This window comes from Thermobrachium celere DSM 8682, from assembly GCF_000430995.1.
Taxonomy (GTDB): domain Bacteria; phylum Bacillota; class Clostridia; order Clostridiales; family Caloramatoraceae; genus Thermobrachium; species Thermobrachium celere.
On the sequence record NZ_HF952018.1, the window covers coordinates 284,789 to 342,459 of the forward strand.

37 protein-coding genes and 1 pseudogene (1 of these 38 cut by a window edge) are annotated in these 57,671 nt (G+C 31.1%); 25 read left to right on the forward strand and 13 right to left on the reverse strand.

The features are described from left to right. Positions 1-358, reverse strand: a 358-nt coding sequence (locus tag TCEL_RS02030) for a transposase (RefSeq protein ID WP_040683713.1), incomplete at its 3' end; no start/stop codon positions are given. Positions 359-574: 216 nt separating this feature from the next. On the opposite strand from TCEL_RS02030, the gene TCEL_RS02035 reads away from it, so the two are divergent. After that, a complete protein-coding gene (locus tag TCEL_RS02035) occupies positions 575-1,141 on the forward strand; it encodes a Uma2 family endonuclease (RefSeq protein WP_018660608.1) in 567 nt (188 codons plus the stop codon). 98 nt (positions 1,142-1,239) lie between these two features. Further along, positions 1,240-2,880, forward strand: a complete 1,641-nt coding sequence (gene hcp / locus TCEL_RS02040) for a hydroxylamine reductase (protein ID WP_018660611.1) — start codon at positions 1,240-1,242, stop codon at positions 2,878-2,880. A gap of 42 nt (positions 2,881-2,922) precedes the next feature. Here the strand turns inward: hcp and TCEL_RS02045 are convergent, their stop codons facing one another. Then, entirely contained in the window at positions 2,923-4,098 is a 1,176-nt protein-coding gene (locus TCEL_RS02045) for an alanyl-tRNA editing protein (RefSeq protein WP_040683843.1), read from the reverse strand. 398 nt (positions 4,099-4,496) lie between these two features. On the opposite strand from TCEL_RS02045, the gene TCEL_RS02050 reads away from it, so the two are divergent. The 10 genes and pseudogenes from TCEL_RS02050 (at position 4,497) to treR (ending at position 17,117) form a co-directional block, all read left to right on the forward strand. Beyond that, the gene (locus tag TCEL_RS02050; RefSeq protein ID WP_018660615.1) at positions 4,497-6,482 is read left to right on the forward strand and encodes a sigma-54 interaction domain-containing protein; all 1,986 of its coding nucleotides are present in this window, start codon (positions 4,497-4,499) and stop codon (positions 6,480-6,482) included. A 172-nt stretch (positions 6,483-6,654) separates the two neighbouring features. Further along, complete coding sequence (locus TCEL_RS02055; RefSeq protein ID WP_018660617.1) at positions 6,655-7,383, forward strand: gamma-glutamyl-gamma-aminobutyrate hydrolase family protein; 729 nt, start codon at positions 6,655-6,657, stop codon at positions 7,381-7,383. A gap of 3 nt (positions 7,384-7,386) precedes the next feature. Further along, the gene (locus TCEL_RS02060) at positions 7,387-8,682 is read left to right on the forward strand and encodes an APC family permease (protein ID WP_018660619.1); all 1,296 of its coding nucleotides are present in this window, start codon (positions 7,387-7,389) and stop codon (positions 8,680-8,682) included. A 431-nt stretch (positions 8,683-9,113) separates the two neighbouring features. Beyond that, complete coding sequence (locus tag TCEL_RS02065) at positions 9,114-12,314, forward strand: DEAD/DEAH box helicase (protein WP_198010633.1); 3,201 nt, start codon at positions 9,114-9,116, stop codon at positions 12,312-12,314. A 143-nt stretch (positions 12,315-12,457) separates the two neighbouring features. Beyond that, a pseudogene (locus TCEL_RS02070) lies at positions 12,458-12,915 on the forward strand (glucose PTS transporter subunit EIIB); the annotation flags it as partial. Positions 12,916-12,926: 11 nt separating this feature from the next. Further along, positions 12,927-13,079, forward strand: coding sequence for a ribokinase (locus tag TCEL_RS14035; RefSeq protein WP_018660624.1), 153 nt, complete (start codon positions 12,927-12,929; stop codon positions 13,077-13,079). A 23-nt stretch (positions 13,080-13,102) separates the two neighbouring features. Then, positions 13,103-13,168: a hypothetical protein gene (locus TCEL_RS14175; RefSeq protein WP_278199806.1), complete on the forward strand. Its 66-nt coding sequence runs from the start codon at positions 13,103-13,105 to the stop codon at positions 13,166-13,168. Between the two features lie 16 nt (positions 13,169-13,184). After that, positions 13,185-14,606, forward strand: a complete 1,422-nt coding sequence (gene treP, locus TCEL_RS02075; RefSeq protein WP_018660627.1) for a PTS system trehalose-specific EIIBC component — start codon at positions 13,185-13,187, stop codon at positions 14,604-14,606. A 113-nt stretch (positions 14,607-14,719) separates the two neighbouring features. Next, positions 14,720-16,366 carry an alpha,alpha-phosphotrehalase gene (treC, locus tag TCEL_RS02080; RefSeq protein WP_018660629.1) on the forward strand — a complete coding sequence of 549 codons (1,647 nt, stop codon included), beginning with the start codon at positions 14,720-14,722 and terminating at the stop codon, positions 16,364-16,366. A gap of 34 nt (positions 16,367-16,400) precedes the next feature. Next, a complete protein-coding gene (gene treR / locus TCEL_RS02085; RefSeq protein ID WP_040683714.1) occupies positions 16,401-17,117 on the forward strand; it encodes a trehalose operon repressor in 717 nt (238 codons plus the stop codon). Positions 17,118-17,196: 79 nt separating this feature from the next. Here the strand turns inward: treR and adhE are convergent, their stop codons facing one another. Further along, a complete protein-coding gene (gene adhE, locus TCEL_RS02090) occupies positions 17,197-19,782 on the reverse strand; it encodes a bifunctional acetaldehyde-CoA/alcohol dehydrogenase (RefSeq protein WP_018660634.1) in 2,586 nt (861 codons plus the stop codon). Positions 19,783-20,151: 369 nt separating this feature from the next. Here adhE and TCEL_RS02095 point away from each other — a divergent pair, with 369 nt between their 5' ends. After that, positions 20,152-21,021, forward strand: coding sequence for a tRNA 2-thiocytidine biosynthesis TtcA family protein (locus TCEL_RS02095; RefSeq protein ID WP_018660636.1), 870 nt, complete (start codon positions 20,152-20,154; stop codon positions 21,019-21,021). Between the two features lie 88 nt (positions 21,022-21,109). Here the strand turns inward: TCEL_RS02095 and pulA are convergent, their stop codons facing one another. Continuing rightward, the gene (pulA, locus tag TCEL_RS02100) at positions 21,110-24,139 is read right to left on the reverse strand and encodes a type I pullulanase (protein ID WP_018660638.1); all 3,030 of its coding nucleotides are present in this window, start codon (positions 24,137-24,139) and stop codon (positions 21,110-21,112) included. Between the two features lie 192 nt (positions 24,140-24,331). On the opposite strand from pulA, the gene TCEL_RS02105 reads away from it, so the two are divergent. From TCEL_RS02105 to TCEL_RS02150, 10 genes are all read left to right on the forward strand, one after another. Beyond that, on the forward strand, positions 24,332-26,572 hold the full coding sequence (locus tag TCEL_RS02105) for a beta-glucosidase (RefSeq protein ID WP_018660640.1): 2,241 nt from the start codon (positions 24,332-24,334) through the stop codon (positions 26,570-26,572). A 221-nt stretch (positions 26,573-26,793) separates the two neighbouring features. Further along, complete coding sequence (locus TCEL_RS02110) at positions 26,794-27,843, forward strand: glutamine-hydrolyzing carbamoyl-phosphate synthase small subunit (RefSeq protein ID WP_018660642.1); 1,050 nt, start codon at positions 26,794-26,796, stop codon at positions 27,841-27,843. Between the two features lie 10 nt (positions 27,844-27,853). Continuing rightward, the gene (carB, locus tag TCEL_RS02115) at positions 27,854-31,027 is read left to right on the forward strand and encodes a carbamoyl-phosphate synthase (glutamine-hydrolyzing) large subunit (RefSeq protein ID WP_018660643.1); all 3,174 of its coding nucleotides are present in this window, start codon (positions 27,854-27,856) and stop codon (positions 31,025-31,027) included. Positions 31,028-31,320: 293 nt separating this feature from the next. Beyond that, a complete protein-coding gene (locus TCEL_RS02120; protein WP_018660645.1) occupies positions 31,321-31,965 on the forward strand; it encodes an acetoacetate decarboxylase family protein in 645 nt (214 codons plus the stop codon). A 330-nt stretch (positions 31,966-32,295) separates the two neighbouring features. Further along, positions 32,296-33,429, forward strand: a complete 1,134-nt coding sequence (locus TCEL_RS02125; RefSeq protein ID WP_018660648.1) for a metallophosphoesterase — start codon at positions 32,296-32,298, stop codon at positions 33,427-33,429. Between the two features lie 168 nt (positions 33,430-33,597). Then, entirely contained in the window at positions 33,598-38,730 is a 5,133-nt protein-coding gene (locus TCEL_RS12705) for a pullulanase X25 domain-containing protein (protein ID WP_018660651.1), read from the forward strand. A 292-nt stretch (positions 38,731-39,022) separates the two neighbouring features. Then, entirely contained in the window at positions 39,023-40,336 is a 1,314-nt protein-coding gene (locus tag TCEL_RS02135; RefSeq protein WP_018660653.1) for a diguanylate cyclase, read from the forward strand. A gap of 117 nt (positions 40,337-40,453) precedes the next feature. Next, positions 40,454-41,728 carry a diguanylate cyclase gene (locus tag TCEL_RS12710; RefSeq protein WP_018660655.1) on the forward strand — a complete coding sequence of 425 codons (1,275 nt, stop codon included), beginning with the start codon at positions 40,454-40,456 and terminating at the stop codon, positions 41,726-41,728. A gap of 245 nt (positions 41,729-41,973) precedes the next feature. After that, positions 41,974-42,726 carry an alpha/beta hydrolase gene (locus tag TCEL_RS02145; RefSeq protein ID WP_018660658.1) on the forward strand — a complete coding sequence of 251 codons (753 nt, stop codon included), beginning with the start codon at positions 41,974-41,976 and terminating at the stop codon, positions 42,724-42,726. Between the two features lie 12 nt (positions 42,727-42,738). Beyond that, on the forward strand, positions 42,739-43,923 hold the full coding sequence (locus tag TCEL_RS02150; RefSeq protein WP_018660660.1) for an MFS transporter: 1,185 nt from the start codon (positions 42,739-42,741) through the stop codon (positions 43,921-43,923). A 37-nt stretch (positions 43,924-43,960) separates the two neighbouring features. Here TCEL_RS02150 and TCEL_RS02155 read toward each other — a convergent pair whose 3' ends face one another. Together TCEL_RS02155 and TCEL_RS02160 are read right to left on the reverse strand one after the other, a co-directional pair. Continuing rightward, positions 43,961-44,302: a hypothetical protein gene (locus tag TCEL_RS02155; RefSeq protein ID WP_018660662.1), complete on the reverse strand. Its 342-nt coding sequence runs from the start codon at positions 44,300-44,302 to the stop codon at positions 43,961-43,963. 61 nt (positions 44,303-44,363) lie between these two features. Continuing rightward, the gene (locus TCEL_RS02160; RefSeq protein WP_018660664.1) at positions 44,364-46,295 is read right to left on the reverse strand and encodes an OPT family oligopeptide transporter; all 1,932 of its coding nucleotides are present in this window, start codon (positions 46,293-46,295) and stop codon (positions 44,364-44,366) included. A gap of 156 nt (positions 46,296-46,451) precedes the next feature. Between TCEL_RS02160 and TCEL_RS02165 the strand changes: the two genes are divergently transcribed. Beyond that, positions 46,452-48,164 carry an ABC transporter ATP-binding protein gene (locus tag TCEL_RS02165; RefSeq protein ID WP_018660666.1) on the forward strand — a complete coding sequence of 571 codons (1,713 nt, stop codon included), beginning with the start codon at positions 46,452-46,454 and terminating at the stop codon, positions 48,162-48,164. A 13-nt stretch (positions 48,165-48,177) separates the two neighbouring features. On the opposite strand, the gene TCEL_RS02170 is transcribed toward TCEL_RS02165, so the two are convergent. The 7 genes from TCEL_RS02170 to nadA form a co-directional block, all read right to left on the reverse strand. Then, positions 48,178-48,972, reverse strand: coding sequence for a ZIP family metal transporter (locus TCEL_RS02170; protein ID WP_018660667.1), 795 nt, complete (start codon positions 48,970-48,972; stop codon positions 48,178-48,180). 585 nt (positions 48,973-49,557) lie between these two features. Then, entirely contained in the window at positions 49,558-51,519 is a 1,962-nt protein-coding gene (locus TCEL_RS02175) for a M4 family metallopeptidase (RefSeq protein WP_018660668.1), read from the reverse strand. A gap of 104 nt (positions 51,520-51,623) precedes the next feature. After that, positions 51,624-52,190 (reverse strand): pyridoxal 5'-phosphate synthase glutaminase subunit PdxT, encoded by a 567-nt coding sequence (gene pdxT / locus TCEL_RS02180; protein WP_018660669.1) that lies wholly within the window; start codon positions 52,188-52,190, stop codon positions 51,624-51,626. A gap of 1 nt (position 52,191) precedes the next feature. Next, entirely contained in the window at positions 52,192-53,061 is an 870-nt protein-coding gene (gene pdxS / locus TCEL_RS02185; RefSeq protein ID WP_018660670.1) for a pyridoxal 5'-phosphate synthase lyase subunit PdxS, read from the reverse strand. Positions 53,062-53,180: 119 nt separating this feature from the next. Then, on the reverse strand, positions 53,181-54,008 hold the full coding sequence (gene nadC, locus TCEL_RS02190) for a carboxylating nicotinate-nucleotide diphosphorylase (protein WP_018660671.1): 828 nt from the start codon (positions 54,006-54,008) through the stop codon (positions 53,181-53,183). Further along, entirely contained in the window at positions 53,995-55,278 is a 1,284-nt protein-coding gene (locus TCEL_RS02195; RefSeq protein WP_018660672.1) for an L-aspartate oxidase, read from the reverse strand. The genes nadC and TCEL_RS02195 overlap by 14 nt, the downstream gene beginning before the upstream one ends. Positions 55,279-55,282: 4 nt before the next feature. After that, positions 55,283-56,185, reverse strand: a complete 903-nt coding sequence (gene nadA, locus TCEL_RS02200) for a quinolinate synthase NadA (RefSeq protein ID WP_040683715.1) — start codon at positions 56,183-56,185, stop codon at positions 55,283-55,285. A gap of 693 nt (positions 56,186-56,878) precedes the next feature. Here nadA and TCEL_RS02205 point away from each other — a divergent pair. Next, positions 56,879-57,671 carry the 5' portion of a DEAD/DEAH box helicase gene (locus TCEL_RS02205; RefSeq protein WP_018660674.1) on the forward strand. The gene runs 779 nt beyond the window's last position, so only the first 793 of its 1,572 coding nucleotides appear in the window; its start codon is at positions 56,879-56,881; the stop codon falls past the right edge of the window.

A 57,671-nucleotide genomic window follows, 5' to 3' on the forward strand; every position in this document is an offset into this window, starting at 1 on the left:
TATCTGTATCCTTAAAACGTCTTCTCCTATTTTGACTTATAGTTGAATGATCAGGAATCTTATCTGTAAGTGAGAAACCTAAAAACCATCTATAGGCAACATTAACTTCAATATCCCTAACGAGCTGACGCTCGGATCTAATACCAAATAAGTAGCCTATAAATAACATTTTAAAAAGAACAACAGGATCAACAGCAGGTCGTCCATTATCATGACAATATAAGTCCTTAGTTAATTCACGAATAAAAGAAAAGTCAATATATTTATCAATTTTCCTCAGTATATGATCCTGAGGAACTAAATCTTCAATGTAAACCATTTCTAATTTTTGTTGTTTTGATTTAATTTCATTAATCATTGGGCACCTCCAAATTTATTTCTCTATATATAATTCTACATAGATGTTTAAAATCCTTTTTGCTACGCAAAAAAAACTGTTGACAAAATTTGTTTGTCAACAGCCTGAGCACCATAGAAATATGGTGCTTTTTATATTATTTGGTAAAGATATTATTACAATTTGGTTGTGTCAAAATTTTATTATTAATAAAATAGAATAAAAGGGGTGAGTTAGATGGGAGTAGCAGTTAATATAAGTAAAACTTATACATATAAGGATTATAAAGAATTAAAAGATACTTTACTTGAAATTATAGATGGTGTTCCTTATCTTATGAGTCCTTCACCAACAGTAGAGCATCAAAGGATTTTAAGAAAGTTGCTTCTAATATTAAGTGATTATTTTAAAAATGGGATTTGTGAAGTTTTTAGTGTACCTCTAGATGTTATATTTAAAAACGAAGAAGAAACCATAGATGAAGCTAAAAATGTTGTTCAACCAGATATTTTTGTGGTATGTGATAATAAAAAGATTAATGATAAAAACATAATTGGTGCTCCTGATTTAATAATTGAAATTGTATCAAGTAGTAGTCAGTCTTTAGATTATGTTAAAAAGTTAAACTTATATGAAAAATATAAGGTAAAGGAGTATTTAATTGTAAATCCAATTAATAAGACAATACTACAGTATGTTTATGAAAATGATAGCTATGCTTCTTCTAATATTTACACAAAAGAAGACATTGTAAAAATCATCTATTTTGAGGGATTACTGATAGATTTTAAGAAGGTATTTTAAATAAACATATAAAAAAATATTTATGTGATATAAATCACTGAATCCCTAAAATATAACAACTATAATTAAGGCATAAGCAAATTAGAGGAGGGATTCAGATGAGTATGTTCTGTTATCAATGTCAAGAGGCCGCAGGTGGAAAAGGATGTAGTCTAAGAGGTGTATGTGGTAAAAATGATGTAGTTGCAAAGAGCCAAGATTTACTAATGTATACATTAAAGGGGTTATCAATGGTAAACCTTATAGCTAAGGAGAATGGGATCCAAAGGGACGATGTGGATAAGTTTATAATGGAGAGTCTATTTACAACTATTACAAATGTAAATTTTGATGATAAAGTAATATATGAAAGAGTATTTGAAGGAGTAAGCTTAAGAGAAGAATTAAAAAATGAGTTAAAGGCTAAAGGTTTAGAGATATCAAAACTTAATCATGATGCAGCAAACTTTGTAATTTCTTTAGAAGATGCACAAAAAAAGGCAGAGGAAGTTTCAATATTAAAGACAGAAAATGAAGATATAAGATCTTTAAGAGAGCTTATTACTTATGGTGTTAAGGGAATGGCTGCATATGCAAACCATGCATATGTTCTAAAGCATGTAAATAGTGATATATTTAAGTTTATGCAAAGGGCACTTGCTAAAACATTAGATGACACACTTAGTGCTGATGAACTTGTTTCTCTTGCACTTGAAACAGGAAAATATGCAGTTGATGTTATGGCACTACTTGATAAGGCAAATACATCAACCTATGGAAATCCAGAGATTACAAAGGTAAATATAGGTGTTAGAAATAATCCAGCAATACTTATAAGTGGACATGATTTAAAGGATTTAGAACAACTACTTGAACAAACAAAGGGAACAGGTGTAGATGTTTATACACATGGAGAAATGCTTCCAGCACACTACTATCCAGCTTTTAAAAAGTATGACCACTTTGTAGGAAACTATGGAAATGCTTGGTGGCTACAGGATAAGGAGTTTGAACTATTCAATGGACCAATTTTAATGACTACAAATTGTTTAGTGCTTCCAAAGGATTCATATAAGGATAGATTATATACAACAGGTGTAGTAGGTTTCCCAGGTGTTAAGCATATAAAGGAAGATAAAAATGGTAATAAAGATTTCAGTGAAATAATAGAACATGCAAAGAGATGTAAGCCACCTGTACAAATAGAAGAAGGTGAGATAATAGGTGGATTTGCTCATAATCAAGTATTACAACTTGCAGACAAGGTTGTTGAAGCAGTAAAGAGTGGTGCTATTAGAAAGTTTGTAGTTATGGCAGGCTGCGATGGAAGAATGAAGTCAAGAGAATACTATACAGAATTTGCAAAGAAGCTTCCAAAGGATACTGTAATATTAACAGCAGGATGTGCAAAATACAGATACAATAAACTTCAACTTGGAGACATAGGAGGAATTCCAAGAGTTTTAGATGCAGGACAATGCAATGATTCATATTCACTTGCAGTTATTGCATTAAAGCTAAAGGAAGTATTTGAATTAAATGATATAAATGAATTACCTATAGTATATAACATTGCTTGGTATGAACAAAAGGCTGTAACTGTACTTCTAGCTCTTCTATATCTTGGAGTTAAAAACATCCACCTTGGCCCAACACTACCAGCCTTCCTATCACCAAACGTTGCAAAGGTTCTTGTTGAAAACTTTGGAATAGGTGGAATAACTAATGTAGATGATGATATTAAAATGATGATTGGCTAATTAACAAAAAAGGACAGTAAAAAGCTTACTGTCCTTTTTTATTTAAGATAGTTCCTTTACTCTATCTATTAATACTTGAATAAAATCATTAATATTTCTTATATCCTCAAAACTTCCTTGGGCAAATTTAGGTCCCCCTCCACCTCGACCATTAAAATTAGGTAAAATCTCTTTAAAAATCTGGCCACAATTTAAGTTGATTTTTCCATTGTGGGTGAGTATAACTTTTTTATCAGGAATAGATGTAAGAATAACAGGCTTATCACATAATGATGATGTTTTGTTTCCTAACATTTGAATTACATCAAATTTTTTATCTTCATATATTCTTGAGATTATATCTCCTTCTGAATTATTTATTAACTCCTTCGCAATATATTCTATATTTATTTCCTTTTGAAGATTAAGCTCCTTTGTTAAGTTTTTTATTTCATTTTGCATAGAGTCTATTTTTAAAATAATTTCATTTTGAGGAACAGATAACTTTTTATTAAGATTATTTATTATTGTATTTTTCTCTTGAAAATCCTTAAGAAGCCTCATACCGCATTTAAAATAGACTCTTGTCATGTTCTTGTATTTTTCTGTCTTTAATATTTTAATCATTCCAATTTCTCCAAGGCTTTTAACGTGTGTACCACAGCAGGGGGAGTAGTCTATTCCTTCTATTTCAACAATTCTTATATCAACCTCAGTTGGTGGAAGTTTTCTTAGAGGTAGTTTTTTAGCTTCATCAAAATTTACTATGTAGAATTTAACTGGTATGTTTTTAAAAATAAGCTCGTTTACTCTATCTTCAACCTTTTGAACTATTTCATCTGTTATATTTTCAATTCCTACATCTATACTTACATAATCATCTCCAAGATGAAAACTATTAGTTGGAGCATCGTAAAGTTCTATAAATACAGAGGACAAAAGGTGCTGTCCTGTATGATTTTGCATATGCTCAAATCTTCTTTTAAAATCAATTTTACAGTTAACAATTTGTTTTTCAATCCTTCTATTTACCACATGATATACTATACCATTTTCTTCAAATAAATCTACAACCTCAACCCCATCTATTGTTCCAAAATCCCTAGGCTGTCCTCCACCTTCAGGATAGAAAGCAGTATCACAAAGCTCAATTATATAAAAATTATCCTTTTCCCTTTGATTTATTATTTTAGCTTCCCACTCATAAATATAAGGATTTTCATAATATAACTTTTGCATATCAACCTCTCCTTTTCTCAAAAGTGCCACCCAAGTGAAATGTGACATTATCCAAATTTTTCAACTACATCATATCAAATATTACATATATTATAACTATTTTTATAAAATTTGTTAATTATAAATTTGAATAGCTTTTAAATGGGGATTCTCTATGAATGTTTAAAATTTAAAAAAGAAAAAATAAAAATGATTAGTTTAAATTGTACATATTAAAAGTTAGAGGCCTGTTTATTATAGATCCTGATGGAGTAGTTAGATATTAAGTAGTACATGATCTAAACATAGGTAGAAGCGTAGAGGAAACATTATTATTAATTTGCATTTGAAACTATTTATATTTTATTGTCAATTATATAAAATTAAAAGTATGAATTTAGTTTAGGGAGGAACTAGGGGTGAAAAGTATTGGTATTGTTACAAATAAAAAAGGCCAACTTTCAGAATTCTTACGAAAAAATTTAAATGAAGTTTTTGTAAATAAAGTTAAAATAAATAATTACTATTTGCAAGATTTAAATGATGGTGAAATTATTGATGATAAGGTTATTTTAGTTATGATTGATGAAATGGCTTATAAAGTACAAAAATATGCATCAAAAGAAAGTACTATAATAGTTATAGAAAGGACATTGAGAGAGAAGGAAATATATAAAATTGCAGCAATACCAAGCGATACAAAGGTTTTAGTTGTTAATGATACTAAAGAAACTACAATTGAAACTGTTAATTTACTTTATAGTATAGGTATAAATCATTTAAATTTTATACCTTATATTGAGAATAAAGTATATGGTGATATAAAAATCGCAATAACACCAGGTGAAGTAGATAAGGTTCCTGATTATATTGAGACTATAATTGATGTGGGTCATAGATGTATAGATGTTGCAACATTTTTGAAAGTATTTAATTATTTAGATATTAATGATAAAGAGATTGAAGAAAATTTAATAAAGTATTCAGAAAGTATTATAAGTAAAGATATGGGAATAAAGAAACAATATATGGACTTATTTATCAAGGGCCAACAATTAGAGGTTTTAATTGAACATACTCAGGATGCAATTGCGATTGTTGATAATGAGGAAAGAATTGTTTTAACTAATAGTATTTTTGCTAATTTGTTTAATTTTAAAATTGGGAACAGTTTTATTTTTAATAATGATGAAATTGACAATGTTTTAAAAAAAGATGAGATAAAGGGAGAAATAATAAAATACAAGAACCAAATTTTTGCAGTTAATAAAAAACCAATAAAGTATTTAAGTTATAAATCGGGATATATTATAAGCTTTTCGGATGTTACAAATATAAAAAGGATGGAACAAAATATATCTAAGAAGATTAGAGAAAATGGGTTTTATGCAAAATATAATTTTGATATGATAATAACTAATTCTCAAAAAATGAAAGAATGTATAAATATAGCTAAAAAAATATCAAAATCTGATCATACTGTTTTAATTACAGGCGAGAGTGGTACAGGCAAAGAGATGATTGCACAATCAATTCATAATTATAGTAATCGTTTTATGTATCCTTTTGTTGCGATTAATTGTGCAGCATTACCTGAAAATTTGTTAGAAAGTGAACTTTTTGGTTATGAAAAAGGGGCTTTTACAGGTGCATTAAGGGAAGGGAAAATAGGACTTTTTGAAATAGCAAACAATGGGACTATTTTTTTAGATGAAATTGGAGATATGCCTTTAAAACTTCAAACAAGGCTTTTAAGAGTTTTACAGGAAAAACAAATAATGCGAGTTGGATCAGACAATGTGATTAATGTTAATGTAAGAGTTATTGCAGCTACAAATAAGGACCTAAAAAAATTAGTAGATGATGGGTTGTTTAGGGAAGACTTGTATTTTAGACTTAATGTATTGCCTATTAGTTTGCCTCCACTTAGGGAAAGAAAAGAAGATATAATGCCATTATTATATAGTTTTCTTGATAGAAAAATAGATTTTGAATATGAAGTTGAAAATTTGCTTTTAAATTATAGATGGCCAGGGAATATAAGAGAATTACAAAACATAGCAAGTTATTTAAATGTAATGGAGTTTAATAAAGTTACATTAAGTGATTTGCCACAATATATATTAAATTATGGAATTGATTTTAATAAAGAGTTAGAAGTAATAGAAAATAGTTACAAATTAGAAAAAGTTATAGATGTTCTTGAGTGTATAGGAAAAAGTGAAGGTGTTGGAAGAAGATGTATAAGTGAAAGGATTTCTTACATCGGTGAAGGTGAAGTTAGAGGGATATTAGATTTGCTTTATGATTTGGGAATGATTAATAAAAATAAAGGTAGAAGTGGTACAAAAATTAATAATAAAGGATTAATGTTTTTAAACTGGATAAGAAAAGGGATAAAATAGGCATATTTTATCCCTTTTTAGTTTTGGATTTTTAAAAGCTAATTATGATATATTAATACATTGTTTTGAATAAAGAAAGGGTTAAATAATTCAAATTACATAATAGTTTGTTTTTTTAGTTTTTTATTTTGGCATTAAATTTGCTTAAATATTTTTGAAGGAGGCGTTGAAGATGAGACCAGTAATAGGAATACTTGGGAATATGTTAATAATGGAAGGAGGGATTTTACCAGGTATAGAAAGAGCATATGTTAATTATGATTACATTGATGCAATAATTAAAACAGGTGGAGTGCCTTATATTGTTCCGATGAATTTGGAAGATGAAGTTATTGCAAAACAAATAAGTTTATTAGATGGACTTATTTTATCAGGTGGATTTGATGTAAACCCACTTTTATATGGCGAACAGCCTTCAAAATATCAAGATTATACTTATCCAGAAATAGATGAGTTTTATCTAAAGAGTATAAAAATTGCATTAGAAAGAAATATACCAATTTTAGGTATTTGTAAGGGGATGCAGATGTTGAATGTAGCGCTTGGTGGTAGTTTATATCAAGATATATCACAAGTTGAAGGTTCATTTATAAAACATGTACAAGCTGCAAAAAGAAGTACACCAACCCATAGTGTAAGTTTTAAAGAAGGTTCAAAATTGTATAAAATATTTGGAGAAAAAACACTTATAAACTCATATCACCATCAATGTGTAAAAAAAATAGGAAACGGCTTGAAAGCAGTTGCTTTTTCAGATGATAACATAGTTGAAGCTATTGAACTTGAAGATAAAGAATTTGTCATAGGGGTTCAATGGCATCCTGAGATGATGGTTCAGAATCCAAATTCAAATATGATAAAACTGTTTAAGGAATTTATTAATTGTGCAGGGAGGGAATAGTTTATGAGTGATAATAAAAAGTTTGGTTTTTGGAGTATAGTATTACTTGGTATTAATGGTGTTATAGGTTCAGGAATTTATCTTTTACCAGGTAAGGCTATGAAGATAATAGGTCCAGGAAGTATATGGATTTACATTTTTGATACATTGTTAGTAATGTCAATGGCACTATGTTTTGCAGAAGTTGGAGGATTGTTTGATAAAAATGGAGGACCATACGTATATGCAAAAGAGGCTTTTGGTGAATTTGTTGGATTTGAAGTTGGAATTATGAAATGGGCAATAAGTATAATAGCTTGGGCAACAATGGCTGTAGGTTTTGCAACAGCACTCTCAAAGCTTATACCACAGGCAGCAACTCCTTTTGCTAAAAATTTAATCGCTACAACTATTCTAGTAGGACTTGGATTAGTTAATATAGCTGGAGTAAAGGCTACAAAATATTTAAATAATATTGTAACAGTTGCTAAATTATTGCCACTTATATTGTTTGTAATCATAGGTATATTCTTTATAAAAGGTGGCAACTTTACTCCTATGTTCCCAAATGGTACAAGTGGAGCAACAATTGGTTCTGCTGCAATATTAATTTTCTATGCCTTTACAGGTTTTGAATCTATTGCAGTTGCAGCAGAAGATATGGATGAACCTCAAAAAAATGTACCTAAGGCAATTATAGTGACTATGATTTTATCATCAATTGTTTATATACTTGTTCAAATTATTTCAGTTGGTATTTTGGGAGGAGCACTTGCTGAAAGCACAACTCCAGTTGCAGATGCAGCAAAGGTTTTCATGGGTGGTTTTGGTGAGAAATTTGTAGCAATAGCTACTCTCTTATCAATTGGAGGAATAAATATAGCAGCTTCCTTTAATGCACCAAGATCAGGTGTTGCACTTGCAGAAGATGGTATACTGCCAAAATATATAGCAAAGAAGAATAAGCACGATGTTCCTTATATTGCAGTAATTATAACTGTTCTACTTGCAATACCTGTTGCAGTATCTGGTACATTTACACAACTTGCAATGATTTCTGTTATATCAAGATTTGCACAATATATACCAACATGTCTTTCTGTAATTGTATTTAGAAAACGAGGTATGAAGAGTACATACACAATGCCTTTTGGAAGTCTATTACCAATAATTTCGGTTATGGTTAGTATTTGGTTATTAACTAAAGCAACAAAGGAACAAATTTTATGGGGACTTGGTGCTTTAGTTATTGGAATACCATTATATTTTATTCTAAAGTGGTTACAAAATAGAGATGCTAAATTAACCCAAAGTATGTAAAAATCTAAATACTCCAAATTAAAAAAAATCACCGTATATAAATTTTATATACGGTGATTTTTTTTATATAAATAACAAAAAATCTAGGATAATTACATATAAAAATTTATGCCAATATATGAAAAGATGAAACTTAAGGTAGTTTTTGAAAAAGAAATAGGAAAAACAATTGGTACATAAATATTATCAAAATATAACTTTCAAAATTAAATGATAATAGTAGATTTAGCCTTTATAGATTTTTTAACTACAATTTAATAAATCTTAGAATTTATTAAATATTTCAGGCTTAGTTGTTCTATAGAATATAATGAAAAATTTACTACTTCTTTTTTTTTATTTACGGGGGCTTTTTTATCAACGCATTTATTATATAATATTAATGAGTTAATTTTGCTAAAAATTTTTATGAAGGTAGGTCATTAGATATGATGAACTATTATGATTTTTTAGAAAATGTTTTTAACAATGTTGAAGTTGAATATTTAAAAAGAGGAAAAACCTATTATGAACAAGGTAGGGTAAAAGACTTTTGGATAAATACAAGTGATGAGGCAATACAGTTTATAGCTGAGGTAGAAGGTAATGAGGCTTATCAACCATATATAATAATAAGAAAAAAAAATCAAGTTACTGAACTGACTGTAAGATGTGATTGTCCATTCTTTAAAAAATATAAACATATATGTAAACATATAACAGCGTTATATTATTATGTTATATATAACAAAGATAAGATAAAGCCATTGGATCAAAATGAAATGGAAAATAATTTTATTGCAACAATGCTTATTAATTTTTTAAATCAGAAGATAAGCTATAATGAAAAGTTAAATTTAAATGTTGAGTATACGATAGAATTTAATAATTTCAATTATTTAGACTATGATGCAGAATTAACTATAAAAGTAGGATTTGATAAATTGTATGTTGTAAAAAATGTTGCAAGTTTTTTGGAATCTATTGATAATAGCATAGAATATGAATTTAGTAAAAATTTTGTTTTTAATCCTTTACTACATGATTTTAAACAAGATGATAGAAAAATTTTTGAGTATTTAAGTCATATTTATTATGCTGATACTATGAAAAGACAAGTAGGATATCACTTAAAAGGTGAAAATGTAATTTTTTCAGGTAAAAAAGTGTATTTGAAAAATAATATGGTCAGGTATATTTTAGAGAATTTAAAAGATAGGACCTTTAATGTTAAGTTTGGTTCAAATGAGTATACAAATGTAAGAGTAGAGTTTGAAAATATTCCTTTTAAAATTGAATTAGAAGAAAAAAATGGAGATATAATATTAGGATTAAACAAAGAAAAGAACCCGATAAAATTGAATAGTAATGGTGATTTGTATTTATTAGATAATAAATTATATGTTTTAGATAATAAAGGTTTTTTATGCTATGCAATGAATTTAATGATTGATGCTGATACTATAAAATTTACAGGGGAGCTTAAAGAAAATTTATTGATATCTTTACCTAAATTGCTAAAGTGTAAAGGAATTGAGTTGAAGGGTGAACTTAAGAACAGATTGATTGAAAGTGATTTAAAAAGTGAAATTTATATAGATAAGTACAAAAAAGGTATAAGAGTAGATGTGGTATTTAAATATGGTAAAGAGAAAATTAATCCGTTGAGTAAACATAATATAAGTCCTTTTATTATTCGTAACTATGAAACAGAAGTTAAGATATTAGATATATTAAATCAATCAGGTTTCAGAGAACTAAATAATTTTTATGTACTAGAAGATGAAGGTCGAATATATATGTTTTTAAAACATGTATTACCTGTTTTAAAATCAATGTCAGAAATTTTTTATACGGATAGTGTAAAAAAAATATATAAAGACAAAAATGTTTATGCTACTACCAAAATAAAAAATGTTGATTATGGATTAGTTGAAATAGAATTCAATATAAGTGATGTTGATAAAAAAGAAATTGTGAATGTTTTAAAATCAATTAAAGAAAAGAAAAACTATCATAAGTTAAAGAGTGGAGAGTTTATATCTTTAGAAGAAAAAAGTATAGAACAAGTGAAAAAGATATTAGATGAATTTGATGAAACTGAAATTGTTCAGAATAGAATAGATATACCAAAATATAGAGCTATATCTTTATTAAATAAAATTGATAAGGAAATAGAAATAGAAGGTAGGATAGAAATAGATAATCTTTTAAATAAAATTAAAAATGTAACACAAGAAAATATTGATGTTCCTGAAAATTTAAAGAATGTATTACGCGATTATCAAGTAACAGGTTTTAAATGGTTAAAACTTTTGTCTAACATTGATTTAGGTGGAATACTTGCAGATGACATGGGACTTGGGAAAACATTGCAAACTATTGCGTTGATTGAAAGTGAAAAGACGCAAGGTAAAACGTTAATAGTTGTACCATCATCTCTATTGTTTAACTGGCAGAGTGAATTTGAAAAATTTGCACCCGATACAAAAGTTTTAGTTGTTCAAGGGAATAAAAAGAAAAGGGAAGAGTTAGTTGAATTGATAGATAAAAATGATGTAATAATTACATCTTACCCACTAATTAGAAGAGATATAGAATTATATGAAAACTTTGTTTTTAATATTTGTATATTAGACGAAGCTCAACATATAAAAAATCCAGAATCACTAAATGCAAGAAGTGTTAAAAAAATAAAAAGCAGAGTAAAGTTTGCATTAACTGGCACACCAATTGAGAACAATTTAATTGAGTTATGGTCAATTTTTGACTTTATACTTCCAGGAATATTATATACTAGAAGCAGATTTATTGATAAATATGAGAAACCTATATTAAAAGATAATAGTGAGGAAGCATTAAATGATCTAAAGAAAACAATATCACCCTTTATTTTAAGAAGAAAAAAGTCTGATGTATTATTGGAATTACCCGATAAGATTGAGACAAAACTTGTTTGTGAAATGACCAAAAAACAAAGTGAATTGTATAAAGCATATCTTTTTAAAGCTAGAGAAGATGTTGAAAAACTAATAAAAAATGGAGAATTTTCAACTAATAAAATACATGTTCTTAAGCTTTTAACTAGATTAAGACAAATATGCTGTCATCCTTCATTATTTTTAGAAAACTATAAAGGTGATAGTGGAAAACTTAATCAATTTGAGGAACTAATTGAAGAATTATTAGAAGGTGGACATAGAGTTCTTGTATTTTCACAGTTTGTTTCATTGTTAGATTTAGTTAAGAAAATATTAGATAGAAAAAGAGTTAAATATTCATATTTAGATGGTTCAACAGAATTAAAAGAAAGAAAAGTTATAGTTGATGAATTTAATAGTGGTAAAACGAATGTATTTCTTCTTTCTTTAAAAGCAGGTGGAACAGGGTTGAATCTCGCAACAGCAGATACAGTAATTCATTTAGATCCTTGGTGGAATCCAGCAGTTGAAGAACAAGCAGCTGATAGGGCTCATAGAATGGGTCAGAAAAATGTTGTTCAAGTATTTAAAATGATTACAAAGGATTCTATTGAAGAAAAGATATATGATTTGCAGTACAAGAAAAAAGAGTTAATTGATTCAGTTATAAAAGAAGGAGAAGTATTTATAAACTCATTATCAGAAAAAGAAATATTGGAAATATTAAAATAAGTAAACAAAGGTTCCTTTACCTTTGTTTACTTATTTAATTTTTCTTAAAATTTTAAAAAAGATATTGCCTAACTTGTACGTACATGTTATTATTAATATACAAGATAAACATGTACGTACAAGTTAGGATGGAGTGGAATGAAGTGAGTAAATTTGCAAATGATGTAAAAGAACTTTTAGAGTATGTTGGTGGAAAAGAAAACATAGCAGCAGTTTCACACTGTGCAACACGTATGAGATTTGTTTTAAACGATCCAAAGAAGGCAGATGTTAAAAAGATTGATGCAATGAAGGTTGTAAAGGGAACTTTTACTCAAGCAGGTCAGTTCCAAGTTATCATAGGAAACGAAGTTCCAGTTTTCTACAATGAGTTTGTAAGATATGCAGGTATTGAAGGTGTAAGTAAAGAAGAAGCGAAGAAGGCTGCAAGACAAAATATGAGCCTACTTCAAAGATTAATATCACACCTTGGAGAAATATTTGCACCACTTATTCCAGCAATAGTTGTTGGAGGTCTTATTCTTGGTTTTAGAACGTAATTGGCGATATTAAGATGTTTGAAAATGGTACAAAGAGTTTAACTGAAATATCACAATTTTGGGCNGTTTTGATGTGTTAATAGAAGCGGTTAAATTTGCAAATAAGGTTTCTGCAATAGCAGTTACAAGAGAAGGTGCACAATCATCAATTCCATATATGTGGGAATTTAAAGGAGATATTTGGGGAGGAATTAATATGAAAAAAGATTGGTATATTAAATCATGAAAATTTCTGAAGTAATAGCAAAAATGGGGCATACAGATTCAATAGCTATAGGAGATTGCGGACTTCCTAWTCATGTACGTACAAGTTAGGATGGAGTGGAATGAAGTGAGTAAATTTGCAAATGATGTAAAAGAACTTTTAGAGTATGTTGGTGGAAAAGAAAACATAGCAGCAGTTTCACACTGTGCAACACGTATGAGATTTGTTTTAAACGATCCAAAGAAGGCAGATGTTAAAAAGATTGATGCAATGAAGGTTGTAAAGGGAACTTTTACTCAAGCAGGTCAGTTCCAAGTTATCATAGGAAACGAAGTTCCAGTTTTCTACAATGAGTTTGTAAGATATGCAGGTATTGAAGGTGTAAGTAAAGAAGAAGCGAAGAAGGCTGCAAGACAAAATATGAGCCTACTTCAAAGATTAATATCACACCTTGGAGAAATATTTGCACCACTTATTCCAGCAATAGTTGTTGGAGGTCTTATTCTTGGTTTTAGAAACGTAATTGGCGATATTAAGATGTTTGAAAATGGTACAAAGAGTTTAACTGAAATATCACAATTTTGGGCTGGAGTACATCATTTCCTATGGCTTATAGGTGAGGCTATATTCTTCTTCCTACCAGTTGGTATAACATGGTCAATTTCAAAGAAGATGGGTACGACACAAATACTAGGTATAGTACTTGGTATTACACTAGTTTCACCACAATTACTTAATGCATATGCAGTTGCTACAGCAAAGGAAATTCCAGTATGGAATTTCGGATTTGCACAAGTTAAGATGATTGGTTACCAAGCCCAAGTTATTCCAGCAATGCTTGCAGGATTTACACTATCATTCTTTGAATCAAAACTAAGAGAAGTAGTTCCTTCATATATATCAATGATAGTAGTACCATTCTTTGCACTTGTTCCAACAGTGCTAATTGCACATACAATATTAGGACCTTTAGGATGGGCAATAGGTTCTGTAATTTCTAAAGTAGTTTATGCAGGACTTACATCAGCATTTGGATGGTTGTTTGCTGCACTATTTGGATTTACTTATGCACCACTTGTTATAACAGGATTACATCACATGACAAATGCAATAGACCTACAATTAATGAGTGAACTTGGTGGAACAAACCTATGGCCAATGATAGCACTTTCAAATATAGCACAAGGATCAGCAGTACTTGCGATGATTTATTTAAATAAACATGATGAAGAAGAAAAGCAAGTTTCAATTCCAGCATGTATTTCATGCTACCTTGGAGTAACAGAACCAGCTATGTTTGGTATTAACCTAAAATATGTTTATCCATTCCTTGCGGCTATGATTGGTTCTTCAATTGCAGCAGTATTCTCAGTTGGAACAGGAGTTATGGCAAACTCAATAGGTGTTGGAGGACTTCCAGGAATACTATCAATAAAGCCACAATTTATGTTTAAGTTCTTTATTGCAATGCTTATTGCTATAATAGTTCCATTTGTATTAACAGTAGTATTTAAGAAGAACAACATTCTTGTAAAGGATAACAAGTAATATTAGGGACAATGGCCTATGATTAGACTTTCCCCCTAATTATTTGATATAAATTGGGCTGTTTTACAACAGCCCAATAATGTTTAAATAAAGAAATAGATAGGAGTGACGTCATGAAGGACTTTAAAAAGAGTGTTGTTTATCAAATATATCCAAAGTCATTTAAGGATTCAAATGGAGATGGATTTGGAGATTTGAAAGGCGTTATAGAAAAGCTTGATTATTTAAAGTTTTTAGGAGTAGACTATATTTGGCTTACTCCATTTTATGTTTCACCTCAAAGGGATAATGGTTATGATGTAGCAGATTACTATAACATAGACCCAAGATTTGGAACAATGGAGGATTTTGAAGCATTAATTGAAGAGGCACAAAAGAGGGATATAGGTATAATGCTTGATATGGTATTTAACCATACGTCAACTGAACATGAATGGTTTAAAAAGGCTCTAGAAGGCGATGAGAAATACAAGGGATTTTATATATTTAAAGAAAAACCAACAAACTGGCAATCAAAGTTTGGTGGAAGTGCATGGGAATACGTAGAAAAGTTTGGTGAATATTATCTCCATCTTTTTGATGTGACTCAAGCTGATTTAAATTGGGACAATGAAGAGGTTAGAAAGAGTGTATATAAGATAGTAAACTTCTGGCTAGAAAAAGGGGTAAAGGGATTAAGATTTGATGTAATAAACCTTATATCAAAGCCAGAAGTATTTGAGGATGATTTAATAGGAGATGGGAGAAGATTTTATACAGATGGCCCTAATATCCATAAATACTTAAAGGAGTTAAATAAAAATACATTTGGTAGATATGATGATGTAATTACAGTAGGAGAAATGTCATCAACTACAATTGACAACTGTATAAAATATACAAATCCAGATGAAAAGGAACTTTCAATGGTATTTAACTTTCACCATTTAAAAGTTGATTATAAAAACGGTGATAAGTGGGCTCTAATGGATTTTGATTTTAGGCAACTAAAGGATATATTTAATGAGTGGCAAGTTGGAATGCAAAAGGGAAATGGTTGGAGTGCAGTGTTTTGGTGTAACCATGATCAGCCAAGAATAGTATCACGATTTGGTGATGATAAAAAATACCACAAAGAATCTGCAAAAATGCTTGCAACTTCAATTCATATGCTAAGGGGAACTCCATATATATATCAAGGTGAAGAGATAGGAATGACAAATCCTTACTTTGATAAAATAGAATACTATAAAGATGTTGAGTCTATAAACTATTATAAAATATTAAAGAATAAAGGAATGGACGAAAGAGAAGTAATGAATATAATTATGGAAAGATCAAGGGATAATTCAAGGACCCCAATGCAGTGGAATGATAGTGATAATGCAGGTTTTACTAATGGACAACCTTGGATTGATGTTGCAAAGAATTATAAAGAAATAAATGTTGAGTCTCAAATTAATGATGAAGATTCAATACTAAACCACTATAGAAAGCTAATAAAACTAAGAAAGCAGTATGATGTAGTTGCATATGGAGATTATAGGCCTTTATGCGTAGAGCATGATAGGGTATTTGCTTATGCTAGAAGTTATAAAGATGAGCTAGTTGTTGTTGTAAACAATTTCTATGGTGAGACAACAAAGGTTAATTTAGAAGGAGAAATAGACTTAAAGGGTAGTGTTAAAATTTTATTATCAAATTATAAAGACAGTGGATTAGACCTATCAAATTTAGTTTTAAGGCCATATGAATCTGTAGTTTACTATATTGTAAAGTAATGTAAGGCGTGTTACAATATCATTGGTGATGAGGATGGAAAATAGTAAGTATCTGATAATATACAATGATATTGTAGACAAGATAGAAAAGGGAGAATATGAGGCAAACGCAAAACTTCCTTCAGAAAATGAATTAATGCAGATTTATGATGTATCGAGAGACACGATAAGAAAGGCTCTATTGCACCTTGAACAAAATGGGTATATTCAAAAGATAAAAGGAAAGGGCTCCTTTGTACTTGATATAAATAAATTCGATTTTCAAGTTTCGGGACTTATAAGTTTTAAAGAGCTTGCCAGCAAAATGGCAGGTTCTGTTGAAACTATAGTAGAGGAGCTTGAAGTTATAAGACCTGATAAGTATCTTCAAAAGCAGCTTCAAATAGGTGAAGAGGATGCAGTTTGGAAGATAGTTAGATCAAGAAAAATAAATGGAAAAAGAATTATTTTAGATAAGGATTTTATATTAAAGAGTGTAGCAGATGGATTTACTAAAGAAATTTGCCAAAACTCTATTTATGAGTATATTGAAAATGTATTAGGGCTTAAAATATCTTTTGCTAAAAAGGAGATTGTTGTTAAAAGTGCAACAGATGAGGATAAGAAATATTTAGATTTAGATGGATTTGATGTAGTGGTTGTTGTAAAGAATTATGTGTATCTTGATGACATGACTCTTTTTCAATATACAGAATCAAGGCACAGGCCAGACAAATTCAAGTTTATAGATTTTGCAAGAAGACATAAATAGGGAGCAGTTAAATTATTTACTGCTCCCTATTTTATATATAAACAATGCAAGGGGATAAACCAAGGAGTATGCTTATTTATTATCTTTCTTCAAAGGCATTTATATACATTTGTTTAATTTCGCTAATTAATGGATATCTTGGGTTTGCACCTGTACATTGATCATCAAATGCCTGTTCTGCCATTTCATCAAGTGTAGCGTAGAACTTCTTTTCAGAAACTCCAGCTTCTCTGATTGACTTTGGTATGTTTAGTTTTTCTTTAAGTTCATCTATTGCCTTAATTAAAAGTTCTACCTTTTCTTCGTCAGTATTTCCTCCAAGTCCTAGATAATCTGCAATTTTAGCATATCTTGATTTAGCATTTGGATACTTATATTGTGGGAAAGCTGTTTGCTTTCTTGGATTATCTACTGCGTTAAATCTTATAACTTCATTGATTAATAGCGCATTTGCTATACCGTGTGGTATGTGGTGCATTGCACCAAGCTTATGTGCCATTGAGTGACATACACCAAGGAAGGCATTAGCAAAAGCCATACCAGCTATTGTTGAAGCATGTGCCATTTTTTCTCTTGCCTTTTGATTTGTTGGTCCTTCATTATATGCTATTGGTAGATACTTAAATATAAGTCTTATAGCCTCTAAAGCTAGTCCGTTTGTGAATTCAGATGCTAAAACAGAAACATAAGCTTCGATTGCATGAGTTAGAGCATCTATACCTGATGCTGCAGTTAGGCTCTTTGGCATATTCATCATAAGCTCAGTATCAACAATTGCCATATCAGGAGTTAATTCATAGTCAGCAAGAGGATACTTAATTCCTGTTTTTTCATCAGTTATAACTGCAAAAGGAGTAACTTCTGAACCTGTACCTGCTGATGTTGGAATGGCTACCATCATAGCCTTTTGTCCAAGTTCTGGGAATCTATAAACTCTTTTTCTAATATCCATAAATCTCATAGCCAGATCTTCAAATCTAACTTGAGGATGTTCATACATTACCCACATAATCTTTGCAGCATCCATTGGTGATCCACCACCAAGTGCTATTATTACATCAGGGTTAAATGCCCTCATTAGATCTGCACCCTTTTTAGCACAAGCAAGTGTTGGATCTGGTTCTACCTCAAAGAATACACTTGTTTCAATTCCAAGTGGTTCTAGTATACTAGTTACCTTTTCAGCAAATCCTAAATCAAATAGTACCTTGTCAGTAACTATAAATGCTCTCTTTTTACCCATATCCTTTAATTCCTTTAGAGCTTCTGCAAGGCATCCATATTTAAAGTAAATCTTTTCTGGTACTCTAAACCAAAGCATATTTTCTCTCCTCTCAGCTACGTTCTTGATGTTTAATAGGTGTTTTACACCAACGTTTTCTGAAACTGAGTTTCCTCCCCAAGATCCGCAGCCAAGAGTAAGTGATGGTGCTAGTTTGAAATTATATATATCTCCTATAGCACCTTGGGATGATGGCATATTTATAATAGTTCTACCAGTTTTCATTACTGCACTGAATTTTTCAACTCTATCCTTACATTTTATTGTATCTGTATAAAGTACTGAAGTGTGACCAAATCCACCATGTTTAACAAGTGTTACAGCTTTATCAAGTGCTTCATCGAAAGAATGAGCTCTATACATAGCAAGAACAGGAGATAGTTTTTCGTATGAGAATGGTTCGTCAATTTCAACTGATTCAACTTCAGCAACAATTATTCTTGCATTATCTGGCACCTTAATACCTGCCATATCACCTATCTTTTGAGGACTTTGTCCGACAATGTTAGGATTTATTGAACCATTTACAAGAAGTATTTTTCTAACTTTATCAATTTCATCTCCCTTTAGGAAGTATGCGCCTCTTTCAATAAATTCATTTTTTACTTCATCATATACCTCATCAAGTACAATTACAGATTGTTCTGATGCACAAATAACTCCATTGTCAAAGCTCTTTGAAAGTATTATTGAGTTTACTGCCATTTTAATATGGGCATATTCGTCAATTATAGCTGGAGTATTACCAGCACCAACTCCTATTGCTGGCTTTCCTGAAGAGTAGGCAGCCTTTACCATTCCTGGGCCACCAGTTGCAAGTATAAGATCAGATTCTGCCATAACAAGCTGTGAAAGTTCAACAGATGGCTCATCTATCCATCCTATGATATTCTTTGGTGCTCCAGCTTTAACTGCTGCATCAAGAATTATCTTGGCAGCTTCGATAGTTGACTTTTTAGCACGTGGGTGAGGAGAAAATATAATACCATTTCTAGTTTTAAGTGCAAGTAGAGCTTTGAATATTGCTGTTGACGTAGGATTTGTTGTTGGAACTATAGCAGCTATAACTCCTATTGGTTCTGCTATTTTTGTAAGTCCCATTGCTTCATCTTTTTCAATAACACCACAAGTTTTTTCATCCTTGTATTTATTGTAGATATATTCTGAAGCAAAGTGGTTTTTTATAACCTTATCTTCTACTATACCCATTCCTGTTTCTTCAACTGCCATTTTAGCAAGATATATTCTTGCGTTATTTGCTGCCATTGCAGCCTGTCTAAATATCTCATCAACTTGTTCTTGAGTGTAAGTTGAAAATTTCTTTTGAGCTTCTCTTACTTCAGCAATTTTTTGTAGTAATTCCTCTCTGTTAGTAACTGCCATAAAAAACACCTCTCTTTGTTAATTTAATAACATAAATAAGAAATGTCGAAGTTGGGATGGAGGAGTGATAAATACTAAATAGTTATAAATTTAACAAACTTAATTAAATAAAAAAGTACATTTATCAACTTTTGGTTTGTTAATTTATTGACAATTATATTGTAATATATATTTTTACAAAAATCAATATAAAAAATAAAATTTTTTAAATAAAATTAACATTTGAAAATTTGGGTTGTTTTAAGTATGCTAAAGTAGTTGTTATTTAATCTTTTCTTCATATGATATTTTTTATATAATATCTAGGAATAATTATATTTAAATAAGATAACGTAAAATTGACAGATAGGCTTATAAAGGAGGATTGTGATGAGTGAAAATAAACTTGCTGGTACAGGTTGTCCTATATTAGTACCTTTTAGTGAGAGAAAGCCTCTAGAAGAGATAGAAAGAAGTATAATTAAAACATATAGAAATAAACTATGGACTAAGTTTGTTAAGGCTATAGATGAGTTTAAATTGGTAGAGGAAGGCGATAGGGTTGCTGTTGCTGTGTCAGGTGGTAAAGACAGCATGCTTATGGCAAAACTTTTTCAAGAGCTTAAAAGACATGGAAAAATAAATTTTGAGCTTGAGTTTATTGCAATGGACCCAGGATATCACGAAAGTATTAGAGCATTACTTATTGATAACTGTAATTATTTAAACATTCCAATTAAGATATTTGAATCAGGTATATTTGAAGTTGCAGATCGAATAGCTAAGGATTATCCATGTTATATGTGTGCAAGAATGAGAAGGGGAGCACTATATTCAAAGGCAAAGGAGTTAGGATGCAATAAGCTTGCATTAGGCCATCACTTTAATGATGTAATAGAGACGATCATGCTAAATGTTTTATATTCAGGAAATTTCAAGACAATGATGCCAAAGCTTAAGGCAGAAAACTTTGAAGGAATAGAGCTTATTCGTCCTATGTATTATATTGAAGAAAGACATATAGAACAATTTACAAAGGCAAATGGAATATGGCCTATAAACTGTGCTTGTATGGTTGCAGCAGAGAAAATTGCAAATAAAAGATATGAAATAAAAGAGCTTATTAAGGAGCTAAAGAAGAAGTTTAGTGATGTAGATAAATCTATATTTAATGCTTCAAAAAATGTAAATATGGACTGTATACTAGGTTGGAAAAAGGGAGATAAGAAATATTCCTTTTTAGATTTCTATGATGAATAAGATTTAGTACCATGAAGGATTTTTAAAATTAGAACAGTTATTTTTATTTTTAAACAAAAGAGCCCTATGGTAAAGGGCTCTTTAAATTTTACAACCTTTTATTTAATTTACTGTAAATATGGTACCCAACAAAACCTAACATACCAATAAGAATAGCTACTGCTGAAATTAGTGCATAATTTGTTGTTTGTTCATATAGTACATAAGCAGTCTTTGGTGGTAGTGTAAGTGTTCCACCACTTATAGTTTTAATTGGTGTAATTCCAGCCTTTTGACCATTAACAACTATACTATATCTTCCACGACTAGGAAGTTTAATCTTTTGTTCTTTATTTGTACCGTTAAAGGCAACTACAATATTTTTCCACTTATCTCCATTTGCATTATCCTTTAAAACATAAGCAATTACATTTGTAGGAGTGTCTAAAAACTCAAGATGTTTTTTTATCATTTCAGCAGTTGGCATTCTGAATGCAGGGTGGTTTTTTCTTAACTCAATTAATCCCTTATAGTATTCAACGACATCCATATTTTTGTCTTTTCTATCCCAATCAAGTCTATTTATTTCGTCGCTTGCATTATAGCTGTTGTCGTTTCCTTGTTTTGTTCTCATAAATTCCTGTCCAGCATGTAAAAATGGAATTCCTTGTGAAGTTAAAACTATAGCACCAGCTAGTTTATGCATAGCCTTTATTTCTTCTTCTGATGCATCAGGATTAGTAAATTTTAGCTTATCGTATAAGGTATTGTTATCATGAGCTTCACAATATACAACAGATTGATTAGGTTCAATTCCACCCCATGTAGTTATTACAGTTGAATAATCAATTCCTCCAACAATACCAGACATAACTTTAAATTGTGATGAAGTACTTCCATTTACAAATCCAGGTTCAGTATGATTAAATACGCTTCCCTTTATACCATCCCTTATAGTGTCATTAAAGTGTGCTATCCTTGGCATCTTTGAAGCGTTCTTTTGGTTTGCCTTAAGGTTATCATCAAGTGCTGTTGAAAGGTTCCAGCCTTCTCCAATAATAATTATTGAAGGGTCTATTTTATCAAGTTCAGCTCTTATTGAATTCATTGTTTCAATGTCTAAAAGCCCCATTAAGTCAAATCTAAATCCATCAATATTGTACTCCTTTGCCCAGTAGGTTACAGAGTCTATTATGAATTTTCTTGCCATGCTTCTTTCAGATGCAACATCATTTCCACAACCTGAACCATTTGTGAGCTTCCCTGAAGAGTCAGTTCTAAAGAAATAGCCTGGTACTAGTTTATTAAAGTTTGAAGCGTCGGCACTATACATATGGTTATAAACAACATCCATTATAACTCTTAATCCGTTATCGTGTAGAGTTTGTATTAATGTCTTAAGTTCAATAACTCTAGATAGTGGATCAAACGGATTTGTTGAATAACTTCCCTCTGGTGCATTGTAGTTTTTAGGATCATATCCCCAATTAAATTGAGGTTTTGTCGAAGCTTCATCTATAGATGCAAAGTCAAATATGGGTAGAAGTTGTATGTGAGTTACACCTAGACTTTTTATATAATCAAGTCCAGTTATAGTTCCATTTTGTGTCTTTGTACCTGTTTCAGTTAAACCTAAGAATTTTCCTTTATTTTTAATACCGCTATTTGGGTGTACTGATAAATCCCTTATATGAAGTTCATAAATTATAGCGTCAACTGGATTTTTAAACTCAGGCTTATATTTCGGGTTCCATTTTTCAGGATTTGTTTTAGATAAATCTATAACTACACCTTTATCACCATTTACTGTAACGCTTCTAGCATATGGGTCTACTGCTTCATTCCAAGTTTCTCCTATTTTAACCTTATAGGTATATATTGTTCCATGTTGGTCACCATCAAGTGTATAGGACCAAACCCCTTTATCTTCCTTTTTCATACTATATTCTTTGCCTTGAGTATCATTCCATTTTGAATATATGACAAGTTTTGCCTCACTTGCAGTAGGTGCCCAAACTTTAAATGTAGTTTTTGAACTTGTATAGTTTGCTCCTAGGTCATCTCCTGAGTAGAAGTATAATTCATCAAATTCCTTTGAACTAAATATTTGTCCGAATGTAGCAGCTTTAGTGCCGTATCCAATAAATTCTACATTTATTGCTTTATCAAGTGAAATTTTTTCATCTAGAATAATTGATAAACGTCTTGCTTTATTTTCAACTTTTGTTGATTCATCAATTTTTATTTCTGAAATTGTATATTCCTTATTGTTATCCTTAACCTTTATTTTATTTTTTAGATCTTCTGTTATAGTAAATGGAAAATTAACTTCGATGTTTATTGTTTTAATTCCATCAATTGTTGCAGACACAAGCTTTGGAGTTAAATCAATTGTGTCTATTGAATAGTGAATTCTTTCATCTCCCTGCATAAGCCAAATTTCAGCAGAACCATCATCTTTAAATTTAGTTATAAATCTATCTCCAAACTCCTTTTCGGCCCAGTCGTTTCCTTGTTCACTTCTTCTTGTAATTATTCCTAATCTATCAACGTCTGCGGTATCTTCAATGATAAAGGTACCAACTAGACCAAAATTATCTCTACCAGTAAAATAATATCCTTTGCCTTGTTTTCCATAAGGCCAGATCCACAGGTTCCAACCATCATATTTGCCGTCGTATCTATAGTAGTGTACCGTTACTTTAGTTTTTTCCTTTAGTTTAACAGGATTTGATGCTTTCTTATCGGGCTTTTTATAGTAGATTTCTGGATCATCGGGGAGAAGCCAAATCTCTGCAACTCCATTAATAAATTTATCTACAAATCTATCTTCTGCAACGTCCTTTTCCCATTCATCAGTTCTTACAATAAATCCAACTTTATTATAGTTTTCATCAAACTCTATAATTGCATAGGGACCAAAGTCGTCCTTGTGGGTGAATTCATATTTTTTGCCATCCTTTCCATAAGGCCAAATCCATAGGTTCCAATCTTTGTCTGTCTTTGGATCTTTGGCATAGTGAATAATTAATTTTGTTTTGCCTTGAGCAAACGTTTGTCTTGGTGGCATTACATAAAAAATATTAACAAGTAGAAAAGTTAATAGAGATAAAAATGCTAAAAAATTAGTTTTCTTCAAGCATATCCCCCTTTCATAAATTAATAAATATATTAATTCTATTATTATCTTTAGTTTCCTGCTTTATCCTAATAAAATAATTTTACACTATATATTATAAAATAAGGAGATTATTTAGAAGAAAATTTATAGAATTTTTCTAAAATTTATGCTATTATAAAAGAAAACGATTTCTGGGCTGGGGGTAGAGTTATGAATATAGATGAAATAATGAATGAGCTTACTTTAGAAGAGAAGTGTAGTCTTTTATCAGGGGCAGACTTTTGGAATTTAAAATCTATAGAGAGGCTTGGAATAAGAAAAATTATGATGACGGATGGACCACATGGACTTAGAAAGCAGGATATGGATGCAAGTGAAATAGGACTAGAAAAAAGCGTACCAGCAACTTGCTTTCCAAGTGGAGCTGCACTTGCTAGTACATGGAATAAGAATTTAATTAAAGAAGTAGGAAAAGCTATTGCAAAAGAGTGTTTGGATAATGATGTAGATGTGCTTTTAGGACCGGCGGTTAATATAAAAAGGTCTCCTTTATGTGGAAGAAATTTTGAATATTATTCGGAGGATCCAGTTCTATCTAGTAAAATTGCAAAGTATTTTATAAAAGGAGTACAGAGCCAGGGAGTATCAGCATGTATAAAGCACTTTGCAGCTAATAATCAAGAATTTAGAAGATTAACAACAGATGTAAGGGTTGATGAAAGAGCTTTTAGGGAGATTTATTTAAAGAGCTTTGAGGAGGCTATAAAGGAAGCAAAACCAGATTGTGTAATGTGTGCCTACAATAAAATAAATGGAGAATATGCGTCAGACAATAAAAAACTTTTAAATGATATATTAAGGGAAGAGTGGGGATACGAAGGAGTAGTTATATCGGATTGGGGAGCTGTTAATGACAGAGTAAAATCACTAGAGGCTGGAATGGATATTGAAATGCCAAGTTGCTTTGGAGTAAATGATAGAATAGTTTATGAAGCAGTAAAAAGTGGGAAAATAAAAATTGAAGTTCTAGACAGGGCAGTTAAAAGAATTTTAAAGTTAATTTTAAAGCATAGTAATAAGAGTCAAACTAGATGTGTTGATTATGAATACAATCATAGACTGGCCTCAAAGGTTGCCGAAGAAGCAGTTATACTTTTAAAAAACGATGATGATATACTTCCATTAAATAAGGATAGCAGGATAGCGATTATTGGAGAATTTGCTAAAAATCCTAGGTTTCAAGGTGGAGGAAGTTCACATGTAAATCCAACAAAGCTAGAATGTCCAATAGATGAAATAAAAAAATATGCAAATAGTGTTGTATACGCAAGAGGATTTAATTCAAATAATGATGAAATAGATGAAGCTCTAATAAAGGAGGCAGTTAATTTAGCAAAAATATCTGATGTAGTTGTTCTATTTTTAGGTCTTCCAGAGAGGTATGAATCGGAGGGATTTGATAGAGCAGACATTAAACTTCCATATAATCAGAATATATTAGTTGATGAAATATATAAAGTAAACAAAAATATTGTGGTATCTTTAAGTGTGGGATCCTGTGTTGAGATGCCTTGGTTAGATAAAGTTAAAGCAGTTTTAAATGGGTATCTTTTAGGTCAGGCAGGTGGAAGTGCAATTGCAAACATCTTATTTGGTTATTCTGTTCCATCTGGAAAACTTTCAGAAACATTTATAAAGAGGTTAGAAGATAATCCATCCTACATAAATTTCCCAGGTTCAAATGATCGGGTTTATTATGGAGAAAGTGTTTTTGTAGGATATAGATATTATGATTATAAAAATATAGATGTTCAGTTCCCTTTTGGACATGGATTAAGCTATACTAGGTTTGAATATAGTAATTTAAAAATAGATAAAAATGATTATTTCGATGATGAATGCATTGATATTAGTTTTAAATTAAAGAATGTAGGTAAATATAAAGCTAAAGAAGTAGTGCAGGTATATATCAGTAAGCCAAATTCAAGCATCATAAGACCTATTAAAGAATTAAAGGAATTTGAAAAGATAGAACTTGATGTTGGAGAGGAGAGGGAAGTAAATTTAAAAATAAAGGTAGATGATTTAAGTTATTTTGATGAACAATTTAATAGTTTTTTAGTTGAAGAGGGAGAATATAAAATACTTATAGGATCTAGCTCAAGAGACATAAGACTTGAAGGTAGTATAAAGGTAAAGAATAGACAAAAAGTAAAAAGAATGTATCATATAAATTCAACTATTATGGATGTAATTAAAACAGAAAAAGGAAAAGAGTTACTAAAAGAGTTAGTTCAAATGCTAGATGTTGATGAAAATAATGTACAGGCTAAAATGATGAAGGAATTTTATCTAAATATGCCTTTAAGGGGACTTATATATTATGGAAATGGGAAATATGACTTTGAAAAATTAAATGAGATTATTGATTTATTAAATAACGAAGCTTGACAAATGGGTTTGATTCTATTACAATTTAGCATAAATATACACTTTAATTTGGTCCAGCGAGGCCAGAAAGGGGTATGATAGGTATGAAGCTTTTTTGTCGTGTAAAAAAATGCATAGCTTTGCTTAAATATTTTTGTGGAACATAATGGACACGAAGGAGATTAGCTTATATAATCTCCTAAGTGTCCTTTTTTATTAATACTTGTTTAGGAGGCAAAAATATGAATGCAAAGCTGGTACTTGAAAATGGAGTAGTGTTTACAGGAAGGGCATTTGGATATCTACAAGAAACAGTAGGTGAAGTAGTATTTAATACTGGGATGACAGGATATCAGGAGGTTTTAACAGATCCATCCTATTATGGACAAATAGTTGTTATGACTTATCCTCTAATCGGTAATTATGGAATAAACTATGAAGATGTTGAATCACAAAGTCCTAAGGTAAAAGGGTTTATAGTTAAAGAAAATTGTACTTTCCCAAGCAATTTTAGATGTAGTATGGACCTAGATGATTATCTTAAAAACAATAAAATAATAGGATTAGAGGGAATAGATACAAGGGCTCTAACTAAAATACTTAGAGACACAGGTACTATGAAGGGTGTTATTACATTAGAGGATATGGATATAAATAGAGCAAAAGAGATTATGAAAAACTTTTCAAATAAAGATGCAGTCTTAAATGTAACTACAAAACAAAAATATCATATAGACGGTATGGGAAAGCACATTGCAGTTTATGATTTTGGAATAAAGCAGAACATAATAAGAAGCTTTATAAAAAGAGGATGCAGACTAACAGTTTTTCCAGCAACAGCCTCATATAATGAGATTTTAGAGGTAAATCCCGATTTAGTGTTTTTATCAAATGGCCCAGGAGATCCAGAGGATTTAAAGTTGATAATTCAAAACATAAAAGAATTATTAGGTAAAAAACCAATTGTAGGTATATGTTTAGGTCATCAGCTTTTAGCCTTAAGTCTTGGAGGAAGGACTAAAAAACTTAAATATGGACATAGAGGCTGTAATCATCCTGTAAAGGATTTAACAAAAAACAAAACATATATAACCTCTCAAAATCATGGATATTATGTTGATGTTGTACCAGAGGACATGGAGGTAACTCATATAAGTTTAAACGATGGCACAGTTGAAGGGATGAGACACAAAAAACTTCCAATTTATTCAGTTCAATTTCATCCTGAAGCTTGTCCTGGTCCAAAGGATAACGACTACATTTTTGATGAATTTTTAAAATTAGCACTATAGGAGGGATACTATGCCACTAAATAGGAATATAAAAAAGGTACTTGTTATAGGTTCAGGACCAATAGTTATAGGACAAGCAGCAGAGTTTGATTATTCAGGAACACAGGCTTGTATGGCTATAAAAGAGGAAGGAATAGAGGTTGTACTGGTAAATTCAAATCCTGCCACCATTATGACGGATAAAGAGGTTGCAGATAAGGTGTACATTGAACCTTTAACAGTAGAGGTTTTAGAGAGGATAATAGAAAAGGAAAGGCCAGATTCACTACTTGCAGGAATGGGTGGACAGACAGGACTAAATTTAGCGGTTGAACTTTATGAAAAGGGAATACTTCAAAAATATAATGTTAATGTTATAGGTACAAAGATTGAAGCCATAAAGCGTGGGGAAGATAGGGAGCTCTTTAGGGAGCTTATGAAAAAGATTAATCAGCCAATAATTGAAAGTGAGATTGTTACAAACCTCGAGGATGGAATAAAATTTGCAAAGAGAATAGGCTATCCTGTAATAATAAGACCTGCCTATACATTAGGGGGGACAGGTGGTGGAATTGCAGAAGATGAAGAGGAGCTAAAGAGAATTTTAGATATGGGACTTAAGTTAAGTTCAATAGGACAAGTTTTAATAGAAAAGAGTGTAAAGGGATGGAAGGAAATAGAGTATGAGGTTATACGCGATAGTCAGGGTAACTGTATAACTGTATGTAATATGGAAAATATAGACCCCGTTGGAGTTCACACAGGAGACAGCATAGTTGTTGCACCAAGCCAGACTTTATCAGACAAAGAATATCAAATGCTTCGAACAGCTTCAATAGATATAATAAATTCAGTTGGAATTGAGGGGGGATGTAACGTTCAGTTTGCATTAAATCCTAATTCCTTTCAGTATGCAGTCATTGAAATAAACCCAAGGGTGTCACGTTCATCTGCCCTTGCATCAAAGGCAACAGGTTATCCTATTGCAAAGGTCGCAACAAAGATTGCACTTGGATATACACTTGATGAGATTAAAAATGAAGTGACAAATAAAACATATGCCTGCTTTGAGCCAAGTTTAGACTATGTAGTTGTAAAGATACCAAAATGGCCCTTTGATAAGTTTACTGATGCAGAAAAGACACTTGGAACAAAGATGATGGCAACTGGGGAAGTTATGGCAATAGGGAGAAACTTTGAAGAGGCACTTTTAAAGGGAGTTCGTTCCCTTGAGATAGGTGCATATTCTCTTGAGATTAGTAAATTTAAAAATGATAGCTTAGATGAGCTCAAGGAAAAGGTAAAGAGGCCAAATGATGAAGGATTATTTATAGTAGCAGAACTTTTAAGAAGGGGAGTAGATGTTGAAGAAATTTCAAATATAACAAAGATAGATAAGTTTTTTATAAATAAGATAAAAAACATAGTTGATAGAGAAGAAGAATTAAAAGGATTAAGTTTGAAGGATTTAAATAAAGAAAAATTAAGGGAATATAAAAAGCTTGGATTTTCTGATAGGGCAATTGCCCATTTTCTAAAGGCAGAGGTTGAAGATATAAAGAGACTTAGAAGGGAGCTTAATGTAAATCCAGCATATAAAATGGTGGATACCTGTGCAGGAGAGTTTGAGGCAGAGACACCTTATTATTATTCAACCTATGAAGACTTTGATGAAGTTGTAGTAACGGATAATAAAAAGGTTGTTGTAATAGGTTCTGGCCCAATTAGAATAGGTCAGGGAATAGAGTTTGACTATTCTTCAGTACACTGTGTACTCTCTTTAAAAAAGCTTGGTTTTGAGACTATAATAATAAACAACAATCCAGAAACAGTAAGTACAGATTTTAATATGTCAGATAAACTATACTTTGAGCCATTAACTGAGGAGGATGTTTTAAACGTTATAGAAAAGGAGAAACCCTATGGAGTAATTTTACAATTTGGAGGACAAACTGCAATAAAGCTTGCTAAATATTTAGATAAAAAGGGAATAAGAATACTTGGAACATCATCAGAGCAGATAGATTTAGCAGAGGATAGAGAAAGGTTTGATGAACTACTCGAGGGCCTAAACATAAAAAGGCCAAAGGGAAGGGCAGTATGGTCAGTTGAAGAAGGTATAGAGGTTTCTAAAGAAATAGGTTTTCCTCTTTTAGTTAGACCATCCTATGTGCTGGGTGGACAGGGTATGGAAATAACAAGGGATGAGGATGAGCTTAGATATTATTTAAATTGTGCCTTTGAAAAGGACAATAAAAATCCTGTACTGATTGATAAATATATATGTGGAAGAGAGATTGAGGTTGATGCTATTTCAGATGGTGAAGAGGTTTTAATCCCTGGTATAATGGAACACTTAGAAAGTGCAGGAATACATTCAGGAGATAGTATAACTATATATCCAGCTCAAAGTATTTCACAAAAAATAAAGGATAAAGTTTTAGAGTATACAAAAAGGATTTCAAAGGCAATAGGAATTAAAGGAATGATAAATATTCAGTTTATAGAGTATAAGGATGAACTTTATGTAATAGAGGTAAATCCAAGAGCATCAAGAACAGTTCCTTTTATAAGTAAGGTAACAGGTGTTCCAATAGTTGAAATAGCAACAAGGGTAATGCTTGGAGAGAAGCTTAAAAATATTGGTTATGGGGTAGACGTGTATAAGGAGTCAGAAATTGTTGCAGTAAAGGTTCCTGTATTTTCAACTGAAAAACTAAAAAATGTTGAAGTTGCATTAGGACCTAATATGAAGTCAACAGGAGAAGTTTTAGGTATTGGAAGAAGTTTAAGTGAGGCATTATATAAGGGATTTTTAGGGGCAGGTTTGGATATTAAAAAGGTAAAAAAGGTATTTGCAGCGGTAAATGACTATGATAAGTATGAGTTTGTAGAGCTAGCAAATAGGATGAACGAAATAGGATGCGAAATATATGCAACAAAAGGTACATGGGAGGTACTAACTAGAGAAAAAGTGGAGGCAGAGTTTGTGGATGATAATAAAGCTCTAAACTTAATATCAAAAGGTGATATAGACCTAGTTATAAATACTCCAACTAAGGGAAATGATTTAGAAAGAGAAGGATTTAAAATAAGAAGAAGAGCTGTGGAGAGAAACATTAAAGTATTAACTTCACTTGACACCTTAAGGGCTGTTGTTAAAGTTATGGAAAATAAAGTGGAATATGATGTCTATGTGTTATAATTATTTTTAAGTTTTTTAGATGGTTAGGACAGGCATTTGATTAAAATGCTTGTCCTTTATTATTTGAGAAGTTTTTAGATGTAAGGGAGAGTTGACATAAAAATTAAATGGTATGGAGACAAAATATAATTATCTTTTTTAGTATAACATTTTAGAATGAATTGGAAATTTTCATATATAAACTATCTTTGAAACAAGCATTTTTGTACTAATGTACATAAATTGTTAATACAATTTATTCAAGAAATGGTATATAATTATTATTGCAAATAGCAATATTAAGGGGGATTTTTATGTATAAGGAGGCACCTTGGAAGTTAAAGGGAGATGGGTATATATTACTTTATAAATTTAAAAAGCACTTTATAAAGAACCACATATATTCACAGGATTTTTTGAAGGATTGCCCCTGTGGTGGATTAGGGTGTGTTATGATTGTAGACTATAAGGAATCAGATGTAGGACCATATAGGGAACTGCTTTTTATACCTGGCAAATTTAAGTTTAATGGTAAAAAATTAAATACAATATCAAAAATATATGTAACAACACAGGACAGCGTTGTAAATGGAATAAGAAATTGGGCTATACCTAAGGAGATTGCAAATTGTAGCATAAATAATACAGGAGGAATTAATCACATAGAATTTTTAAAGGGAGAAGAACGTATTTTAAAAATAAGTTTTAAAGATGGAAGGATGAAGTTTCCTGTGAACACTAAACTTTTACCATTTCCATTAGTCCAAAGATATCATGACAAACTATATTATACAAACTTTTATGGAAGTGGTAAGGGAAGCTTTTCAAGGGTAGAACAAATAGAGGTTAATGAAAAGTATTTTCCAAATATAAAATACTATAAACCAATTGCTGTAATTAAAGTTACAGATTTTAATATTGTATTTCCCAAGGCTGAAATAGAGGGGATGAAGTTATGAATTTAAAACTTCAAAAAAGAAGACTGCACTAGTTCCTTTTCCAAGTCAGTCTGCACACTATGTTGCAACATGTATTATAAAAGGTATGGAGAGAAATAAAAAATATGTTTATCCATCAAAAACTTTTGTTTTAATTTCGGTATTAAATAGGCTTTTTCCGTTTATTTATAGGCTTTATCAGAAATCACAGTACAATAAATTTAAAAGGTGGTTAGAAAAAGTATAAGAGTTGAGGATGTTTGAAAAAGAATTGTAGAAAAAAACAGCTGAATATATTATAAGATTTTTGGAAAAAATCGAATAAAAAATATATACAAATGAGGAGATGCTATGGTAATATTTTTTATACTAATAACAATTGCTATATATGGACTTGGCAATTATTATTTAGGTTTTAGGATGTTCAGAAATATAAAAAAAATAATGCCATTTTTGAGTGCAAAATTTTATTGGGGTGTTATTATATTTTTGTCTTTGAGTTTTATAACAGAGAGGTTTTTAAGGAAGTATCTATCAAAAAATCTAAACTATATTATAAGTTTATTAGGGTCATACTATATTGCTGTTTTGTTTTATGTGATGATTGCCTTCTTTTTAGTTGATATATTAAGGTTTTCACTGAAAATTCTAATTAAAGGATATAAAACTCCTACAGTGTTAGCTTATGCAAATATTTTTGTTGCAGCCTTAATTATACTTTTAATAATAGTTGGCACAATAAATGCACTAAATACTAAAGTATCTGAATATAAGATAACAACAGATAAAAGGATTGCTGAAGATTTAAATATAGTTATGGTAAGTGATATTCATCTTGGAACAATCATAACAGAGAGAAGATTGAATAAACTTGTTAATTTAATTAACAGTCAATCCCCTGATATTGTAATATTTGCAGGTGACTTGATAGATGACGATATTGATATATTTGAAAAAAGAAGATATGGAGAAGTATTGAAGAATATAAAGTCAAAATATGGTGTATATGCTGTACTTGGTAATCACGAGTATATTTCAAGAGATATAGATAAAGTACAAAGATGTTATAGTGAGGCAGGTATAGAACTGCTTATTGATGACGTGAAGGAAGTAAATGGAGTATATTTAGTAGGAAGAGATGACCAATCATCAGCAAGATTTAATGGAAAAGATAGAAGGAGCATAAAGGATTTATTATGGGATTTAGATAATAATAAATTTATAATAGTAGTCGACCATCAGCCAAAAAATATAAAGGAGGTAAAAGAGGCTGGAGTAGATTTGCAATTAAGTGGACATACCCATAAGGGACAGTTTTTTCCTGTAAACTATATTACAGGAAAGATTTATGATATAGACCATGGTATAATGAAAAATGGTAATTTTACACTTGTTGTTTCAAGTGGATATGGTACTTGGGGTCCACCGATTAGAATTGCAACAGTCAGCGAAATAGTGAAGATAAGAGTTTCAAAAAATAAATAAAAAATTCATTCTAAAAGTCCCATTTAAGATTTAGATGGGACTTTAAATTTTTTATTAATAAATATACATAATTTTTAATAAAAAAATAAGTTTGTAAATTATTGAAAAATTTACAAAATATTTTTACAATTAAATTAAACAAACGATTGCATAGAGGGGGGACTAAAAATGCAAAAAATTAAAAAGCCTCTAAGCTGGCTATTGGTGTTCTTTTTTATGTTTACTTTAATTCCAAGATTAACACCAAAGGCAAGTGCAGAGGTAAAATATTTGTCTGCTGACTTAATCGTTTCACTTGTTGGCAATTTTACTCCAGAGGGAGACAAAAATGACAATTGGAGGCCAGAAAATCCTGCAGGCTTTATGAAGCTATACCAAAATGGTATATATGAAAAGATTGTAACCTTCAAAAGTGCAGGAGACTATGAGTATAAGGTAGCCTTTAATGGCAATTGGGATGGATGTATACCAGGAGGGGATAATAGAAAATTAAAGGTTCCTGCTGATAACACTAAGGTAATCTTTAGATTTGACGCAAAGAATAGGGAAGTTTATGATTCAATTAATGAACCTCAAAGATTTAAAGTTAGTGCGACACTTGTAGGAACACTTAAGGATTTTTTGCAGAATGGACAAGATTGGAACCCTGGAGATGCAAATTTTGATTTACAATACATAGGTGGAGGATTTTATAAGGGTACATTTACTATAACTCCTCAAGATAAGGACTTTGAATACAAGGTTGCTTACAACCATGTTTGGGGAGCAGGAGAAATACAAGGAAGCAATAGAGTTATACCAAAGGAAAAATTAACAGGCAAAGTTAATGTTACATTCTTAGCAAATCCAGAATTAAATGTATGTGTGGATTCAATAAACAATCCAGATATTAATACTGTTGTATCACTAATCGGTCCAATAAGAGAGGTTCAAAGTGGGGAATGGGATGCTTCAGTTAAGGGATTTGAATTTAACTATTTAGATGGACAAGGAAAGTTTATATTTACAAAATATTTTACACCACAGAGTGAGGATAGAACATTTGAATATAAGGTTTGTGAAAATTACAGTTGGGATGGCGGAGGTATACCTTCAAGTGGTAATTTAAGAACTACAGTACCAAAGGAAGGAAAAATAGTTCACTTTATTTGTGATGTAAAGGAGAGAAAACTTTATGACAGCATAAATAATCCTGATAAAGTTTCAGAAATATTGGGGCTTGAGGCACCTATTGTGAGCCCAGAAGTTTATCCAGATGGAAGAGTGGTATTTAGATATAAAAACAATAACGCTAATAAAGTTTATATAGCTGGAGACTTTAATGGTTGGAACGCAGAAAAAGACTTAATGGCAAAGGATGAAAAGGGAGTTTGGAAGATTGAGTTAACTTTAAATCCAGGTGAATATAAATATAAGTTTGTAGTAGATGGAAACTGGATAGCTGACCCTTCAAATCCAAACCAAGTAGATGATGGATTTGGTGGTAAAAACTCAGTTGTAAAGATTCCAGCAAAGGTTACAAGTCCAGTGGTAAGAGGTAAAAGTGTTACATTTAACTATTTAGATTTAACAGGAAAGGTTAAGAAGGTAGAGCTTGCAGGTTCTATATTAGATAAGGATTGGAAGGAAAGAAGAACCTTTGAAAAACAAGGAGATATATTTACAATAACGTTAGATAATATAATGCCTGGGGTATATCAATATAAGTATATTGTTGATGGAAACTGGATGTTTGATCCTGTAAATCCAAGAAAAACAGGTGATGGTGCCTTTGATAACTCAATTGTATATGTTCCAGGATTAATTGATTTATTAGTTCCATTTGAGGTAAAAATGGATTCAGAACTTACTTTAAAGGGAAGAGTACTTAAAGAGGATGGAGCTGTAGAAGATTATCTGGATGTTGAATGGAGTGTAGTTGAAAATCCAAATAATATTGCAAAGATAGAAAATGGAAAACTAGTTGTATCAACTTTACCAGAAGGAGTAGAAGAAGTCGTTATTAAAGTAAAGGGAAAGGATAAAAATTCAGATGTTGAATTAACAAAGGAAACTAAGGTAGTTAGGGAACTTTCAGAAGTCCCAGGTGGAAGAACAGTTATATTAGCAGGTACTTTGCAGCATTTTGTAGGTGGAGGAGATTGGGATCCATCAAATCAAAACACAAGAATGAAACATATAGGAGATAATTTGTATAAATTTACAATTAAGAACCTACCAGCAGGTATATACGAATATAAAGTTGCTATGGGTTCTTGGAATGAAAACTATGGAAATAACGGAGAGAGAAACGGTGCAAATATAACAATTCAAAATCCAAAGACTCAGGATGTAACCTTCTATTATTCAGATTTAAGCCATATAGTAACAGATTCAACAAAATATATACCAAGGCTTTCAGATGAAGATAGACCAAAATTAATAATAGGAAGTCAAGAATATGTAATGAAGGACTTAGAATTAAGAGGAGTTTATTCAACAGAAGTTGAATTAGGAGCAGAAACCTACTCAAATATTAAAGTTAAGATAGATGATAAAGAATTTGTATATCCAGACATAACATTAACTGAAGGTAAAAGGGTTAAATTCAACTATGACTTAATAACAGGTTTAATATTTAATAATGCAGTAACAAATACAATTGATAAATCTAAGATTTATTTTGATTCACGAAACAGTGAATACAAGCTTCCTTTTGGTGCAGTAAAGACTGGAGAAGAAGTAACATTTAGATTAAAGACAGGAAAAGATATAGCACAGGCAAAGCTTGTTGTATTTACTCCAAATGGACAATTAAGTTTTGACATGATAAGGGAACAAAAGGATGAATATTATCTATGGACAGCTAAATTTACTCCAAATGAAAAGGGAATGTACAAATATTATTTTATAGTTTCCAATGGTTCAGATGTTAAGGCCTATGGTGATGATGACGGCCTATATGGTAAGGGTAAGGCTGATGAGCTTGGAAAGGTAATGTATTATGGACTAAATGTTTATTTGAAGGATTATAAAACACCAGATTGGATGAAGAATGCTGTAATATATCATATATTCCCAGATAGATTCTATAATGGAGACAAAAACAATGACTATGTACAAAAATTAGCAAGAGGTTTCTTGCCATACGAATTCTATGAGGATTGGTATGCGATCCCTGAAGTTCCTTCAATAGAAAACAATGATGGCTATAAAGGAACAAAGGGAGATGGCGAATGGTGTAATGAAATGTATGGAGGAGATATTAGGGGAGTTATTGAGAAGCTTGACTATCTACAATCTTTAGGTGTAAATGTACTATACTTTAATCCTATATCAAAATCAATTTCAAACCACAGATATGATGCAACAGATTATAGAGAACTTGATCCACTACTTGGTTCAATGGACGACTTTGTGGAACTTGCAAATAAAGCGAAAGAAAGAGGAATGAAGATAATATTAGATGGAGTATTTAACCACGTTTCAGATGACTCAATTTACTTTGATAGATATGGTAAGCATATGACAAAGGGCAAACCACTTGGTGCATACCAGTATTGGTCAAGGGTTTATGATTTGATGAATGAAATGGGATTAACACAACAGGATGCAGAAAAACAAGTTCAAGACTACTTTAGATCAATAGGAATTACAGATTTTCATTATAAAGATTGGTTTAAGATAGAAAACAGAAAAGTTGATGTAGGAACAAAAAATGAACACTATGCCTATGAGGGCTGGTGGGGATTTGATTCTATGCCAGTAATTCAGGCATTAAATGGTTCAGAGTATAAGGTTGAGTCTTGGGCAGATGAAATAATAGATGGAAAAGATGCAAATGCTAGGTTCTGGCTAAGACAAGGTTCAAATGGTTGGAGACTTGATGTAGCAAATGAAGTATCAGATGAAACTTGGCAACACTTTAGAAGAGCAGTAAAGGAAGAGGGCGACAATGTAATAATAGGAGAAATATGGGATGATGCATCAAGATATCTACTTGGAGATATGTATGATTCTGTTATGAACTATAGATTTAGAGCAGCAGTTTTAGACTATCTAATGGGTAAAAAAGACGCAAAGAGTACAATGGAAGTTTTAGAATTAATAAGAGAACAATATCCAAAGGAAGCCTTCTATTCTATGTTTAACTTAATAGATTCCCACGACACCCAAAGAGCAATTTCAGCCTTTGATGGTTATGAAAAGAGTAAAAAGGATATTGCAGATGCTCCAACTGAAAATGCAAAGAAGCTTCTAAAACTTGCAGTACTAATGCAGATGACTTATCCAGGTGCACCAGTAATATATTATGGAGATGAAGCAGCACTATTTGGTGCAGATGACCCAGACAACAGAAGAGCATTCCCTTGGGGTAAGGGCGACAAGGATATGGTTGAATGGTACGCAAAACTTGCAAATATGAGAAACACTTATGAGGTATTAAGAACAGGAGATATAACACCAATAGAACTAGATGATCTATTTGCCTTTAAGAGAACGTTAGCAAATGAAGTAGCATATGTTCTAATAAATAATGGCAAAGAAAAGGTTGTTGAGTTATCTGTTCCTCAAGGGATATATAAGCTTACAGATGCTATAACAGGAATAGAATATACTGCTCAAAATGGTAGGGTAACTTTACAAGTTTCTGAAAAGTGTGGATTAGTATTAGTAAGTAACTTTAGACAAGTTAAAGTAGAGTTTGAAAAATTAAAGGATGCATACGATCCGAAGTATATTGTAAAAAATAGAGAAGTAGGAAATGCTATGGATGATATAATTAAAATATTAAGTAATGATACAAAGGAAGGATTAGAGGTTAAGGTTTCATTGGAAAATGGCAAAGTATCAAGAGATGTTCTATTGTTAGCAGCAAGAAAGAATTTAATATTAACTGTAGAAACCAATGGAGTAGAGTTTAAATTTAATGCAAATGAAATGGTATTAAATGTTGATGGTGATTTGAAACTATCTGTTGAGGAAAGGTTGGATAATGCTGATGTTATAAATAAGCTACTTGGAAATAACTACTTTATACCATTAAATATTAACAGCAATTTTGGAACTTTGGTTGGAACAGGTGTTAAGGTTTCTGTAAAAGTAGATAGTAAAAAAATTAGCGAAAAGAAAGCATATGTATATTACTTTAATCCAAAAACACAGGAATTTGAAGAAATAGAATGTACTTTTGAAAATAGAGTAATAACATTTACAATAACTCACTGCAGCGACTATATAATAACAAATAAAAAGATTAAAATAAAGGAGAATGAGTTAAGACATAAAGGAAAAAATGAAAATAAATGTAATAAAAAATAATTATGTAAAATAATCCACCTAAAACGCTTCCTAAAACAGGAGGATTCCCATTAGAAGCATAATTTTTAATAGCTTTAATGTTTATATTTATTGGAATAGCCATGATACAGAAGTTTTCTGGCAAAGTAAATACAAAAAGAGGCTGATTAACTTCGGCCTCTTTATATTGTCTTTTAAAATAAATTTTAAATTTTTTATGGAATTTTCTAATATTATGTAACATAAGTAGAAAAATTTAACGTGTTTTGGTATAATTTAATTTTGTGATTACTCTCTATTTAGAGGTGAAGAAATGTTAACTAACAGCACAATTGCAAAAATAATTGATAAAATGCAGAATGCTTTTGCATATCATAAGGTAATATATGACCAAAATAAAAGGCCAATAGATTATGAATACATTTATGTTAATGATGCCTTTGAAGAGCTTACTGGACTAAAAAAGAAGGATGTAATTGGTTCAAGGGTTACACAGTTAATTCCCAATATTAAAGATAGCTTCTTTAATTGGATAGAATACTATGGAAAAATTGCTGAATATGAGTCAGAGGATCATATTGAGCAGTATTTTGATATATGGGATAGATGGTATAGAATAGACGTTTTTTCACCTGAAAAGGGATATTTTGCAACTCTATTTAATGATATTACAGATATTAAGAAAACAACAGAACTATTAAGAGAACAAAAGGATATATTAAAGCAAATTACAGAAAATCTTGAGGAAGCTACATTTCTACAAGATGTAAAAACTAAGGAAGTAATTTATGCAAGTAAATCCTTCGAAAAGATTTATGAAGTAAGCTTAGATAAATTAATGAAAGGAATAGGAAGTTGGAAAGACTTAATTCATCCAGACGATTATGAAAAGGTTATAAGTAGATCTAGGATGGAAGTTATATTGGAAAATATAAATGAAAAGGGAATATTTGTTGAAAAATATAGAATAGTAACTAAGACAGGAAGGATCAAATGGATAAAATCTAAATTCCTTCCAATACGAAATGAAAATGGAGAAATAATAAGAATAGCTGGGATTGATCAAGATATAACAAGAGATATAGAAAACAAGCTTGAAATAATAAATCAAAAAATTAAAGCAGAAAAGATGGCTATGTATGATTATTTAACGAATATTTACAATAGAAGGGCCTTTTTTGAGGTAGCATATGAATTATGCAATAAGGTAGAAAAGAAAAATAGTAGTGCTGTTGTTGTTATGACTGACATTGACAAATTTAAGACAATTAATGATACCTATGGTCATGATGTTGGAGATGCCATATTAAAAGATTTTGCAAGTATTTTAAAAAATTCTACAAGAGAATGTGATATAGTTGCAAGGTTTGGTGGAGAAGAGTTTGTTATACTCTTATATAATATTTCAATAGATGATGCCTACAAAAGAATTGAAGAACTAAGAAATGCAATACAAAACAAAATAGTAGAAGTAGGAAAAAATTCAATAAAGTATACAGCAAGCTTTGGTATAAGTGGAGTAAGATGTTTTGATGAAAAACCTCTAGAGGATGCAATCAAAAGAGCAGATATGGCACTATACAGAGCAAAGCAAAATGGAAGAAATAGAGTTGAGATTGAAAATTAATTATTAAATATATTTAATAAACTAATTATTTTTGATAAAATATAATCGCAAGTATTTACTTAAGAGCTTGGGGTGTTAATTATGGAGGGTGAATTATTCAGACGGATAGTTAGCCGCATGCAGAATGCTTTTTCATACAATAAAATTATCTATGATGAAAAAGGACAAGCCATTGATTTTGAATATGTATATGTTAATAAATCCTTTGAAGAATTTACAGGTATAAGATACGAAGATATAGTTGGTAAAAGGGCAAGTGAAATAAAAGATAATAGATTTGTTTTATTTGATAAAATTGATATTTTCTCTAATGTTGCAACAAATGGAACAGAAGATAAAATTGAACAATACTGTGATGTGTGGAAAAGATGGTATAGTATAGATGTTTTTTCACCAGAGGAGGGGTATTTCGGACTTCTTTATACAGATATTACAAATATAAAGAATTTAACCTCTTGGCTTGGTGAACAAAAGGAGATAATGAAGCAGATAACTGAAAATTTAGAGGAAGTAACATTTTTGATGGATGTTAGTACTAAAAAAATAATATATACAAGCTCTTCTGCTGAAAGATTGACAGGAATAAGTGTTGATAAACTTTATTCTGATGCTAAACTGTGGACAAAATGTATAGTTTTAGAGGATAGAGAAAGAGTTATACAAAGTCTACAGATGATTACACTGATAGATTATTTTAAATACCACAACATATATATTGATGAGTTTAGAATAATTGACTGTAGGCAGCAGCTAAGGTGGGTTAGACTAAAGTGTATACCAATAAAGGATGAAAACAATAATCCAATCAGGCTGGTTGGAATTATACAGGATATTACAAAGGAGAAAAATGATAAAAACGAAATATTAAAGGCAAAAAAGAGAGCTGAAAAGCTTGCAATGTTTGATTATTTAACAAAGGTTTACAATAGAAGAGCCTTCTTTATTAGGGCAAGAGAAGAGTTCTCTAGAGCAAAGAGAATGAAGAAGCCAGTTGCAGTTATTCTAACAGACTTAGATAGGTTTAAATCAATTAATGATACATATGGTCATGATGTCGGAGATTTAGTATTAAAGAACTTTTCAAGGACTATTAAGAACTTTGTAAGAAAATATGATGTTGTTGCAAGGTTTGGTGGAGAAGAGTTTGTTATAATGCTAAGTGGAACAGATTTAAGTGATGCCTACAAGAAAGCAGAAAGTTTAAGAAAAATAATTGAACAGACCAAGGTTTATACTAAAAAAACGAATTCTCCAATAAGCTTTACAGCAAGTTTTGGTGTTGCAGCGGCTGAACCACATCAAAATGTAGCATTAGAGGAGTTAATTTGTAGTGCAGATAAAGCACTATATAGAGCAAAGAATTATGGAAGAAATAGAGTAGAATGTGTATAAGGGGCTTAACAATAGCCCCTTATTTTATAAAAAAATATAAGGAAAATAAAAATAAAACTTCAATTTTTTCAAAAATATGATAAAATATTATTGACATAAACTTTCCCCCTATGCATTCCCCAAATATTTAAATGTGCATAGGGGATTTTTTTATTTAAGTAAAATTTTCAGAAAAATATTGACTTTTATAATGTTGTGTACAATAATTAAATTAGGAAAACCTTTTCTGTTAAGGGGGAGTTTGGGTGGAAAACAAAGTTCTAGATGTTGACTTGAGAAAAGAATACCTTTTAGAAGGAAATGATGAAGGATGTCTTGTTATACATGGGTTTACAGGAACACCAGCAGAATTGAGATTACTTGGAGAAAGATTAAATTCTAAAGGATATACAGTTTACGGTGTAAGATTAAAGGGCCATGGAACAAGTGTTGAAGAAATGGAGCAGTGTACGTACAAGGATTGGCTTGACTCAGCTATAGAGGGATACAACCTATTAAAGCAAAAATGTAAAAAGATCCATGTAATAGGTCATTCAATGGGATCGCTTATTGCACTTTATATTGCTCAAAACTTTGAAGTAGCCAGTGTATCAGCTCTAGCACCTCCTCTTTATGTAAAAAACAAAGCTTCATATTTTGCATTTATAGCAAAATACTTTATGAGATATAGTGAATGGGAACCAAGAGAAAGGCCTGAAGAGGAAATGAAATATTTATTAGGCTATAGCAAAGTACCAGTAAGGTCGGTACATGAGTTTAATAAGCTAAACAGGGTTGTTAAGAAAAATCTTAATAAGATAGAAGCTCCACTTTTGATAGTTTACTCAATAAACGATGAAACAGTTGAAGTTAAAAGTGCAGATTACTTGAATAATAAGGTTAAGAGTAAAGTTAAAAGGATATGTAAGCTCCAAAAGTCAGGACACAATATTACAGTTGAATGTGAAAGAGAGGATTGTTTTAAGGCAGTTTTAGAGTTTTTATCTGAGATAAAATAAGGGGGAAACTTTATGAATAAAAAGTATGTTCCATATATAATTGGACTTCCTAATTTAGGGGTTGGACTTCTTTGGGCTATGAATATGTCTGTTATTCCTCTTTTTATTTCTAAACTTAATGTTTCAAATGCCCAGCAGGGAAGATTGATTTCTATGGGTGCCTTTACAGGCATATTTGTTCAATATTTAGTAGGACTTTTAAGTGATAGAAGTAACTTTAAAATGGGTAAAAGAAAGCCTTATATGATAATGGGTTCAATTCTTTCAGCTTTATTTTTAACCCTGTTACCATACTCAAAGGGTTACTCAACTGCATTTATTTTAGCATTTCTATTTTATTTTTTCTTAAACTTTTATCAAGGCCCGTATTATTCTTTAATTCCTGAGGCAGTGGATGAAAATCAAATAGGACTTGCAAATGGATTTGCAAGGGTAGTTAGTGTAGTTGGAAGTGCAATAATATTTATGTTAGGGCCAAAGCTATGGGATATTAATTTTAAATATCCATTTTATCTTGGAGCTGTTTTAGGACTTCTTACAGTTATAATAACTGTATTTTTAGTAAGTGAAGATACATCAAAATATGAAAAACCAAACAGAATATCATTTGACTTTATAAAATTTCCATCTGTTATAAAATTATATCTTTCAGTATTTATGGTTTATATGTCCTTTGGTTTTATTACACCTTTCTTTGTAAAGTATTGTACAACAAACTTAAATATTTCAAATACAGATGCCAACAATGCTCTACTTATATTAACCCTTGCAGGTGCTGTATTTGCAGTTCCTATTGGAAAGCTTGCAGATAAGATTGAAAAAAGAAAGGTACTATTATTAGGAGTTGTTCTATTTGCGTTATCTTTGGCCTTAGGTACTTTTATAACTAGCAAAGTTGCATTGTTTGTAATGATGTCTGTTATAGGAATTGGATTTATAGCGATTCAAATAACAACATATTCAATACTTGCAGAAATCGTTCCTCCTGAAAGATTAGGAGAGTTTATGGGCATGATGAACCTATTTATATCACTACCTCAGTTTTTAGCAAATAACATAATGGGATACATGTTAGATACATTCGGATATAGAGTATATTTCCCAACTGCAGCTATAGCAATGATTATTGCAGGTATAATTGTATTAACATCACGATTTAACAAGTATGTAAGTAAAGGAATTTCAAACTCTATATAAAAAATGTTGGGTTTACACCCAACATTTTTTATATATATTATTTTAAAACAACTACCTTTTTACCATTTACATCCTGAATTTTAATTTTGTCTTGTTTTAATAGGTTTTCCACTACAGTTTTAACCATTTTATTTGGTTCTAAAACTGTCATGCTTTTTCGACTCCAAAAGACCTTTGCAGTTACACCTTCAATTTCTTTTTCAAGCTCCTTATATGTAGCAGATTTGTTTTTATAAAGATACTTTAATATTTTATCTTTGCATTTTATGTATAACCTCTTTGTTAATTCTGCAGGAAGATAATATTCCTTTGCTTGTCCATATATAATTAAAAATACCGTAATTAAAGCTATAGACATAACATAAATTACATATCGCATAATTGTACCTCCTTAAAATTACAGCCCAAGAAAACTTGGGCTGTAATTTTATTTATCTTTATTATACACTTTTAGTTTTGTTAACATCAACTTTTTTGGATTTATCCTGTAATACAAAGTAAGCAAGGCTTAGAGCAACTAATAGGAATAATACTAGAGCACCCCATCTTTCTAAAATAGGATTCTTTAGGCTGAAATCAATTTCAAAATATGCAAAGAATGCCAAAATTACACCCATTAAACCTTCACCAGCAATTAAACCAGATGAGTAGAGTATACCTTTTTCAACTTTTTCTTTACGTTCTCCTTCATCCTTTATCTTCTTATCAACTATTCCTCTAATAATTCCTCCAACCATAATTGGAGTTGATAAACTGATTGGTAGGTATAGTCCTATTGCAACAGGAAGTGATGGAATCTTGAATAGTTCAAGCATTAATGAAATAAATACGCCCATAAATACAAGGTTCCAAGGAAGATTTCCTTCCATTATACCTTCAATAACAAGCTTCATAAGGGTAGCCTGTGGAGCACTCAATTCCTTTGAACCAAATGTATATGCCTGATGAAGCATAATTAATATAAATCCTATTACAGCAGCTGAAGCAAGAACACCAATAAGTTCTCCAACCTGTTGCTTCCATGGAGTTGCACCAACAAGGTAACCTGTCTTTAAGTCCTGTGATGTATCACCAGCAATTGCAGCAGCAGTACAAACAACAGCACCAATAATTAGAGCAGCAATCATACCTTCTTTATCCTTATATCCAACTGCCTTTAATATTACTGTTGAGAAAAGAAGTGTAGCAATAGTCATACCTGATACTGGGTTTGAAGAACTACCAACAAGTCCAACAATTCTTGATGAAACAGTTACAAAGAAGAAACCGAATATAGCAATAAGTATTGCACCCCAAATTTTAACAGGAATTTGTGGTAGTACAGCCATAAGTACTATTAAAACAATTACACCAGCTATAACAAACTTTGGATTAAGGTCTGCATCTACTCTTTCAATAATGCCTGTTGCCTTCTTTCCATATCCCTTCATAGCTTCTTTAAATGAATTTATAATAGTTGGTATAGACTTAATTAAGCTAATTATACCTCCAGTTGCAACAGCACCAGCACCGATATATCTTATATAGCTTTTCCAAATTTGAGTGATGCTGAGTTCTGCTATTGGCTTTGTTGCTGGGAATATAGGAGTATTAATATATTGGCCAAAGAATGATATTGCAGGTATTAATACAAGCCATCCAAGGATTGCACCACCGAGCATGTAAGCAGAAATTTGAGGTCCTACAATGAAACCAACACCAAGTAGTGCAGGATATACATCCATACCAACCATTGCACCATGGTATTTTGGTATTTCAAAGTCAATTGAAGTTGGGAACATCATAAATCCATCGCCAGCAAGCTTATAAATAAGTCCAACTAATGCACCTATAAATACATAAATAGCACCTGTTCCGCCTTCTTCTCCTGCAACTAAAACTTCAGCACATGCAACTCCCTCTGGATATGGAAGTTTTCCATGTTCTTGAACTATTAAGTATCTTCTTATAGGAATCATAAATAGAACACCAAGGGCACCGCCTACAAATGTTAATATACCCATTGTTAAAACGCTAGGAGCTTCTCCCCATAAGAATAGAGCAGGAATTGTAAAGATTGCACCAGCAGCAAGAGATTCACCAGCTGAAGCTATTGTTTGAACCATATTGTTTTCAAGTATTGATTTTCTCTGCAAAATAACTCTAACAATTGCCATAGAAACAACGGCAGCTGGAATTGAAGCAGAAACAGTCATACCTACCTTAAGTCCAAGATATGCATTTGCGGCACCAAATAGAGCAGAAAGCAAAACACCAAGTACGATTGAAAGAACTGTGAATTCAGGCATCTTTTTCTCTGAAGGAACATATGGAACGTATTTTTGTCCTTCCTTTAAGCCGTATGCTCCATCAGGAAGCCCTTTTTTTGACATAAAAAACCCCTCCCCATTTTATTTTTTATATTAAAATTTTATTTCTGTAATTTCAATTTAATTCCTTCTAAATTTTTCCTTAATTTTTTTTAATACAAAAATGTATATTCTTGTCTTAATTTTACTTTTAGTTTACAATTTTAATGGGTGATAATTATGATAAGAAGTTTTGTAAAATACTATAAACCACATATAGCACTTTTTATTTTAGATATGATTTGTGCAGTTTTAATTGCTGCTACAGATTTGATATATCCGATGATAACAAGAAGGTTTATAAATATAATAATTCCCTCAAAAAATATATCTTTGATCTTTAAACTAGGTATTATACTTTTTATTTTATATGTGCTAAGAATGATATTTGAATATATAGTTGGATATTATGGACATGTTTTAGGAGTTAGGATGGAATATGATATGAGAAGGGACATGTTTTCACATGTTCAAACACTTCCTATAAGTTACTTTGATAATACTAAAACAGGTCAAATTATGTCTAGAATTGTAAATGATTTAAATGAAATATCAGAGCTTGCCCATCATGGACCAGAGGATATATTTATTTCCAGTTTAATGATATTAGGTTCTTTTATTTTACTTCTTAGACTTAATGTAAAACTTACACTAATTGTATTTACAGTTATACCATTTATGATTTATTTCACAATAAAATATAATTCTAAAATGAGAAGAAACTTTAGGCAGATAAGGGAAAGCCTAGCTGATGTAAATAGTAGACTTGAGGATTCAATATCAGGGATTAGAGTAGTTAAGTCTTTTACAAATGAGGAGTATGAAATAGATAAATTTGATGAGGGAAATAATCAGTTTAAATATTTAAGAACAAAATCAGTTAAATATATTGGTATACTTCATGGGGGAATAAATTTCTTTTCAAATATTTCAACATTAATTGCTCTTGTTGCAGGTGGATATTATGTATCAAAGGGAGAAATATTGGTTGGAGATTTAGTTGCATATCTACTTTACATCGGCCAATTTTTACAACCAATAAAGAGGCTTGCTCAGTTTGTAGAACAGTACCAGAGAGGTATGGCAGGATTTAAGAGGTTTTATGAGGTAATGAATATAAAGCCAGATATATTTGATAAAGATGATGCGATAACTTTAGATAAAGTGAGAGGAAAAGTGGAGTTTAAAAATGTAAGCTTTAGTTATAATGATAAAAAAACAGTTCTTGAAAATATAAATCTTAAGGTGGAGGCAGGGGAGAGCATAGCAATTGTTGGTCCATCTGGAGTTGGAAAAACAACTCTTTGTAGCCTAATCCCTAGATTTTATGATGTAGATAGTGGAAACATATATATTGATGATATAGATGTTAAGGACATAAAGCTAAAGTCTTTGAGGCAAAACATAGGTATTGTTCAACAGGATGTATTTTTATTTGCAGGAACAATACGTGAAAATATTGCATACGGAAAATTAGATGCAACAGATGAAGAGATCATAAATGCAGCAAAGGCAGCAAATGCCCACGATTTTATAATGGAATTAGAGGATGGATATGATACATACATAGGAGAGAGGGGAGTTAAATTATCTGGTGGGCAGAAGCAGAGAATATCTATAGCAAGGATGTTTCTAAAAAATCCACCTATTTTAATTTTGGATGAAGCAACATCATCCCTTGATAATCAAAGTGAAGCAATAATTCAAAAGTCAATAGAGGAACTATCAAAAAATAGAACAACATTCATAATAGCCCACAGGCTTGCAACTGTAAAGAATGCAAAGAGAATAATAGTTTTAACTGAAAATGGTATAGAGGAAGAGGGAACCCATAAGGAGCTTATGGAGAAAAAGGGAGTTTATTACGAATTATATAAAACTCAATTTGAATAGGATAGGCCTTTGCCTATCCTAAAGCAACATCTAGTACCATCATCACTATAAATCCTATAATAGTCATAATGCTTATTAGCCCTTCGTTTCCCTCAGATTGAGATTCAGGAATAAGTTCTTTTACCACAACATAAATCATGGCTCCCGCTGCAAAGGATAGAGCATATGGAAGTATAGCTCGTATATATACAACTAGGTATGCACCAATTACAGCAGCAATTGGTTCAACAATTGCAGACGCTTGACCGTACATAAAGCTTTTAAATGCGGTTAAACCTTCTCTTCTTAAAGGTAGGGATACAGCGGCACCTTCTGGAAAGTTTTGAATTCCTATTCCAATCGCAAGGGATAAGGCGGCTGCTAGAGTTGCTGCGTCGTATCCAAAGTTTAAGGCACCAAAGGCAACTCCAATTGCAAGGCCTTCAGGTATGTTGTGTAGTGTTATGGCAAGTATGAGCAGAAACATTCTTCTCCAAATGTTTTTTTCTTCACTCTCTTTTTTGTGTATTTTCCCAGCTATAAAGTCTGTCAACCTAATAAACAATCCTCCAAATAAAAATCCTAGTGCAGTAGGAAAAACTGGATTATATCCTAGTTCATCTGAAAGCTCTATTGCAGGTGTAAGTAATGACCAAAAGCTAGCTGCAATCATAACCCCAGCGGCAAATCCCATCATACTATTTAATATTTTCTTATTTACATCCTTAAAAAAGAATACAAGACCTGCTCCTAAGGCGGTGACGAGCCACGTAAATATTGTTGCAAGTAGTGCTAGAGTAACAGGTGAAAAGCATATAAGTTGATTCATAATACCACCCCCTATTAATTTAGAATATTTATATGGGGTGGTTTTTGTTACACAAAAAAATAAAAAGCAAAGAGCACATAACAGTCTACCTTACACCAACCTAGATAGTTTATTACCCAACTGCAATCTTTCGACTGCAATAGAGCAGTTCGCCACCTAAGCTGATGGTTCGTTCGACCATAGAGGATATCTAATTAGCTATATACAACCTCTCGGCTGTATATAACCAAACTTCATGTGGGCCCTAACACGAATATCAATACCCTCTATAATCTTAGCTCGACCCTTTAGGATAGATTGGAACCATATTATAATCATATTATGAATATACGACTATAATATAGCTTTTCTCAACCCTAAAGAATCTTCCCTCCGACTATATATAAGCCCAAATAGATGAAACTAGATGGACCTATATATAATCTTTGGTCGACCTATATACACCCCTGCCAAGGAGCATATATAGATCTTAGCTCAACTGTTATATACCCTTTGCTTACACTAATAATATTTCCTTAAATTTAATATTTTATACACATTAATAAAAGCTATTGGGTTTCAATTTCCCAATAGCTTTTACAATTTTTAATATATATATGGTGTCAAAGTGTATTTTTGAGTGTTGCTATATGATCCATTATAACCTATAACTAATATATAATAATAACCTGTGTATTTTGCCTTATATACAATTCTTTCTGATGATCCATATCCATTTTCAGAGTAGGCTACTAATGTACCGGATTGATTATATAGGTATAAATCGTAATCACCAGGAACATTAGTTAAATTAATATCTAAATACTTACCATTGTTTACATAAATTTTGTAAAAATCTTTATCTGTAGGAGTAAATATATATGATGAATAGCTTGTTGATGAATATACTCTATATGCTTGGGAAATTGTATCATTAGGTTCGTACAAATCAGTTGTTTGATAAATACCAACTTGATCAAATGCCCATCCAACAGTTTGAGCTTCAGTACTGTCTGTACCATATAAATCTTTTGCTGATTGTATTAGTCCTAATCTTGCATTATAGAAGTTAGTACTGCTTGTAAAATATGTTGTTAAAGCACGATAGTAAATTCTTGCAGTTTTTTCACAGCCAATATTTTGAGCTATAAGAAAAGCAGCTTTATTTGGGATTCCAGAATTAATATGAACGCCACCGTTATCATCGGAAGTATAAACGTAATTGTTCATATGATCAGGTTGATTATAAAGTGTAGGATTTGCAAGACTTCTTAAAGCATCACCAGGTGTTGAAGGAGTATATATATCATCTCCAATTACCCAATCAGATACATTAAATTGCCACTGGCCTCCATTAGCAACATTATATTTGTCGTATGTTTGAACTAAAACACCAAATACATCTGCTAATGATTCATTAAGAGCTCCAGATTGATCTTTATATGTCAAATTAGCAGTATGTGTAATTACACCATGAGTCATTTCATGGGCAACAACATCTAAATCTCCTGATAAAGCCCTAAATAAGGTGCCATCTCCATCTCCATAAACCATTTGAGTTCCATCCCAAAATGCATTGTTGTATTTACTTCCATAATGTACAGTAGATATTAAGCTCATACCGTTGTTATCCAAACTGTTTCTATTAAACATATTTTTATAAAATTGATAAACTACTCCTGCATAATAATGAGCACTTACGCCTGCTGCATCATTTATTGTAGTTGTTGTAGAATAGATTGTAGTTCCAGGATAAGTCTGTCTGTTATTTGCAGATGTAGTATTTATATAGCTATTTGTTGGTCTTGTTATGTCTTTGGTATAATAATATGAACCTTGTTGATAAAGAATTAAAGTTTTTGTAGTGCCATCTACAGCTGTTCCATTACCATAAACTACACCATCATATCTGATGTTGCTGACTATACTTATAACTTTTCCACTATAAACATCAATATAAACTTCCCAATTGCCTATTTCAGGCTCATTATATTGAATATTTACCTTGTAAGTTTGATAGTATTTGTTATCATTTGGATTTTTATAAATAACAACTTTTGTTGTAGGAGGTGTGCGTAGTTCTTTGAATTGGAACTGTGATTTTGCAATTTCAATTGCTTGAGTTTCAGGAAGAACAGATGTAGATTCTTTTACTATAGTAATGTTATCAATAATTTGGCCAGTTATTTTTTTTAGAGTATTATTTTTAACATGGGCTATGATTTCTTGTCCTTCTATTGGTATACCATTAAATTTTTGATTAAACTTAAGATGAGTAAAACCAAGTTCATCATTAAATTCAGAAACTTTTTGTAGTTTTATTTGGTTGTTTAAATTAAATTTATCCTTATTTTCATTTATAACTTTTTCTATTGTATTTTCATCTAACTTGCCTTCTAAACTTACATCTAAATCGTGGAATAGGTTGATTTGTTTCATTTTTATTTCTTGTTGTGTACTATTTTCAAAAGGATTTGGCATTTGTTTTTTGGGAGAGGCTAAAGTTGAAGTTGTAGTAGTAAATGCGAAAAGTAAAACAAGAGTTGTTGAAAATAATTTTTTAAACATTAAATCCTCCCATAAAAAATATTCTAAGTATATATATTTAAAATATATACGAATTATTACAAAAAAAAGTCTCAAAATATGGAAATATTTTGAGACTTTTGGGATTAATTAACCATTTTAATAAAATAATTATGAAAGTTTAAATCGTCAGTCAGTTCAGGATGAAATGAAGTTACTAAAATATTCTTCTGCTTTGCAGCTACTATTTTGTTTTCAACCTTATGAATAATGCGTACATCTTTACCAGCTTCACTTATATAAGGTGCCCTTATAAATACTAATTCAATAGGATTATTTGATACTTCAGGCACTATGTCAATTTTTTTAAAACTATCAATTTGGCTACCAAAGGCATTTCTTTTAACCTTTATATCCATAACCTCAAGATGTCTCCTTGTATCATTTTCAATTTCCTTTGCAAGTAGAATCATTCCAGCACAAGTACCCCATGTAGGAAGACCTGATTGGATTAGAGCTTTTAATGGAGTAAGTAGATTAGCATCCCTTAAAAGCTTACCAATTGTAGTACTTTCACCTCCAGGAAGGATAATTCCATCTATCTTTTTTAAATCATCAATCTTTTTTACTTCTATAGCTTCAACATTAAGTTTGTTTAAATGGTTTATATGCTCAATTACTCCACCTTGTAGAGATAAAACTCCGACTCTCATATTACCAGCCTCTTTCCGCAAAATTGCTCTCAAGATTTTTAATTTCAAGTCCAAACATTGCATCACCTAAATCCTCAGATATTTCAGCAAGTATTTTTGGTTCATTATAGTATGTAGTTGCCATTACAATTGCCTTTGCTCTTTTTTCAGGATTTTGAGATTTAAAGATTCCTGAACCCACAAATACACCTTCGGCACCAAGTTGCATCATAAGGGCTGCATCAGCGGGTGTTGCAATTCCTCCTGCTGCAAAGTTTACAACAGGTAGCTTGCCATTTTTCCATACATACTTAATAAGTTCATAGGGTGCATTTAGTTCTTTACTTATTGTCATTAATGATTCTTCACTTGCAGATTGAACCATCTTTATATCTTCATTCATTTGCCTTAGGTGCCTTACAGCTTCTACAACGTTACCTGTGCCAGCTTCTCCTTTAGTTCTTATCATAGAAGCTCCTTCTCCGATTCTTCTTAAGGCTTCACCTAAGTTTCTTGCTCCACATACAAATGGCACTTTAAAATTCCATTTGTTTATATGATATTTTTCATCTGCAGGTGTTAAAACTTCACTTTCGTCAATAAAGTCTATATCGAGTGCTTCAAGTATTTGAGCCTCAACAAAATGTCCAATTCTTACTTTAGCCATAACAGGAATTGATACCGCAGATTTTATCTCTTTTATAAGCTTTGGGTCTGACATTCTTGCAACTCCACCTTGCTTTCTAATATCAGCAGGAACCCTTTCTAATGCCATAACAGCACAGGCACCAGCTTTTTCAGCAATTTCAGCCTCTTTAGCACAGGTTACATCCATAATTACTCCGCCTTTTAGCATCTTTGCAAGATCCTTGTTTAACTCATAGCGTTCCATAACAAAATTCCCCCTTTTTAAATAATGTATCGATACAATACAAAAGTGTTATATTTGAAATATTAATACACTTTAAACTTAATTTTGTCAATAAAAAATTCTGCCTTATTTAGGCAGATCTATGTTAGCTTTAAACTTAAATCAAGTGATTTGTATGAATGAGTTATATAGCCTGTTGATATAAAATCTATACCAGTTTTGGCAATTTCGTTTATGTTTTCTAAAGTAACATTACCAGATACTTCGATTAGGGCTCTTTTATTGATAATAGATACAGCTTTTCTTATATTTTCTACATCCATATTATCAAGCATTATAATATCAACATTACATTCTAAGCATTCTTTAACCATGTCTAGTGTTTCAGCCTCTACCTCTATTTTTTTTATGTTTCCATATTTTAATCTAACCATTTCTACAGCTTTTTTTATTGAACCTGCAGCTTTAATATGGTTATCCTTTATTAAAATGCCATCGGATAGATTAAATCTGTGATTTAGTGCACCCCCAATATTAGTGGAATATTTTTCAAGTATCCTTAGGGTTGGTGTTGTTTTTCTCGTATCTAATAGCTTAACTTTTGTTCCTTCTAGCTTTTCTACAAACTGTCTTGTGGTTGTTGCAATTCCACTCATTCTCTGAATAAAGTTTAAAGCAGTTCGTTCTCCAATCAATATATTTTTGGTACTTCCATAGAGAGAGCAAACAGTATCTCCACTTTTAACATGAGTTCCATCTTCTAGGTGTATTGTACACTCTACATCACCTAATATTTCAAAAACTCTTTTAAACACAAAAGTTCCTGCAATAACCCCATTTTGTTTTGCTATGAGTTTTGCATTGGACTTCATTTCTTTATCGATGATAGCTTCAGTTGTTAAATCTAAATAGTTTATATCTTCACTCAATGCTTTTTTTATAAGCTCATCTACTTCAAATAAGTTCATCATTTATATCACTCCTATGTTTTCTTAAAGTATTTCTAAAAAGATTTTTGTTTTCAAGAATAATTTCATCAATATTTTTGTCAACTTTTAAAACTTCAATTTTTTGACTTGAAATATTTTTGTTTATATAATCTGAACACCTTTTTCCAAATACAAGTCCTTCCAGTAGTGAATTGCTAGCAAGTCTATTATTACCATGGAGTCCTGTGCAGCTTACCTCACCAACAGCAAATAGATTATCCATAGATGTTCTTGAAAATTCATCAACTTCAATTCCACCCATATAATAGTGTTGAGCTGGACGCACAGGTATTGGATCTTTAGTTATGTCTATACCATATTCTAAACATGTGTTGTAGATAAGTGGAAACCTGTTTCTGATGTAGTTTTTATCAAGATGAGATATATCTAAATAAACAAATTTGCAGTTTTTTTCTTTTAACTCATTCCATATTTTATTTGCAACCTTATCCCTTGGTAGAAGTTCATTTACAAACCTTTGACCATAAATATTTTTTAGAATTGCCCCTTCACCTCTTAAACTTTCTGAAATTAAAAACATCCTTTCTGATGTTTTATTATAGAGTGCAGTAGGGTGAAATTGTATATATTCAATATCTTTAAGCTTAATACCATATCTTAAAGAAATAGAAAGTGCATCACCTGTTAAAATTCTTGCATTAGTAGAATTTTTAAAAAGTCCTCCTATTCCTCCTGTTGCAAGAACAGTGTATTTTGAATATATGTCAATTAATTTATTATTTTTTATAAATGTTCCTCCTAGGCATTTATTCTCCTTTACAATTAAATCCACTAGGGTAGAGTTTTTTAATATTTTAATGTTTTTCCTGCTTTTTAACTTTGTAATTAATGTATCAATAACATGTTTACCTGTATAATCCTTATGATGAAGTATCCTGTTTTTGCTATGGCCACCTTCTTTTGTATAGAGAAGTTGTCCATTTAAAGAATCAAATTTAACTTCAAAATTTATGAGAGTATCTATAACATCTCTAGATTCTTTAGCAACCATATATACAATACTAGGGTTATTTTTAAAATTTCCAGCATGTAGTGTATCCTTAACAAAGTCTTCAATATCATTTACATCATAGGCTGTTGATATTCCACCCTGTGCAAGATATGAATTAGAATCTGTTAGAGTTGACTTTGTAACAATAGTAATATTTAAATTTTCACTAAGATTTAAAGCAGTAAAAAGGCCAGCTATACCAGTTCCAACAATTAAAACATCTGAAATTAGTTTCATAATATCACCCTGCAAGTTCAATCATTTTGTTTAATGATTTAAGTGCTAAATTTGATATTTCTTGTTTAACATTAATTGAATGTTTCTTATGAAGTAGAGAGTTATAGATGTCCTCAAGAGTAGTTTTTTTCATATCTATACAAGTTGCAGGAGCACCTGGTACATAAAAATTTTTGTCTGGATTAGTTTGCTTAAGTGTATGAATTACTCCATCTTCTGTTGCGATTAAATAGTTTTTGAATTTTGTTCTATTTGCAAAGTCTATTATTTCTTTTGTACTTCCTAAAAAGTCTGCAATTTCTCTAACCTCTCTGTTACATTCAGGGTGGGCAAGAACAATAAGATTATCTATTTTTTCCTTCAAACTTAAAATATGTTTTGCTTGAATCTTTTGATGTACAGGACAAAATCCATTCCAAATTATAAATTTTTTATTAGGAAATTTGTTTTTTATATATTCGCCTAAATTTCTATCAGGTAGGAAAAAAATTTTATCATTTTCAATTTTACTAAGTATTTTTTCAGCATTTGAAGAAGCTACAACAACATCACACATTGCCTTAACTTCAGCATTGGTGTTTATATAACAAACAAACGTATAATCTGAATATTTTTCTTTATATTCCTTTAGAGTGTTCAAATCAACCATGTTTGCAAGAGGGCAGGCAGCATCCAAAACTGGTAGTAATATTTCTTTTTGAGGAGATAATATTTTAGCACTCTCTGCCATGAAGTATACGCCTGCAAATACTACTGTTTCGTTTTGACATTTTTGAACCACTTGACTTAAATAAAAGGAGTCTCCAACATAGTCAGCTATATCTAAAACCTCAGCCCTTTGGTAGTTGTGAGCAACAATTACAGCTTCTAATTCTCTTTTTAGTTTTAATATTTTATCCTTCAATATCTACACCTCACTTTACACCTGTCTTTACATATATCATATATCATAAATTTTTAATTTTCAATTAGTTTAAAAAGGAAAATAAAAAAGCTGTGAAGGATAGATCCTTTCACAGCTTATAGGTGCCTGTTATGTCACTATTCAAAAATAAATAAGGAAAGAGCACATAACAGTCTACCTTACACCAACCTAGATAGCTTATTACCCAACTGCAATCTTTCGACTGCAATAGAGCAGTTCACCACCTAAGCTGATGGTTCGTTCGACCATAAAGGATATCTACCTAGCTATATACAACCTCTCGGCTGTATATAACCAAAAATCACTTGGGCCCAAAGGTGAAATCCCAATACCCTCTATAGTCTTAGCTCGACCCTTTAGGATAGATTGGAACCATATTATAATCAAATTAAAAGTTCGACTATAATATAGCTTTTCTCAACCCTAAAGAATCTTCCCTCCGACTATATATAAGCCCAAATAAGTGGACCTATATATAATCTTTGGTCGACCCATATACACCCCTGCCAAGGAGCATATATAGATCTTAGCTCAACTGTTATATACCCTCACCTTACACTATTATTTTTACCCATAGGTATATTATTATGCATATAAAAATAAAATTTTTTTCTTGCTTTTTTTGAAAAATACACATAATATTAATATATTAAACTAAACAAAAGGTGGTATTTTATGACAACAGTAAAATTTAATGAACTAAATTTATCAAAGGAAATACTTAAAGCTATTGCAAAGCTTGGGTATGAAGAGGCAACACCTATTCAAAGTGAGGCAATACCAGTAATATTAGAGGGACATGATGTTATAGGTCAAGCTCAGACAGGTACAGGAAAAACAGCAGCTTTTTCGATACCTGTTATTGAAAGGATAGATACATCTAAAAAAACAATACAGGCACTAATTTTATGTCCAACTAGAGAACTAGCAATACAGGTAAGTGAGGAGATAAAAAAGCTATCTCAATACAAAAAAGGTGTAGTAGCATTGCCTGTTTATGGTGGTCAGGCAATTGAAAGGCAGATACAGTCCTTAAATAAAGGTGTAAACATAATAATTGGTACTCCTGGTAGAGTAATTGACCATATAAACAGAGGTACAATTAAATTAGACAACTTAAAAATGATTGTGCTTGATGAAGCAGATGAAATGCTAAATATGGGATTTATTGAGGATATTGAATTTATTTTAAGTGGTGCACCAAAGGAAAGGCAAACACTTCTTTTTTCAGCAACAATGCCAAAGCCAATTTTAGAGCTTACACAAAAGTATCAAAAAAATCCTAAAATGATTAAAATAGTTCAAAAGGAACTTACAGTTCCAACAATTGAACAGATATATATAGAGGTAAGAGAAGCAGATAAGATAGAAGTTTTATCAAGGCTTTTAGATATACATAATCCAAAGCTTTCTCTGGTATTTTGCAATACAAAGAAGAAGGTTGATGAGGTTGCATTAGGCCTACAGG

What these genes read in the sequence shown, in the direction of transcription:
- pdxT (WP_018660669.1), bottom strand. Translation starts at nt 52,190, where the DNA reads ATGAGAGTCGGAGTTTTATCTCTACAAGGTGGAGTAATTGAGCATATA.
- TCEL_RS02160 (WP_018660664.1), bottom strand. Translation starts at nt 46,295, where the DNA reads ATGTCAAAAAAAGGGCTTCCTGATGGAGCATACGGCTTAAAGGAAGGA.
- TCEL_RS02120 (WP_018660645.1), top strand. Translation starts at nt 31,321, where the DNA reads ATGTATAAGGAGGCACCTTGGAAGTTAAAGGGAGATGGGTATATATTA.
- TCEL_RS02170 (WP_018660667.1), bottom strand. Translation starts at nt 48,972, where the DNA reads ATGAATCAACTTATATGCTTTTCACCTGTTACTCTAGCACTACTTGCA.
- treC (WP_018660629.1), top strand. Translation starts at nt 14,720, where the DNA reads ATGAAGGACTTTAAAAAGAGTGTTGTTTATCAAATATATCCAAAGTCA.
- nadC (WP_018660671.1), bottom strand. Translation starts at nt 54,008, where the DNA reads ATGAACTTATTTGAAGTAGATGAGCTTATAAAAAAAGCATTGAGTGAA.
- TCEL_RS02150 (WP_018660660.1), top strand. Translation starts at nt 42,739, where the DNA reads ATGAATAAAAAGTATGTTCCATATATAATTGGACTTCCTAATTTAGGG.
- TCEL_RS12710 (WP_018660655.1), top strand. Translation starts at nt 40,454, where the DNA reads ATGCAGAATGCTTTTTCATACAATAAAATTATCTATGATGAAAAAGGA.
- TCEL_RS02195 (WP_018660672.1), bottom strand. Translation starts at nt 55,278, where the DNA reads ATGAAACTAATTTCAGATGTTTTAATTGTTGGAACTGGTATAGCTGGC.
- TCEL_RS02065 (WP_198010633.1), top strand. Translation starts at nt 9,114, where the DNA reads ATGAACTATTATGATTTTTTAGAAAATGTTTTTAACAATGTTGAAGTT.
- carB (WP_018660643.1), top strand. Translation starts at nt 27,854, where the DNA reads ATGCCACTAAATAGGAATATAAAAAAGGTACTTGTTATAGGTTCAGGA.
- TCEL_RS02165 (WP_018660666.1), top strand. Translation starts at nt 46,452, where the DNA reads ATGATAAGAAGTTTTGTAAAATACTATAAACCACATATAGCACTTTTT.
- TCEL_RS02125 (WP_018660648.1), top strand. Translation starts at nt 32,296, where the DNA reads ATGGTAATATTTTTTATACTAATAACAATTGCTATATATGGACTTGGC.
- TCEL_RS02035 (WP_018660608.1), top strand. Translation starts at nt 575, where the DNA reads ATGGGAGTAGCAGTTAATATAAGTAAAACTTATACATATAAGGATTAT.
- TCEL_RS12705 (WP_018660651.1), top strand. Translation starts at nt 33,598, where the DNA reads ATGCAAAAAATTAAAAAGCCTCTAAGCTGGCTATTGGTGTTCTTTTTT.
- TCEL_RS02135 (WP_018660653.1), top strand. Translation starts at nt 39,023, where the DNA reads ATGTTAACTAACAGCACAATTGCAAAAATAATTGATAAAATGCAGAAT.
- TCEL_RS02105 (WP_018660640.1), top strand. Translation starts at nt 24,332, where the DNA reads ATGAATATAGATGAAATAATGAATGAGCTTACTTTAGAAGAGAAGTGT.
- hcp (WP_018660611.1), top strand. Translation starts at nt 1,240, where the DNA reads ATGAGTATGTTCTGTTATCAATGTCAAGAGGCCGCAGGTGGAAAAGGA.
- TCEL_RS02110 (WP_018660642.1), top strand. Translation starts at nt 26,794, where the DNA reads ATGAATGCAAAGCTGGTACTTGAAAATGGAGTAGTGTTTACAGGAAGG.
- TCEL_RS02155 (WP_018660662.1), bottom strand. Translation starts at nt 44,302, where the DNA reads ATGCGATATGTAATTTATGTTATGTCTATAGCTTTAATTACGGTATTT.
- TCEL_RS02045 (WP_040683843.1), bottom strand. Translation starts at nt 4,098, where the DNA reads ATGCAAAAGTTATATTATGAAAATCCTTATATTTATGAGTGGGAAGCT.
- TCEL_RS02060 (WP_018660619.1), top strand. Translation starts at nt 7,387, where the DNA reads ATGAGTGATAATAAAAAGTTTGGTTTTTGGAGTATAGTATTACTTGGT.
- adhE (WP_018660634.1), bottom strand. Translation starts at nt 19,782, where the DNA reads ATGGCAGTTACTAACAGAGAGGAATTACTACAAAAAATTGCTGAAGTA.
- TCEL_RS02175 (WP_018660668.1), bottom strand. Translation starts at nt 51,519, where the DNA reads ATGTTTAAAAAATTATTTTCAACAACTCTTGTTTTACTTTTCGCATTT.
- TCEL_RS02055 (WP_018660617.1), top strand. Translation starts at nt 6,655, where the DNA reads ATGAGACCAGTAATAGGAATACTTGGGAATATGTTAATAATGGAAGGA.
- TCEL_RS02095 (WP_018660636.1), top strand. Translation starts at nt 20,152, where the DNA reads ATGAGTGAAAATAAACTTGCTGGTACAGGTTGTCCTATATTAGTACCT.
- pdxS (WP_018660670.1), bottom strand. Translation starts at nt 53,061, where the DNA reads ATGGAACGCTATGAGTTAAACAAGGATCTTGCAAAGATGCTAAAAGGC.
- treR (WP_040683714.1), top strand. Translation starts at nt 16,401, where the DNA reads ATGGAAAATAGTAAGTATCTGATAATATACAATGATATTGTAGACAAG.